The following is a 51,728-nucleotide window of genomic DNA, read 5'->3' as shown; positions in this document are numbered from 1 at the left end:
CACGTACTCCTTGTCGGCCTTGTTCTCCTCGAACCGGTCTCGCAACGCGTCGTAAGCACGCCGGAAGACCAGGGAGGGGAAGAGGTCTTCCTGGTAACGATAGAGACGAAACGCACCGGGCTTTTTCACCAGGGACCAGATGATGTGACGGTAGTTGATCCGGTGGCCGCCGCGTCCCAGGAGGCGTTGGGTGGTGAGTTGGACCTTGCCGCCGTAATACACGTCGATCCTCCCCTCATAGACTCTGACCATAATCTTTTCTCCAATGAGTCTGGAGGGTACGGAATAGACATTGCTTTTGATGGAGATGGTGCTCCAGGAACTGACCCTGGTATCGACTTCTGTAAATTCGGGAAGTCTGGCCATCGTTACTGGCCGCATCACAGCCAGTTCCTCCCCAAGCTTCGTTTGCCGGGGACGGTTTGTCTTGAGCAGCATCCGCCACAACCACATTTCGTAGGCGGTGGCGCTTTCAAAGTCGTTACTGCCGCGCAGAAGCAGGTATTGTTTCAGCCGATTTTTCAGCCCCCGGTGCATGGCCTCGACATCACCATTCTGCTCCTTTTCGCCGACAGCGATGGTCCTGGGGTGCATGCCGAAGTGACCGACCATGGCCGCGTATTCCTCGTTGAAGGCCCGCTTGCCGCTGGTCAGGTCATGGGTGGCCGCCGTGGAGTTGTCCGTTTGATGGAATTTTGGCGCATGGCCCAACCGAAATAACGCTTCCTGCACGCCTCGTTTGAGTGCGGTCAGCGATTCGGAGTGGCAGACCGTGGCCCATTCCCAGTTGGAGTATGGCAGCACCGGATGACACAGCATGTGCGGGAAGGCCTCGCCCTGTATGGTCACGCCGAGCTTGCTGGCCCAGGTGAAATCAGTCTGCATGGCCTCACCAGGACGATGTGCTTGAGGGAAGAAGACTTCCTTGTCTGGGCCGGCCAGCCCCCGCCACTGCTTGACCCGACGCTGCAAGGTCCGGAGCTGACCTGGCTCGTAAAGGCCAGGATGATGCTCCTGCAATTCCTCAAAGATCGTGCGCGCCTCAAGGTCCGGCTCCGCAACGAGGCGTGCCTCAATCAGCGGCCAGTGCTGCTCAAAAGGATCGGGGCGAGTCCGCCAGTCCCGGACCGCTTTCATCTCCGAGGGCAGTTTGCCCTCCTTGAGATACTTTGCCGCCGTGTTGCGGCTCATGCCGGCCCGTAGCGCGGCTATCCCTGTCCGTCCCGTCTTGGTCTTCTCGCTCATCAGCTTTTTCACCTGCGCATCCGTTATCATTTCAGCCGGCTATCATCTTTCCAAGAGGGAAACAGCCGGCAGTCTCCCAGGGAGGGAGGATGCACAATTCTAATTGTCGCTGATGCTCAAGAATAATTGTCGCCGATCAGGATGCCCTGTTGATTCACCTTCGGCCGCTTCGAGTCCTTCAGGTACAATCCCTTCACGTCATAGAGCACGCGATCCGTGCTGATGAGTTTCAGAAGGTACTGCTTGAGCGTCTGCTTGTGCTTGATGCCCATGCGCTCCATTATCGCAGGAGCGTCCAGACCTTCTTTGACAAGGCTACGAAGAATCTTCGGATCGTACTTCGATTCGATCTTCTTCTTCGCCTTCCCGTCCGAAACGTCAGTTGAATTACCATTCTTGGCTCCCATAACGGCTCCTTTTGCATGGAAATGTTATTTTACAGTATATATCTCTACGAATTGCTGAAAAACGCGGGAAAACGCGCATTTTCGGGGTAAAAATGCATCAAATTTCTCGTGTTTCTGGGGTGGAATTCGTAAATTGGCAGGAGGAGCCCGTTCCTGGGGTTTTTCCCGTCAGGGGACACCTAACCATAGGACGAGCCCCGAACGCCCAGGAGAAGGGATTTTACGGGGGGTGTCCCAGGACCGGTTTTGTGGCTGGAGCAGGAGATGGGCAGATTGACGCAATGATTTTGCCGTTCGAACAAGAAAAAGGCCCTCACTGAGTGAAGGCCTGTGTAAAGAACCTACTTTGCATTTTACAGAGTCACGATCCATCCGAATTTTTTCAGATGGACACATGGCTCTAAGAGTCGAAAGGAACGTCACCGATCCTAGCACTCTGTTGCAACCGTACAAGCGGTTTTCCCGCATACGGCTACGTCAATCGGTATTCGATGTATCAAGGTTGTCTAGAAAGTTTAAGCAGCTTTTAATAATGCTGTGCTACTCGAAAACAGCGGGGTTAAGTTTTTATAGGTGGCAATATTTCTATAGATCATTTCAAATTTCAATTTACCTGATACATCGAATGCCAATCGATAGTTTCTTACAAACTTCAGTCGCCCTTATGGAAATCAAGCTCTCCGTCTCCATAAGAATTTTTCCATAAGGGTTTCCTTTGGTCAATTTCAATCCGTTGAAGCCATCCCATGTCTAATCGCATCCATATTCCAAAGCATGATTTCACTTGATCTATCATGCTGTGCGAAGATCAATATCTTGATCAACGGACTTCGGTTTGCCATGAACCTCGTCCGGATATATGGGCCACCACGACTTCTGCATCTTCGATACATACGGGCTAGCTTCCGTCGCAACCTCTCCCTTGTTGAATTACTTCATAACAAGTTGGTCGTTCTTGGGGAGAAATGATTCGAGGAGCATCGCGCGATCAATCCCATGTATCCCAAGGAACGTTTATTTTTTGACTTGCTGTCTCTTCAAGAGGGGACAGCTCCCAGCGAATTTGCTAGGACTGGATTTAAAATCTACAAAGCGCCCATGGCGTTGAGTAAATTGCAAAGTTACTTTTCTATAGTTTATTTGCCAGGTATTAATATCTCTACGAGTTGCAGCAATAGTGACTGAGTCGAAGAAGCGGATCGTTCTGCTTCCATGCTGACAATCGAACCGGGGAGTGGTTGAGGGCGGAAATTCGCTGTGCTAAAAACCTGCTGAAATCACTATGGACTCCACCTGGAACGAAATTCACCGACTGGTCCAGCAGGCCGATCAGCTTGACGCTGACGGTCGTCTCACGATTTTTGAATTTCTGGCACAGATATTTTCCCTCATCCCTCTCCGTGACCGATTTCCGACTCAGGCCGAGATCGAGGAGCACGGTTCGCTGGCCAAAGCGGCCAAGAAGTACAAAGCTCCGACCGAAAAAGGTTGGAATCGGTGGTGTCGCGAGAAGCGGCCCTTTGACCGAACGGATTTCAGCACCGACCGCGCGGGTGTAGCCTGTGGCCCAGCCAGTGGTGTCCTGGTGCTCGATGTCGATAATCCCCATCTGTTTGACGCATGGATGCAAGAGCATCATCCAGATGAGTCGCTGCCCGTGACCTTGAAAGTGAAAACTGGCGGCCACGGTGAGCGATTTCATTACTATTTCCAGTATCCATCCGGGGGTGAACAATATTTTTGCCGTTCAGTAAAGGGCATCTTCGACATACGCGGCATCAGTGGCCAAGTTCTTTGTCCCGGTTCGTTGCATCCAGAGACACGAAAGCCCTATATCTTTGCTGAGAGAGCTCCCATTGCTCCTGCGCCGTTATGGCTTTTGGAAATGAGCAAAAAGTCCGAGGGTGGCAAGAAAGATGACGACGAACAAAGCCATCTCGACAGTATAAGCGAGAAACAGGTTCTGGAGATTGCTCCTGTAGATAGTTTTTTGTCTAATTTGAATCTGTCAGATGACACGAAACAGAAAATCCTCACAACTTTTCCTCAAGGGCAAAGGTCTGAACCATCTTGGTCCGTTCTTTTGGGGTTGCTCAATGCCAGTGTTGATGAGCAAAGTATCCGCACTATTTATCAAACCTACCCCATTGGAGAAAAAGCAAGAGAAAATCCAAAGTGGTTTGATCGTGAAATTCAACGAGTGAAACAAATTATTGCCCAAAATCCTATAGGGGTAAATATGCAACTCGGTTTCTCTTCTGGAGCGAATCCTTCATCTTCTGACTCTGAGTATGGAATTGTCAATGCGTTTGAAGTCTTAACGGCGCAAACAAGCTTTGAGTTTCTTATAGATAATTTTTGGCCAAAAGATGAACCGTTGCTGATCACTGGGTATGGTGGGGCTGGCAAGTCTGTTCTGACCTTACAAATAGCAATGGATCTGGTTTTCCCCCCAGCCAATGGGTTCTTGAACAAATTTAAAGTGCTTCATGGCGGACATCGTGTTCTTTTTGTGCAATCTGAAAACTCTTTGGTTGGAATGAGACGGAGGCTCGAACTTATACGCGGCGCTTATGCTATCCCTGAGGATGTTATTCAACAGAAGCTTTTCTTTCTCGGTAGAAGAAATGACATTCGGGCTTCTGGTGATATCGATAGTAAACAATTTCAAGATGTAATCAAAAAGCACCATAGTTTGATAGGGTTTGACATCATCATTGTAGACCCGCTCATAAGCTTTCACAATAAGGATGAAAATTCAAATGACGAGATGCGTAGGCTTTTAGACAATTTTTCAGAATTCTGTGAAAGCATCAAGGTTTCGCCGTTAATTATACACCACCATGGGAAATTTAAGCAAGAACGAGGCGTTGGTGGTGGGCGAGGTGCAAGTGCTATCGGTGATTGGTCTCCTAACACCTGGGAACTCGAGTATAAAGAAAAAGACAAGAAATTCAAATTCATCCATAAAAAAGCTAGAAACTTTATGTTGAACGACGATCTTGTGCTGGAATTAAAAAGTTTGAGGTTTACGGCTAATCTCCAGCAATCTAGTGGGAAAAATGATACTACTTACTATGTTATAAAAGCTTTACAAAATTTGAATGGAGTTGCTCAGACTCAAACGGTGCTGAAGAATGAAGTTGTTAATGTTTACAAAGCAGAAAATCCTGCTGGAAGTATTACCGCTGTGACGGCTGTTAAGTACATCACAGATGCCGTTAATAAAAACGCTGTTAAGGCCATCCCTGGAACACGAGGATCGATATCCTATCAGCTTTAACCCATTATACTGACAATTCACCTGCAAGATTTGTTTGGTTGCAACGGTTGCAACTTTCGACAAAATTTCAACTTGCAACAAAAAATCTAAAGATTTTAATTTGTTACTGCTGTTTTTCAGCTGCAATTGCAAGTTTGCGGTTTGCAACTGTAACCCATTAAAATCTTTCAGGTTCAACTGCAAAAATTTGGTTATATATTAGAGGGGGGTTGCTTACGCACCCCCTCCTGTCTCACAATAGTTTAGCAATGTTGAAGGAGAAGGAACTTTTCCTGCTAAAGGAACGAAAGAAACTTTCAGCAACTTTTGAAACAAACTTTGCTAATCTTTCTCCAATTTGAAAAGAATGTTCTTGAAGATCTTAAATTTGATTAGTCTATTTGGTTTTCAAAAAAACTGTGTAAAAATGCTTTCGCTTGCAAATGAGACAGAGCAGACAATTGTTGTCAATGTCTGTGTAACTACTGAATCTATATCGGAACCATATAGCGTTCAGGAGATTGCCCTTGAAAACTTTTCAAGCTATGAGAATTACTTCTTGGTTATAAAATTTGTAACCGATCTATTTGCTGTTGTTGGCGACGTGGCTTGATAGAGTTTTCCCTGTCGATGGAGATGTTATAGATATTATTTGCACACTGGTTTTTACATCAAATGCGAGGGAAGAGGGGTAGCCGAGCCTTTTCTGTTTATTCTCTTTTTCTCTGTCTCAGGTGATGACGTATGCTGACCGGGGAGGATCAGGCCTGTCTCGTGGACGATACAGAAGGAGCGGGAAGTGGTAGCTGCTGGCCACGTAGAGGGGGGTGATGTCTGAGCCAGTCTATGGGGAGCCCGTGTCGATGACTGCTGGTGATGATGCCGCCGGGTAGAAAGTGGGGCGCTCCTGCCAATCTGCTTAAATCGCTCCGTTATCCTGAGGTAATTTCTCGATCTGGGTGTCGAAAGGCCCTGGCCCAGATCACCGTGATTTGGTCTGAATTTTCATCAAATTTTCTCGGTTTTCAGCGTCATTGCGAAAAGTGCAGGAACCTGCATCATTAGACATGCTGAATTCATTGATTTTTTCTGAAGTGATTATTCGCTAGATTCAGAGCGAATAGGTAAAAATAGGGTGTGCTCATGGCAGGACTCTGCGATTTCATCCCTTCGTCAAGTCATATGTCGCCAAATACGAAGGAAACCGCGTTTTTGGGGTACGGGAAGGCGGGCGTGACGGTGTCCTCCTGTTGTTCACCACTTAACCCCCAATTTTCGACAGCAGGTGCTCAAAATGCCGGGGTAAGACTTTTCAGTCTCCCACAATCTAGCGAGAAATAGCTGTTTTCTGACAATTTACATCCACTTGTCTCAAAGCGCACCTCAGTTATTTCATCTGAAATTCGTCGGGTATTGCCACATGGTATGTCGAACCCATCTGACGCAATTTGCCGTTATTCTTCGTCAAAGCGGATTGAACTGAGAATTTCCTTCAACCCCGGAGTCGTTTTCGGCAATTTCGATGTATCGATGGGACCACGGGGAAGATCAACCCCGATAATGTGCGCGAATGTATCACCAAAACCTACGATATTTGCATCCGCTGTTTTTCTATAAATAGTAAAGCTGTCTGGGATGAGCTCGCCATTGATATCATAAGCCGCATTTTCAACGACAATCTCCGCTCCAGATACCGCTATTGCTTCGCGGATATTTTCGAGTTGCGAGTTCGGATAAATCGCAAGGAAAAGTTCACTACGGAAAGTCTTGTTTTTCATAGATTTCACTTCAGTGTTAATTTTGCCGTTAAAACTGATCCTTCTTCGCTCCGGCTTTATCTTTCAAATACGTCTCGTACTCTCTCTCCGTTATCTTGTACGTATACGTAATCTCAGAAGCAGAAGAATCCACGTCAATAAAGAAAACCAATTTTACGCGTTTCCAATTCCAAGTCCCTATATATTGCTCCAAAGAATCTTCTACAGAAGTACATTCACCATACTTCTGCTTGAACATATTAAAAACTTGTCCAGGATTGCAGGAAGAAAAAGTCATATTCACTTTGTAAATTCTTCCGTTGAAGCCTTCGTAAGTCAAAGTGTCGAGTTTGCAGTCACCGATAGCCATCTCGTCACCGGATTTCTTGAAAACGTCGATCTTATCATCCCTTGAATATTGCTTGGTCATCCCAGGAATCGCGGAGTAGTAGGTGTCCCATTCGATGCCCCGAAAGTTCAACGGTTCCGTGCTTCTTTGCGCAAAGCAGGGTAACGGCAGCAGCAGTAGGATAAGCAAGCAAACAACGCTTCTGTTCATTTTTAATTCATCCTCCGAACCAGAATCTTCTTTCCGACACCGCTGACGAGTAAGTAATAGTGGCGTCTGTCCTTGATAATCGTACACAAAGGGCTATTTAAATCCTTGTCGTAGCTGAAAGCGCTTCCTAAAGTTTCAAAGACTTCGCCAGTCGCCATTTTGACAATCGTTCCCGTCTGTATCCCATCCTTTTCCTTGAACGTATTCAGGCACTGGCTGTACTTGATGTTGTCGTCAGCCAGTCCCGTGGCAGGGGAGAGCAGGGCGAGCGCGACAACGACGGTACCGATCAACCTGGTTTTCATGGCAAACCTCGTGCTTTTCCTGGTTAAGGTTGTTTTCGGCTGGAGCTATTAATAACTTTAGTTGCTATAATTTGCAAATTAACCAGCCGATCATTTGTTATGTAACCGGAATCATTGCCATATCCTCTACACTAGCGGAGGAATGGCATGGACAGCGTACAAGACCTTTTCGGGAAGAAAATCAAATCGATACGTCGCGCCAGGGACATCACCCAGGAAAAACTGGCGGACCTGTCCGGTCTGTCCCTCCAGTACATTGGGGAGATCGAACGTGGTCGGCGTAATCCGTCCCTGACCAGCATCGAGCAACTGTCCAAGGCGTTGGACATCCCCATGGCGGAACTGTTCAGTTTGGAGGAGTTTCGGTTGCCACCGGAGGAGCTCAAAGCGATCCTGATCCGGCAGATTGAGACTGCTGATGAAGATCGGTTGCGTACCTTTTTCAGCATGGCCCAGAACCTGTTCCGGTAGCGGGATCAGTCATCCTCGGGCAGCATAATGGTCAGGACTGGCTCAGCGGTGTCACCAGGACCGATGTGGGCAATGACTTGGACGGTTTCTGTCCTGCCTGGTGCCATCAGAAACGCGACTTTGAAGTACGCTCGGTCGGTCCCTTTGCTGGTCCGGGCAGCGATCATCGCCAGTGTCAACAGATCATGGAGCCGGCCAGTCACGCTTTGACCTTGAGATTTTAATTCTTCAGGATCAAAAGCGACATAGCCGTGGAAGAGATGATCGGTAATAGCGACAGGGACTTTGAAACCGTGGGCTTTGGCCTCATCCGTGACGTCGATGAGGACACCGTCAGCGATGGCCTGTGCCCTGGTGTAGCTGTAGATGAGGTTTCCAAAAGCGTTGTCGTTACTCATCTGAGCTATCTCCATTTTGCATATCTAAAAGAGCATCGAGACGTTGACGGAAGTTTTTACACAGTGTGATGCCGACTTCCGAGTATGAGCGCGTTAACTCCCCATAAAGCTCGACGGAAGTGGAATCCATAATCTGGAAGAGCTGCTCAATAGGACGAAATGCGGTAATTATTTCGTCCTTCAACGTGAGTTTATCGGGCTTGTTTTGGTCCATGAGGTATCCTTTTGCTGTTTAGAACCAAGGATACCCTGCGACGTGGAGACGGTCACGGGGACTTGTGGGGTTTTGGAAACAGCCCTATGGAAAAGGGACGTTGGGTGTAGGACGCGATTTCCTGGGATTTTGGCCCAGGGGGGAGTCCAATGGGGGAGCTTTAGAAAAACGTCCCAGGAAGGGCCCGGTAGAGGGCAGGGGAGGGATGTCCGGGGAAAAGCCCAAGCCCAAATTTCCCCAGGGGAGTGCTTCGGCAGTTTTCTCGGAGAAAGTATTGCTATTTTAGCTGGTTCTGAAGTGCAGGTTCCTTCATCTTTTGATTTACAGCAGATTGAGCTGTGAAATTGGTCTGTTTGGAGCAGGATCAGCGACACTAAGTCCAGTGACTCTTCCCTTGGAATCTCGGTGAGATAGCTGGATTTTGCTGAAATCAGCTAGAAATAGTAGCGTCCATTGGCAGAGTCCTGCGAATTTTCAGTCCCGCGAGTACTGAAACAGTTCCATTCCTGGTCCTGGTGGAGGGTAGGGCAGGGGTGTAGAAGGGGCTGGAGAAAACCGCATAAGGGGAGAAGGGTAAACTAGTTGTGCTTGTAATTATAGCGGTGACAGTATAGTCATTGAGAGCGTAACGGAACTACGTAATGGAAAATATGCCTAGAATAGTTGAGGAAACTCAAGATGGAAATTAATGAATATCACCCTATTGATTTTAAAAATGCTGTCGACCAAATGGCAAGGCCAGAAGTTGAAAAGAAGCCTTTGCTGCCTGTCTTTGAAGCGATCCATAATTCTATCCAATCTATACAGCAAGCTGATGTGGAAAATGGAGAGATCATAGTCAGTTTTGTCCGTAAGGACGATGAATTAGACCCTAAAGGTATTGTTGAAATTCAAATAGAAGACAATGGTCTTGGATTCACTAAGGAAAATATACTTTCATTTGGAAGGTTATTCTCAACATACAAAAAAAATAAATTTAACTGCAAAGGAATCGGCCGTCTTGCTTTTTTTGTCCCTTTTTTCAATGTTAATATTGAGAGTATTTATAGGGAAGGTCAGCATTTTTTCGAAATAAATGAGACAGTAACTGAGAAAAATTTTTACACGATAGTCCAAGTCAAGCCAAGAGAAGTTAAAAATACAGAAGTTTCGACCAAATTAACACTTAGCGGCTTAAACCCTTCCTTTGCGTCATTATATAAAATCCCGTCTGGCACAGTAAAAAATGAGATCGTCCAACATTTTTTGCCATCGCTGCTTTCGATAAAAAATATAAAGTTTAAAATTGTTGATGGGGAAGAGTATTATTTAGATGATAGTGTACAAGATGTGACTCGTGATGCCCCGATTGTTTTAGATCGAAGCACTTTTGAAATTTATCACCTAAAAAATCGTTCACCGCATAGGGCAAAGCACAAGGTCATCCTTTCTGCTGATGGAAGGAGCGTTAAAGAGGAGACAATTAACTTTTTACCGGCAGGGAAAATTGGTGAAGGGACTGATAAATTTTACTTAAATACTGTCGTTATATCAGATTATTTAAATGAAAAACTTAATGCACAAAGAACAGATTTCAATATTCCACAAGTAAAGTGTCATACAAATGAATGCATTGATTTAGGGACTATATATGGCAAGGTGTTTGAGTCTTCAAGGGCTTTTTCGAGAGAAAGTATTAAGTTTTTAGAGAATGTTTTGGATCGGCTGATAGAAAAAACATTTGATGATTTACCCCACCTTTCGTTTTTAAGAGAGGATAATGATATCAGGAAAAATCTCAGACTTGGAGATGATGCCAGCGCCGTTAAAGATGCATATGTTAAGAAATTTGCAGAAAAGCAAGTCGAAAGTTTCAATTATGTTAGAGCAATATCGAAAAAATACGAAAAAACAGGAATTCCATGTTTTGATGAATTTCGTGTAGAAGCCCTTGAAAAATTAGATGAAGGAATGAAGATTAACCATGCCCCGCTTGTTTCTTACATTAAATATCGAGATTTTGTCCTAAATTTATACGAGAAACTGCTTGAAAAAAAGGCGGATGGAAATTATCAACCAGAAAAAATTTTACATAATATATTGTTTCCGACAAAAACTGAAAGTGTTGACGCGAAATCTGACTATTTTAATCATAATCTTTGGATAGTTGACGATAGGTATGCTGTCTATGATTTCCTGGTGTCGGATATGCCGGAAGGTGCTTTCTTAGGGTCGCCATACGATCCGAAGGATAAGCGATATGATATATGCGCAGCATATTCTGATCCTAGCGGAGAAGAACATAATGTATTTGTCGTCGAATTGAAAAAAACTAGCTTGCCGTTGTCGGAAAATAATGATCCTATTTCACAGCTCAAAAATTATGTTCAAAGAATGATAAATGGCAAAATGACAAGATATTCTGGGACACGGATCAACATCACGGGATCAACCCAGTTTTTTGGTCTTGTTCTTTGTGATATACATAGTGGATATTTTAAAGAGTATATGATCGGCGGGCATAGTTTGAAAAAGAGACCAGATGGAAAATCTTATCATAGTGTGATGTTAAATGATAGGCTATTCGTAGAGGTGACAAATTACGAGAATTTATTGGATATTGCACATCTTAGAAACAAAGTTTTTATTGAAAAGCTCAATCATAAATAGTCTAGAGAAGTTCTCTGGAGAGCATGAGAAAATTTTTGTAAAGCCTCTGAACAACTTAAGCCCCAATATCCCCAGGGGAGGGCTTCAACTGTTTTCTCGAAGAAAGTATTGAGATTCTGCTGGTTCAGAAATGCAGGAAGCTGCATCTCCTGATTTTAAGCAGATTGGGTAGTGAAATCGTTACTTATCAGAGCAGAATCAGCGGCATAAGAGCTGGTTTGGTCTTTCCCCGTGATTTCAGTGAAATAGCTCGGTTCTGCTGGAATAGTCAGGAAAATGGAATACCGGGTCGCAGGACTCTGCGATTTTCAGTCTCGATCAGTGCCAATGTCACAGAAACAGCCCCATCACCGGTCCTGGGAGAGGGTAGGGCAGACATAGTGACGTATCTAACCGTAATAATGCACTTTCTGAAATGCGCGTTTTCTCGCGTTTTTGATCAATCAGTATTTACACCTTTTCGAGGATATCCCATCTTTTGCCGTTAAAAATGATTAATCAGCTTTAGCACGACTCCAGTTGACATCCTTTGTTTTTGCTTTAAGCTCAAATCTGAAACTACGACATCAAAAAAACAAGGAGATGTACCCATGCCTATCGCATCTAAATTCGACGCGATGAAACTTCGCACCATGATCACCGAAGGTAAAACTGCTCAGCAAATTATGGATGCCTTCGATATTCCCAAAACCACCCTGAAAAACCATCTCACGAAGCTGATGACGTTGGATGAGAAGTTCTACAAGATCGAAGGGATGGATGCTCGTGTGGCATCTGGAAGCGTGAAGTTCTCTGGTACTGGTCTCCGTCTGTCCCCGACGCTCCTGGCCAACTACGGCTTCAAGCAGGGCGACGAGTTCAAGGTCTCCTGCTTGGAAGAGGGGAAGATTGTGCTGGAGAAGAAGTAGCTAGAATTTCGGATAGTTCTGTGAAGAGGCCCGCGTCGACCTGGAAAATTGGTTGACGTGGGTCTTTACTTTGAATTTTTGAAAGTGCTATAGATAATGCTACTTGCGTGAATAAATTAAAGGAAATCGCCCAATGCCTACATGTGTTACACCTCAATGGCATATTGATGTACCTGGCACTCGCTGGTTTAGAGCTGATTTACATGTGCATACATTAGATGACCATCCTTGTTCAGAGTTCAAATGGCCCGCTGGTGTTTGTGGTGAACCTAATAATGAAGAAGTGCAGTCATTATACGCAAAAAAATTTTTAAAAAATGCTATAGAAAAACAAATCGAAGTAATCGGATTAACTCCACACGCAATTCGATCAAGTCAAACATCGGATTCAAGCGCTACATGGGCGATAGTAGATGAATGGCTAACTGGGGTCGATAATGATGGAATAGCTTTCAAGGATAAAATATATGCTATATTTCCAGGATTTGAACCAAGTCTATATAACGGAGCAGCGGGTCTACACCTATTGTTTTTATTTGACCCTTCAATTGGCAAGCAGGCGTATTTTGACGCTTACTCCGAAGTAATGGGAGCTGTACCTGCATGGCAGGGAAATTCTCTAAACATGAGTAATAAATCAGCGTGGGAGGCTTTTAACTCACTGCACACGTTGCAATTACGATTAAAACCTGACTGGAATTATATTTGTTTAGCTGCTCATGCCTTTGGTGAAAAAGGGTTATTTAAACTCCAAAGTCAAGTCCTGGGAGCATTTCCACATCAATACATTTCAGGGTTGCAACTTGGAAATTCTATGATTCCAGAAAGAGCATATATGAACAAACCGTGGCTGAAGGATTCTATGAAAGAATATCATCAAGGATTTTTCCATTCTAGCGATTCGTATTCTTTTGATGACATTGGTAGTTTTTTTTTCAATGTTTAAGCTGGCGAGCCCGACAATAGAGTCACTTCGACAAGCTTTTTTGGCAAATGATTCAAGAATAAAAATATGCTATATAAAACAAGATGAAAATATGGTTTTAGATTCAAATTTACCCCAACCTTCCCCCTGGAATAGGTAGTGGCTAAAATCAATTAAGATTACTGGTGGATGTTCTTTCTTCAATTCGGAAATTGACCCACAAAAACCTGCCTATGAAGAATTTGATTTTAGTCCAGATTTAACGTGCATTATAGGTGGAAGAATGTCTGGAAAATCTACATTGTTAGATGGGATTCGTTATGAATTTAAGCATGAGTTGCCTAGGAATAAGCAGTTACAGAAAGATGTCGTTGATCGAGCTAAAACAAAATTTTTATCAGGGAATCCTTCCCTTGAAATAGAAATTAAAGGACCAGAAAATGAAACACTACCTCTTAAAGATCGTTGGTGTGCACGGTTCTATACTCAAAGAGAAATACAGCAAATTGCAAATGATCAATCTTCATTGAAAAATATCATATATAGCTTCAACGATAACGGCCATTGCGATCTGAGTGATGCTGAGAATGAATTGCTATCGTTAAATACTGACATTGAATTGTTGGCAAATAAATTGCTAACTGCAAGAGAGAGGCTATTGCAAGCCGAAAGTATATTCCTGACTGCAAAAAAATCTAAAGAAGCTCTTTCTAAATTCCACGATGCTGGCATAGATGATCTAGAAAATTTGCAGAAAGATGCATCAAAAATCAAGCAAAATACTACAAAAATAGTTGAAGCAATTGCTGCTATTAGTTCTTTGCCACAAAACATTGAGAGTATTGCTCCTGGTGACATGTTGCATGCGTTGTCGAAAGATTTATTAGATGAAAACAAATTGGGTAATGATCTAATCTATAAGACGAAAAAATATAAAATCGCAAGGCGTTACATGCTATGCATTGTAAATTCTTTATTGAAAGACCTGAGTTCACTTTCTGCAGGATTCGATATGTTGCTATCTAAAACAAAAAGCAATATCATAGAAAAATTAGTTGAGCTCGGCGAAGCACCTGAACTAATCAATCAGTTTGATAAATTAACAAGAGACTCGAAAGATTACGAAATCGCTGAAAAAAATCTTCTGGAGGCAAAGATAAAATATCTTCATGATCTACGTGATTTTGTTAAAAAAATTAAAATCAGACGAAATTTGCTTGGAGCCAAAGGAGCTCTGCTATCCAAAAACATAGAATCTATTTCAGAAATATTTAATGATTCAATAAAAGTTTCTATTATACAAAATGGTTGCAACGAAAAACTAAATGATTGGGTGCAAAGTTTAAAAGATCAAGGAATAACGCGATGGTGGAATAGCTGTCGAGAAAAAAAGCATAACGTATCACCACAAGAACTTTATCATAATTTTAAACACAATAAATTGGACCTATGCGGTATGAGCAATATCGTCTCCGGAAAATTTATATCAAAAATAAACTTCGAAAATAAAATAAAATTGTTGAGCATATATAGTGAAGATACTTTTGTTGTAGAGCTTTTAGTTGACCAAGCAAACAATGACTACAAACCCTTGCAAGAGCTCTCTGGTGGAGCCCAGATTAGTGTTTTATTGTCATTGATTTTAGAATCTGGTGATTCTACACCACTTGTTATTGATCAGCCTGAAGATGAGATAGACAAAGCTTACTTATTTGATGTCCTTATCCCTTCATTGCGTCGACTCAAAGGAAAACGGCAAATTATTTTTTCAACACACGACCCAAATATTGTAGTGAATGCTGATGCTGATTTAGTAATATATCTTGAGGCAAATTCAAAAAAAAGTTGTGTAAAATCTAGAGGGGCAATTGAAGAAGTTGGTATAAAAAATGCGATTATAAAAATACTTGATGGCGGTGAAGAGGCATTCAAACTCCGAAAACAAAAATATGGGTTTTGATTTGCATTGTAGTTTTTAAATAAATCTATGCCAATCTTTTATAAAAACATAGAATACGCTGGCCTTTATGACTTGCATAGGTCTATAGGCCAGAAGCCTATGGTTAGTGTGGAAATATTTTGTTCGAGAATCCGCTCCAGACGCATTAAAAACAATGGTGAACTAAGTGATTTGGATATATCACAAGCTCTTTTTTTGGATAAACATGAGTATTTTTCGCGGTACGCCAAAAGAAAAACTGAGTTAACAGTGGATGGTAAAACTATAATTCTTGAAGAATACTTTGAAAAATATAGTGGCCATGCTGTGTCCTACGGATCTTTTCGGCAGAGAGCTCTATGTCTAAATAAACGGCATATTTTGGATAACAATTCTTTAAATGACGCTTTGAGTAGGGATAATAGTAATTGGATTTCTTTCTATGGAGGAGGAAGGAAAAGAGGATTTGTCTATGAAGGAGACCTGTATCCGAAGTATTGTGGGAAACATTTTAATAGTGTAACATCTTTTTTGCGAACGGTTGGGAAATATTCAGAAAAAGCAACAATATGGAGTAGATTGAAGAAAAACTGGAGATTGGATGACGCTATATCAGAACCAGTCCTTTCTATTGATGAGCGACCTGGAAAAATATATTTGATTGAGAATTCTTGTACGCATGAAAAATACGTTGGCTTGACTGTGATGTCTTTACAAAATAGGTGGGGGCATCATCTACGAACGGCATTTGAATCGATTTCAAACACTCCATTGCACAAATCTATAAGGGAGTTTGGAAAAGACAATTTCACGATCACCTGTATTGAGGAAAACCTTTCACAAGATATTTTGCCAGAGAAAGAAAAGTATTGGATCGAAACTCTTGACACAATTATACCCAACGGTTTGAATGTGTTAGAAGGTGGACAAACTGGTGGCGGACGAAGAAAAAAGATTATCTATGACGGTGTTGAATATGCTTCAGTGGTTCAAGCGACCTGTCTTCTTTCGCAAAAGACCGGTCTACCAGAACACGTAGTTGCAAAGCGGTTATTAGCAAATGAAAAAATGCCTGTAAAGGCTAGGACGCATAGTAAACATCCTGATGCTGGGTCTAATCTCTGGCGCAGGTGGAAACAACTGATTAGAGATACGAGATTAAATATTCGAAACGGTGAAATAGCTAACGAATGGTTTGAATATGATAACTTTAAAAATGATACATTAAAAACCTACAATCCTGCACTTTGTTTAACTCGTAAAGATGAAACTCTTCCATGGGGAAAAAATAATTTTGAGTGGACTACTAAGAAAGAACGCGTGACAAAAACTTTTGGCGGAAAGTATATTATTGAAGGAATAATTTATAATTCTTTGACAGCTGTTGCTGAAAAATATGAGATTAATTTGACGACATTGAAATATAGAATTGACAAGCTACATATGAATATTGAAGAAGCTGTAAACAGGAAATTGGGTAAAACGTCAAAAAATAATAGTGGTGGGATTGTTTTTGAAGGTATCCGCTTTGACTCTGCAAATAAAGCCCATATTTATGCTGCTCAAAAGTACAATATCTCGTTGTCTAAAGCAAAAGATAGAATAACTCGCGGATTGCCACTTGATAAACCTGATCATGCTATCCCTTGTGTGGTTAATGGGATTAATTTTAAAAGTGAATCAGCTGCCGCAGCACATTTCGGCATAAACAAAAGTACATTTCAAAAAAGGAAAAGGTTGGGATGGTCTTTGGAGCAAGCACTTGGACTTATAGCGAAAGAGGCGTGATCCACTGTAGTTTGCCGTGCAGCCTCCTGCATCACCACATAACCCCTTGATATTTCTAAATAACATACTGAAATGATTAATTATTTCCATTAATCCATCCTCCCCAACGTCCTTTTTTCTCCTCCCCAGAATAAAAACCCCTTGACCTCCCCGTACCAAATCCGTACTTACCCCGAGCCAACGACGCGCCAACGAAGCCAACGGTTTTGGCCCCCAACTTTTTCTTGGGAACGAAAGATTTGGGGTTGACTTCGGGACGAGTTTGGGGCATTTAGCCTGTTCCCTGATTCTGTTTATAGGACCGTAGCTCAGGGGGAGAGCGCTTGCTTGACACGCAAGAGGTCGGGAGTTCAAATCTCCCCGGTCCTACCAGCTTGCGACCAACAGGGAGGCCTCGGCCTCCCTTTCTTTATAGAGCGATTGGGGTGTTACCGCCACCCAAAGAAGGCAACGTGCTCGTCACTTTAGAGGATTCATCCCTGGAGGCTGCTGCCGGCGAAGCCTGCGGCCAGGTTCTGTCTCGGGGCATTTCCGGTAAGCGCATGAAAAATGCCGTGGCCTGTCTGGTCGACGGCAAAGCTCTCGATTTGACCGCGCCGCTGCCGGAAGGAGCGCGCGAGATCGCGCCGGTCGCCGCCGACTCTCCCGAAGGGCTCGCCATCATCCGGCACTCGACCGCCCACATCATGGCCGAGGCCGTCAAGAAGCTTTTCCCCGCCGCCCAGGTGACCATCGGTCCGGCCATCGAAAACGGCTTCTACTACGATTTCGCCTTCGAACGCCCCTTTACGCCTGAGGATCTCGAGGCCATCGAGTCGGAGATGCGCAAAAGCATCGCCGCCAATGCCCCCTTTTCCTGCACCTCTGTGCCGAAGGCCGACGCCAAGGCGCTTTTCGCCTCCCAGGGCGAGGTCTACAAGCTCGAGATCATGGACGAGAACATCGTGGGCGACACGGTTTCCCTCTATCGTCATGGAACGTTCACCGACCTGTGCCGCGGCCCCCATGTGCCGACCACGGGCGCGGTCAAGGCGTTCAAGCTCCTCTCCGTTGCCGGCGCCTACTGGCGCGGCGACGAGAAGCGCCCCATGCTCCAGCGTATTTACGGCACCGCCTTTGCCTCGGAGGCCGATCTCAAGAAGTATCTGCATCATCTTGAGGAAGCCAAAAAGCGCGATCACCGCAAGCTCGGCACCCAGCTCGACCTCTTCAGCTTTTCCGAGGAAGTCGGCGCCGGCATGCCCATCTGGCATCCCAAGGGCGAGCTGATCCGCACAATCCTCGAGGATTTCGAGCGTCGCGAGCACCTGCGGCGCGGCTACCAGCTCGTGCGCGGCCCGCTCATCCTGCGCCGCGAACTCTGGGAGCGCTCCGGGCACTACGACAATTATCGCGAGAACATGTATTTCACCGAGATCGACGGACAGGCCTACGGCATCAAACCCATGAACTGTCTGTCGCATATGCTCATCTATAAATCGCGCGTGCGCAGCTACCGTGATCTGCCCCAGCGCTACTTCGAGCTCGGCGTGGTGCATCGCCACGAGAAATCGGGCGTGCTGCACGGGCTCATGCGCGTGCGTCAGTTCACCCAGGACGACGCCCATATCCTGTGCCGCCCCGATCAGCTTCTTGAGGAAATCGCGGGCGTCATCAAATTCGTCCAGGATGTGGTGGCGCTTTTCGGCTTCGACTACGAGGTGGAGTTGTCCACCCGGCCGGAGAAGTCCATCGGTTCGGACGAGGACTGGGAACGCGCGACCAAGGCGCTCATCGACGCCATGGATTCGCTTGGGCTGCCCTACGACATCAACGAGGGCGACGGGGCCTTTTACGGCCCGAAGATTGACATCAAGCTCAAGGATGCCTTAGAGCGCCGTTGGCAATGCGCCACGGTGCAGTGCGACTTTACCTTGCCGGAACGTTTCGATCTCGTCTATACGGATGCGGATGGGGAGCGCAAACGGCCCGTCATGCTGCACCGGGTGATTCTCGGCGCGGTGGAGCGATTTTTAGGCGTGCTTATCGAGCATACGGCCGGGGCGCTGCCCACGTGGCTGTCGCCGGTGCAGGCGCGCATCCTCATCGTTACAGACGCCCAGAAGGACTTTGCCGAAGAGGCCTTGGCCAAGCTCGCCGAGGCCGGCATTCGGGTCGAGTTGGACGAACGCAACGAAAAGCTGGGCTTCAAGGTTCGCGAGGCCCAGATGGAGAAGATCCCCTACATGCTCGTGGCAGGGGATAAGGAAAAGGAACTCGGCGGCCTGAACGTGCGGCTGCGGTCCGGGGAGAATCTTGGCGTCAAGTCCCTGGACGAGGTCGTGCTTATGATTACGGCCGATTGCCAGGAACCGTTTAAGCGTGGAGGTATGCGCTATAACTTCCGCTCCCAGTAGTGACCCCCGGTGTAATCACCGGATTCGTGCCCGTGAAGTGCGGGTGATCGCCGACGACGGTGCCCAGGTGGGTATCATTCCCACCAGCGAGGCGCTGCGCATGGCGCAGGAAAAGGGACTCGACCTGGTCGAGGTCGCGCCCAACGCCGATCCGCCCGTGTGCCGCATCATGGACTTCGGCCGTTTCAAGTACCAGCAGCAGAAGAAGCTGCAGGAAGCGCGCAAAAAAGCTTCCACGGTCCAGCTGAAGGAGATCAAGGTCCGGCCCAAGACCGACGAGCACGATTACCAGACCAAGCTCAAGCACATTCGCCGCTTCCTGGAAGAAGGGGACCGTTGCAAGGTGACGGTGTTTTTCCGCGGACGCGAGATCGTGCACAAAGACCGGGGCGTGCTCATCCTGTCCCGTGTCGTGGCTGATCTGGGGGAACTGGCCAAGGTGGAGCAGGAGCCGCGCACCGAAGGCCGCATGATGACCATGCTGCTTGCCCCGCAAATCAAGAAAACGCTCGCGCCTGCTTGATGCGGTCGCGTCCAAGGAGTCCGATATGCCCAAGATGAAGACCAACCGCAGCGCGGCCAAGCGGTTCACCAAGACCGGTTCCGGCAAGTTTGCCCGCCGCCGGCAGAACCTGCGCCATATTCTGACCAAGAAAAACGCCAAGCGCACCCGCCGCCTGGGCCAGGGAACCCTGGTCGACAAGGCCAACGAAAAGGCCGTGCGCCGGCTTTTGCCCTACGCCTAGGCGGACTGGGCTTATCCATACCACGCTAAAGGAGCCCGATCATGCGCGTCAAACGTGGACAAGCCGCCCATAAGCGGCACAAAAAATATTTGAAGATGGCCAAGGGCTTTGTCGGAGCCCGCGGCGTTCTCTACGAAACCGCCCGCGAGGTGGCCGAACGGTCGCTGGTTTATGCCTACCGCGACCGCAAGCAGCGCAAGCGCCAGATGCGCAAGCTCTGGATCATCCGCATCAATGCCGCCGCCCGCCTCAATGGTCTGTCCTATAGCGTGTTCATGCGCGGATTGACCCTTGCCGGCGTGGAACTGGACCGCAAGGTCCTGGCCGATATGGCCGTGCGCGAAAAGGACAGCTTCCAGAAGCTGGCGGAGCTGGCCAAAGCCAAGGTGAATTAAGTTGGGAAGCCAACCCACGCTCGTTGCCGAGCTAGAGGGCCTGGTCGGGGAGTGCGCCGCGCGTCTCGACCAGGCCTTGGCGCTTGAGGACCTCGAGGAAATCCGGGTCGCCTATCTGGGGCGCAAGGGCCGGCTGGCCGCGCTCATGTCCCAGCTCCCGGGCCTCGATCCCGATGTCCGTCGCGCGGCCGGACAGGCCGCCAACACGGTCAAGCAGTCCCTGACCGGCCTGTACGACGACAGACTGGCGGCGCTCAACCGCGCGGCTCAAAACGCCGCCCTGGCCGGGTTCGATCCCACAGAACCGGGACGTGTCCCCTTTGCCGGAAGCCTGCACCCCATCACCCTGGTGACGGCGGAAATCTGCAAGGCCTTCGCCGAGCTGGGCTTTTCCATCGTCACCGGGCCGGAGATCGAGACCGACTACTACAATTTCGAGGCGCTCAACATGCCTCCCGAGCATCCCGCCCGGGACATGCAGGATACGCTGTACATCACGGACAACGTGGTGCTGCGCACCCACACCTCGCCCTTGCAGGTCCGCACCATGCTGGCGCAAAAGCCGCCGGTCGCGGTCATCGCCCCGGGCAAGGTCTACCGCCGCGATTCCGACCTCACCCATACCCCCATGTTCCACCAGATCGAAGGGCTGCTCGTTGGCGAGGGCGTGTCCATGGCCGATCTGCGTGGCACGCTGACCGCCTTCGTGCGCCGTATTTTCGGTCCGAAAACCAATGTGCGCTTCCGACCGAGCTTTTTTCCCTTTACCGAGCCGAGCGCCGAAGTGGATATCTCCTGCGTCATCTGCGGCGGCACGGGGGAGACCGAGGCTGGCACCTGCCGGGTGTGCAAGGGCACCGGGTATGTCGAGATCCTGGGCTGCGGCATGGTCGATCCCAACGTGTTTGACGCCGTGGGTTACGACACCGAACGCTACACCGGGTTCGCCTTCGGCATGGGCGTGGAGCGCGTGGCCATGCTCAAGTACGGCATCGGCGACCTGCGCATGTTTTTTGAAAACGACGTTCGGTTCCTCAGCCAGTTTTAACGTTTAGGGGCTCTTTCCCCATCCCTGACCCGGCTTTTCGCCGGGCAAGCCCACACCAGGGCTCCCTTTGGGAGTTTTTCGGGAGGGTGGGGTCCGGGGAGGGAACCCCTTTTTGCAAAAAGGGGTTCCCTCCCCGGCCGCCGGAGGCACACACATCATGCTGCTCAGTTTAGCCTGGCTGCGCGAATTCACGCCCTATGAGGGCACTCCCCAGCAACTTGCCGGCCGTTTGACCATGCTCGGCCTGGAAATCGAGGAGATCAAAAATCCCTTCGAGGACATCGCGTCGGTGGTTGTCGGCAAGGTGCTCACCCGCGAGGACCATCCCGACTCCGACCACCTGTCCTGCTGCACGGTGGACGTCGGCGGGGAAGCGCCTCTGCCCATCGTGTGCGGCGCGCCCAATGTCGCCGCCGGCCAGCATGTGCCCGTGGCCATGGTCGGCGTGACGCTGCCGGGTGGGCTCACCATCAAGAAGAGCAAGATTCGCGGCCAGGTGTCCGAAGGCATGATCTGCTCCGAATCGGAGCTGGGCCTGGCCGAGGAACGCAGCGGCGGCATCCTGGTCCTGCCCGAGAGCGCGACCATCGGCTGGAGCCTGCCCGACGCATTGGGACTCGACACCTGCGTGCTCGACGTTTCCATCACGCCCAACCGGGCCGACTGCCTAAGCGTCCTTGGCATCGCCCGGGAAGTGGCCATGGCCTTCGACCTGCCGCTCACCCTGCCCAAGGTGTCCTATCCCGAGTCCGGTCCCAATGCCGCGACCCAGGTGGCCATCGAGATCGATGACCCGCAGCAGTGTCCGGTCTACCGGGCCAAGCTTGTAACCGGCGTCACGATCGGCCCTTCCCCGGACCGCATCCGCTGGCGGCTTTTGGCCATCGGCCAGCGCCCCATCTCCAATATCGTCGATGCCACCAACTACGTGCTGTTCGAACTCGGCCAGCCGCTGCACGCCTTCGACCGGGCCAAGCTCGCCGGTAACACGGTCAAGGTGCGAAACGCGGTCGAGGGCGAGAAGATCACCACCCTCGACGGCCAGGAACGCCTGCTCACCGCCCGCGACCTGCTTATCTGCGATGCCGGAAAGCCCGTGGCCCTGGCCGGCGTCATGGGCGGCGAGAACAGCGAGATGGGTTCCGACAGCACCGAGGTGCTGCTCGAGTGCGCCGTGTTCCGCCCGGGCGCCATCCGCAAGACCGCCCGGCGGCTGTCCCTGCCGAGCGAGGCCTCCTACCGCTTCGAGCGCGGCGTGGATCAGGTCGGTTCGGTCTACGCCATGCATCGGGCCGTTTCGCTCATGCTCGAAACCGCCGGCGGCACGGTCCTGCCCGGCGAGGCCGTGGCCGAACCCCGTCCCTATACGCCACGTGGCATCGGCTTCCGTCCGGCTCGGGCCAGCCTGCTTTTGGGCGAGGAAATGCCCGAGGATTTTTGCCGCAAGACGCTTACCGCGCTGGGCTGCAAGCTGACGGACACCGATCCCTCCGGGACCATGGCCGTGACCCCGCCGTCGTACCGCCTGGACCTCGAGCGCGAGGCGGACCTCATCGAGGAAGTGGGGCGGGTGTACGGCCTGGACCGCATCGCGCCGAAGCTCCCCCGGGTGTCCAAGTCCCTGGACGACGCGTCGCCCGAGACGGAGTTCGGCTTCTGGGCGAGGCTTCGGGCCTACGCCGTGGGCGTCGGGCTTCGCGAGGCGGTCAATTACAGCTTTGTCGGCCACAGCGACCTCGATCTTTTGTGCCTGGATGCGTCCTGCCGTGTTTCGGTGGCCAATCCGCTGTCCGAGGAACAAAACGTCATGCGCCCCATGCTGGCCCCGGGGCTGCTGAACTCCGTGCGCCACAACCTGGCCCAGGGCAACGCCAACCTGCGCCTTTTCGAGGTGGCCCGGATTTTCACCGCCGACGCGGCTTCGGACTCCACGGCCCGGGAGGCCGGCCGGATGGGACTGGCCTTGCACGGCGCGCGCCATCCCGAAGCCTGGCCCTGGCCCAAGGACGTGGAAGCCGGCTATGCCGACATCAAGGGGCTGGTGGAAGGGCTTCTTGCCCATTTTCATCTGCCCGAGCCGACCTTCTCCCGGGTCGAGGACCAGCCCTGGCTGGCGCCGCAGGTGGATGTGACCTGCGGTCCGGTGCGCCTGGGGCTCATCGGCCAGGTCACGCCCGAGGTGGCCGACGCTTTTCATGCCAGAAGTCCGCTGTGGATCGCCGAACTGGATATCGATGCCTTGCGGGTCCTGGTCGACGCCCAAAAGACGGTTTTCGCGCCGCTGCCGGGATTCCCGCCCGTGCGCCGCGACATCACCCTGGCCGTGCCGGCCGGCGTGACCGTGGGCGCGGTGCTGGCCGCCCTCCGTGGGGCCAACGTCCCGATCCTCGAGGATGTCGTGCTCATCGACGCCTACAAGCCCGAGGGGGCGGCTGACCGGCGGCTGACCTTCCGCATCACCTACCGCCACCCGGCAAAGACGCTCAAGGACAAGGAAGTGGACAAGGTCCACGAGGGACTGGCCAAGTCCGTCCTGGCCTCGCTGCCCGTGACCCGGCCATAACCCGGGGCAGGGCGGTCGCCCGGCGTCCCGTACGCGTGGCGACGATACGATACGAAGGAAAGAGCCCCGGCGCGCAGGCGTCGGGGCTCTTTTGGCGTCGGGAAAGGGAGGGTTGGAAGGCGTTGTGGAAAAACGGCTTTGCCAGGGCTATTTGATCAGCCGTGCGTCGAACGGAAAGGGGCGTGGCGCAGAGGCGGAGATGGACGCGAAATCGGGATGGTTCGGGTTGATCAGATAGTTCGTTTCCTGGGGGATCACGACGCTCGGGACGGCAAGCACGGGTGTCCGCCCTTGGCTGATCCAGGCATCACCAATGTGTTTGCAGGCGGGATGTTCGATTCTCTGCCAATCGGCAGGCAAGTCGTGCGGGGAAATGTTTGTGACAAGCCTCGAAGCGAACATCAATCGGATGCAACTGTATTGCGCTGCGGCAAGAAGTGTGTAGTCTTGTACGTGCACAAGGATTTCAAGTTCTGCCAGAGACAGTGTCGCTGCCGCGTAGACGACAGCCTTTCCTTTGGTGTTCCAACGCCCACCGTAGGCTTTCGCGCCATCTCCGGACAGCGCCGTTGCGATGTGTCGCGTTTGGAAGACACGCCAACCGGTCATCAGCTGAAGACGCCGTATTCGATGCGTCCTAAGACATCCAGGACAAAATCAGCACCTTCTTTTGTTTCGGCATACTGAAGAGGGGACTTTTTTTGAAATATGGCCAGGGGCTTGGAAAGCCACTGCTGTGCCTTTTTTGTGTTGCCAAAAACTTCTGTTGCACGCTTGATGATATCGGCAATGAGAGAGATATCCTCAAAATTTTCAGTGTATATGGCAGAGTCAAGGGGGCGTTTTTGCAGGATTTGTGGAGGAAATGTGCTGCTGACAGTGTATTTTATTCTGGTACTACTGTAACTCCCGCTGAGGCATAAGCCCCTTCTTTCGCAGAGCGCAAACGCCTCGGACAGCGCCTCCCGCTTCGCCCAGGCACGGGCAAGCTGCTTTCCTGAACGGGAAGAAACAGATTGTTTGCGTTTCGGATGCACAGGCATGTGAAAATCTCCTTATCAAAGCCATAAAGATGGCCATAAGCCGTGTCAAGGAGGCGGGGATATCATGGGTTTTTCATGAGTTCGGACGCGGCCCTTGGGCGCAGGCAAGTTCTGTGCGAAAAGCCCCGGCGCGCAGGCGTCGGGGCTCTTCTTGCGTCGGGCGGGTCGGCGGGCTAGCCCTTGATGAAGGCCAGCAGGTCGGCGTTGACCTTGTCCTTTTCCGTGGTGCACAGGCCGTGGGGTGCGCCGGGGTATTCCGTAAGCGTCGCGCCCCTGACCAGCTTGACCGCCGCCCGGGAGGCGGCGTCGATGGGCACGATCTGGTCGTCGTCGCCGTGCAGGAACAGCGTCGGCACGTCGATCTTTTTCAAGTCCTCGGTCTGGTCGGTTTCCGAAAAGGCCTTGATGCAGAAGTAGGCTGCCGGAAGGCCGGCCAGCATCCCCTGCCGCCAGAAGGATTCCCGGACGCCTTCCGAGACCTTGGCCCCGGGCCGGTTGTAGCCGTAGAAGGGCAGGCTCAAATCCTTGAAGAACTGGGAGCGGTCCTTGGCCACCCCCTCCCGGATGCCGTCGAAGACGGCCATGGGCAGGCCGCCGGGATTGTCCCGGGTCTTCAGCATAAGCGGCGGGATCGCGCCGATGAGCACGATCTTGGCCACCCGGGCCGAACCGTGGCGGGCCAGATAGCGGACCACCTCGCCGCCGCCGGTGGAATGCCCCACATGGACCGCGTCCTTGAGGTCAAGGGCCTCGGTCAGCGTGGCCAGGTCGTCGGCATAGGTGTCCAGGTCGTTGCCGGACCAGGTCTGGTCGGAGCGGCCGTGGCCGCGCCGGTCGTGGGCGATGACCCGGTAGCCGTGCGAGGCCAGGAAGAACATCTGATCCTCGAAGGCGTCGGCGGTAAGGGGCCAGCCGTGGCTGAAAACCACCGGTTGTCCCGAGCCCCAGTCCTTATAATACAATGTCGCGCCGTCTTGGGTGGTAATGGTCGCCATTGTCGTATGCTCCTTTGGGCTGCGCTGTGAGCCCCTCCGGGGGCGCCTGTCGACGCCTGACGGTTGCGGGCAAAACCCTTTTCCCCGCAGGGTAGTGCATCACGGGCGATTGTAAAGCCTGCCCGCCCCGGGGTTGACCCCGGAAGGCGTCTTGGCGCATGAACACCGGATATGCCGCAACGGACCTACAAGATAGGTGAAGTCGCCGGTCTGACGGGACTCAAACCCTTTGTGCTGCGTTTTTGGGAAACCGAATTCCCGCAGCTTTCGCCCGTGCGCACCCAAAAGGGGCAGCGCCTCTACACCGACGAACACCTCGAACTCATCCACCGCATCAAGACGCTGCTTTACGAGGAAAAGCTCACCATCGACGGCGCGAGACGCCGTCTGGCCGACGACAGTCGGGATGGCCCGCTTTTGCGCCAGATCTACGACGAGTTGACGGCCATCCGGCGTCTGCTCGATGCCTGACCGCTTTTGTCATGCCCAAAAAAACACACCTATTGAAAATCGGTTACACATTCGTTTCGAACGGATGCCGCGCCGCGGCTGGCGGCAGGCTGCCCATAGCGGGGCCCATCGCGGGTATTGGCTATGGACGTGCCCTGATTTTTACATTATTGAGACTTCGCCGGCGGTCGTGGAGAGAGACTGGCCGCACGGCGAGAGACGGGAAATTTTTAATAACTGCCGGTCGTGCTGGAAGTTGTGTCCGGGTTCCGGACGGTCGGTATGGGGACGCCGCGTCGCGTGTCCGCCATGTTTGTCGCAATGCCCCCGCTGCTGCGACATCCGGCCAGGGACGCGGATTGGGGTTCCATGGCGAGAAACCTGTTCAACACATGCAAGAGGATCCTATGAGCGGAATCAAGGCTCGGCTGGACGCAATTTCGGCCATCATCAATTACAAGCCGTCCCATGCACCGCTGAACTTCAGCGAAACCAAGCCCACTGATGTTTTCGGCAGCAACGTCTTCAGCGACAAGGTCATGCGCGAACGGCTGCCCAAGGACGTCTACAAGTCGCTGAAAAAGACCATCGAGCTGGGGCAGAAGCTTGACCCGTCCATTGCCGACTCCGTGGCCAACGCCATGAAGGACTGGGCCATCGAAAAGGGCGCCACCCATTTTACCCATGTGTTTTTCCCGCTCACCGGCCTGACCGCCGAAAAGCACGACGCCTTCCTGGTCCCCGACGGCAAGGGCGGGGCCGTGGCCGAATTTTCCGGCAAGATGCTGATCCAGGGCGAGCCCGACGCTTCCTCCTTCCCCTCCGGCGGCCTGCGCACCACGTTCGAAGCCCGCGGCTACACCGCCTGGGATGTGACCAGCCCGGCCTACATTCTGGAAAACCCCAACGGCACGTTCCTGTGCATCCCCACGGCCTTCGTGTCCTGGACCGGTGAGGCCCTGGACAAGAAGACCCCGCTTCTGCGCTCCAACCAGGCCCTCAACAAGCAGGCCCTGCGCATCCTGAAGCTTTTCGGCGTCACCGCCAAGCATCCCGTCGTGTCCTTTGCCGGGCCCGAGCAGGAATACTTCCTCATCGACCGCCACTTCGTCTTCTCCCGCCCCGACCTGCTCATCGCCGGTCGCACGCTTTTTGGCGCCAAGTCGGCCAAGGGCCAGGAATTCGAGGACCAGTACTTCGGCGTCATTCCCCGCCGCGTGCTGGCCTTCATGATGGAAGTCGAGCGTGAGCTCTACAAGCTCGGCGTTCCGGTCAAGACCCGCCACAACGAAGTGGCCCCCAGCCAGTTCGAGATCGCCCCGATCTTCGAGGCCGGCAACCTGGCCACCGACCACAACCAGATGGTCATGACCGTGCTGCGCACCGTGGCCAAGCGCTATGGCCTCATCTGCCTGCTGCACGAGAAGCCCTTCGCCGGCATCAACGGCTCGGGCAAGCATCTCAACTACTCCATCGGCAACGAGGATATGGGCAGTCTGTTCGATCCGGGCGACACCCCGCACGAGAACGCCCAGTTCCTGGTTTTCTGCGCCGCCGCCATCCGCGCCGTGCACAAATTCGGTTCCCTGCTGCGCGCCACGGTCGCCAGCGCCTCCAACGACCATCGCCTGGGCGCCAACGAGGCCCCGCCGGCCATCATGTCCGTCTACCTCGGCGAGCAGCTCACCGACGTCTTCGAGCAGATCAAGAAGGGCAAGGTCGAGAGCTCCAAGCAGAAGGGCCTCATGAACATCGGCGTCGACACCCTGCCGCCGCTGCCCATGGATCCGGGCGACCGCAACCGCACCAGCCCCTTTGCCTTCACCGGCAACCGCTTCGAATTCCGCGCCGTGGGCTCCTCCCAGTCCATCACCGGTCCCCAGGTGGCGCTCAACGCCATGATGGCCGAGTCCCTGGACTTCATCGCCACCAAGCTCGAGGCCGCCACCGGCGGGGACGCCGGCAAGCTCAACAGCGCCGTGCAGACCGTGATCCAGGAGATCATGAAGGAACACGATTCCGTGGTCTTCAACGGCGATGGCTACTGCGAAAAGTGGCACGTCGAGGCCGAGAAGCGTGGCCTGCCCAACCTCAAGACCACGCCCGACGCCCTGCCGGTGCTGACCACTCCCGAAGTGGTCAAGCTCTTCACCACCTACGGCATCTTCAGCGAGGCCGAGCTCGCCTCCCGCAAGGAGATCTACCTCGAGCAGTACGTCAAGACCATCCAGACCGAGGCCGCCCTGGTCGTGCGCATGGCCAAGACCATCATCTTCCCGGCCGCCGTGCGCTATCAGGGCGAACTGGCCGCCACCTGCGTCAGTCTCAAGGCCATCGGCCACGACTTCAAGATGACCACCCTGGAGTGCGTGACCGACAAGCTGCGTGACTTGCAGGCCAAGGTGGCCGAGTTCGAGAAGCTCTTGGAGCACAGCGCCGACGACACCCTGGCCGAGGCCAAGTACATGTGCTGCACGGTGCTGCCGGCCATGCTGGAAGTGCGCGCCGTGGCCGATGCCCTGGAAGCCGTGGTGGCCGACGACCTGTGGTCGCTGCCGAGCTACCAGGAAATGCTCTTTATCCGCTAGAGACGCGACATCGCGCCGGGCTTGCCCGGATGAAAAGGCCGCCCTCCGGGGCGGCCTTTTTCGTGACGGTCAGGTAGCGATGCGGGAGCGATGGAGCGACGCCTGCCATGTGTTGCCAACCGGCCGGAAATCCGGCATTCCATAATGGAGTCTTCCGTGTCCTGGATCGGGCAACGCCAAACAGCCAACAAGGAGCCGATATGAGTGATTTGATTGTCGTGGGCTATGACGACATGTTCGAAGCCGAAACGGTGCGCCTCAAATTGTTGAAGATGCAGAAGGAATATCTGGTCGATCTGGAAGACGCGGTTGTGGCCGTGAAAAATCAGGAAGGCAAGATCAAGCTCAGCCAGATGTACCACCTGGCCGCTTCCGGAGCCATCGGCGGCGGCTTCTGGGGCGCGTTGATCGGGCTCATCTTCATGATGCCGGTGCTTGGCGCGGTGGTCGGCGCGGCTTCGGGCGCGGCTGCCGGGGCGCTGTCCGATGTCGGCATCGACGACGACTTTATGAAAAAGCTGGCCAATACGCTCCAGCCCGGCACCTCGGTGCTGTTCGTGCTCCTCCGCAAGATGACGGCGGACAAGGTGCTCGACGAGCTCAAGGGAACGGGCGGCAAGCTGCTCCAGACCTCGCTTTCCCACGGGGACGAGACGAAGCTTCAGACCGCCCTGGACGCCGCCCAAGGCGCGGCGTAAGCGGACGGGACACAGCGTGAAAAGGCCCCGTCGCGTAAGCGGCGGGGCCTTTCGTCGTTGGCGCTTGCCCCGGCTAGTCTTTTTCGATGGAACCGTTGAAGACGATGGAGACGATCTCGTAGTTGATCTTGCCCCGGGGCGCGTCCACCACGATCTCATCACCCTCGTATTTGCCGAGCAGCGCCTGGCCGACCGGCGACAGGATGGAGATGGAGCCCTTGCTCGGTTGGGCTTCGTCCGGGCCGAGCAGCGTGTATTTTTTGACGTCGCCGGTGTCCGCATCCTCGATCTCCACCGTGGCGCCAAAGATGGCCTGCTCGCCGTCCAGGGTGTCCAGGTCGATGACGTTGAAGCGCGGCATGCGCGATTCGATGAAGTTGATGCGGGCTTCGAGCATCCCCTGGCGTTCGCGGGCGGCGTCGTAACCGGCGTTTTCGCGCAGGTCGCCTTCTTCGCGCGCTTCTTTGATGGCCAGGATCACTTCCGGGCGTTCCTTCTTGAGACGCTCCAGTTCGCGTTCGAGTCGCTTGAAGCCTTGGACGGTAATAGGAATGCTGTCCATTTCATACCTTGGATCGGTTGGATTGTCGGGGAAAAAAACCAACGACAACGGCCCCATCCGGACGGACGTGGCCGTGAAAAAAAGTCGTGGGGGAACACATACATGTCCACGGACGGCTTTCTGGTTAGACGATCCTGCGACGGCGGTCAAGGAGGCAGATGCGCAAGCGGTTGCCCGATAGGTCTTCCCGGACTATGTTGCCCCGGCGGCTCGGGTGGGCCGCAAGGGAGCGAGTCTATGCGCGTTTATCTGGCCGGGCCCCTTTTCAGCCTGGCCGAACGTCGGTTCATGGCCCGGCTGCGCGACCAGGTCGGTGCGTTGCCGGGTGTTGTCGCCCTGTGGCCCGGGGATTTTTTTGAGGGCGACGACTTGCCCGCCATGGGCGCGACGGCCAAGGAGCATATTTTCCGGGGCTGCCTGGCCGGCGTCGACGGTTGCGATCTGGTCGTGGCCGTGCTCGACGGGGCCCAGGTCGATGACGGCACCGCCTTCGAGGCGGGTTACGCCCATGCCCGGGGCCTTCCGGTCTGGGGCCTGCGCACGGATTTCCGCGTGGCCGGGGATACGGTCCATTCCCTGGTCAACTGCATGATCGAATGCGCCTGTGCCCGGATATTCCGGGACGAAGCATCCCTTGTGGACGCCATGGCCGCCCTTGCCGTCAAAACGGAGGCCTGACGCCCTGGGGCGCGGGCTTGGGACGCGCTCTTCACGGATTGGCGGCTGACCAAATTTTCATTTGCCAACGCTGTTACGGTTGGCATAAGGTCCGTGACACTTCTTCAGGATGCGTCGTCATGTCGCACAACCAATGAAACCAGGGATGGCGCCGGGCATGGCCGAAACATTCCAGGATCCGCTTCGTTATCTGGTTGAGTGCCTGTGCTGCCGCGTGTACCTCGACGGCGGCGACAATGTGCGTCTGGCTTTTTCCAGGCGGCACGGTCTCAAGGACATGATGACGGCCCAGGGCATCGCCCGTTCCCACGCCGGGCTGTTGCGCGACCGTCTGCGCCAGCGGCGGGAGGCCGGGGAGCCGCCGGTAGAGCCCGTTACCGCGGCGGCCGGGGAGTGCTCCTGGGTCGAGCATGTCGCCACGGGCGCTTTCTGTCCGCTCATCTGACGCCAGTCCCCTTTTTCGTGATCGCTCCGAGCGCTGCCCGCGCGAACAGGCGGACCGGCGCGCGTATCACCGTCCGTAGGGCGGGCCTCGCCCGCTTTTTTCCCATGGCCGTTTCCCGTCCTGTGGCCGCCGGTTGACTGTGTCTTCCCAACGGGCCGGACGCCTGTCGCCGGGCCGGGGGATTTCACGGCTCACCGGGGGATCGGGCCTGTGAAATATATGTAAAAAATTCAGTATGATGACGACGTCGGCTCTGGAAATCCAGGGGTGGGCTGTGCGGATTCATTTTTTTCGAAGTGGGCGGGGATCTTTGTTGACAATGATATTGAATATCATTTACATCATCCTCGCACCACGCAAGGCGCCCCCCGGTTGTCGCCGGGTTGGGCGCGGGCGCGACGGGCCATGACGGACACCGTCGCGCCTGCCAATGGAAAGGAGGGGAGAAATAATGACTGTTTCGATGCGAAAGCTTGGCGTCAATCAGAAAGGATGCATCCGCGCGGTGACCGCCGGCGGCGAACTGGGACGGCGCATTCGGGATATGGGCCTTGTGCCCGGCACCCGGGTCATGGTCATCGGCCGCGCGCCGCTGGCCGATCCGGTCGAACTGCGTATGAAGGGGTACACCCTGTCGCTGCGCAACAGCGAGGCCGACTATATTTCCGTGGAGGCGCTCTAGCATGGCGCAGCCCATTCGTGTCGCCGTCTCCGGCCAGCCCAACTGCGGCAAGAGCACCATGTTCAACGCCATCACCGGCGGCCAGGCCCGGGTCGGCAACTATCCCGGCATCACGGTGGACCGCCTGGAAGGCATCTACCGGGAAAACGACCAGATAAGCCACCTGGTGGACCTGCCCGGCACCTATTCCCTGACCTCCTATTCCATGGAGGAGCTTGTCGCCCGAAACGTCATCGTGGACGAGCATCCCGACGTGGTCATCAACATGATGGACGCCACGGCCCTGGAGCGCAGCCTCTATCTGGCCGTGCAGCTCATGGAGATCGGCGCGCCGCTGGTGCTCGGGCTCAACATGATGGACGAGGTCAAGCGCAGCGGCGTGACCATCGACACCGAAAAGCTGTCCAAACTGCTCGGCGTGCCGGTGGTGCCGTGCGTGGCCCGGGTCGGGCAGGGCCGCAAGGAACTCATGCGGGCCGTGGCCGAGGTCGCGGCCAAAAGCAAGGGCCAATGGACCCCGATCCGCCTCAACTATGGCCCGGACCTCGACCCCATCCTCGACCGGATGGCCGCGCTCATTGCGGACGCGAAATTTCTGACCACCCGCCATGATCCGCGTTGGGTGGCCGTCAAGTACCTGGAAAGCGACGAGCAGGTCATGACCGAGGGCAAGGCCGCCGGCCCGACCCACGAGGCGCTTTTGGCTCTTTGCGCCGAGGCCGAGGAGACGACCCGCAAAAACAGCGCCACCACCCCGGACGCCATCATCGCCGACTGGCGCTACGGCTTTATAAACGGCATCATCAAGCAGGGGGTCGTGGTCGGCGGCGACGAACTGCGGCGCAACAACTCCGACGCCATCGACCGCATCGTCACGCACAAGATGCTCGGCCCGCTCATCATGCTGGCCGTGCTGTATCTGATGTTCCAGGTGACGTTCGCCCTCGGGGCCTATCCCCAGGGCTGGATCGAGGCCGGTTTCGGCGCCTTAAGCGGTCTGGCCACGACCTATCTGCCCGAAGGCTATCTCCAATCCATGATCGTCAACGGCATCATCGGCGGCGTGGGCTCGGTCATCGGCTTCACCCCGCTTATCTGCATCATGTTCGCCATGCTGGTCTTCCTGGAGGACCTCGGCTACATGGCGCGCGTGGCCTACATGCTCGACCGGGTGTTGCGCATCTTCGGTCTGCACGGCATGTCGGTCATGCCGCTTATCATGTCCGGCGGCATTCCGGGCGGCTGCGCCGTGCCCGGCGTCATGTGCGCGAGGACCCTTCGCAGCCCGCGCGAGCGGCTGGCCACCATCCTGACCGCGCCTTTCATGGTCTGCGGGGCCAAGACCACGGCCTACCTCATGCTCGTGGCCGCCTTTTTTCCGGGCAACACCACCCGGGCCATGTTCTTCGTCGTGCTTGCGGCCTGGGCCTTTGTGCTGCTCGTCTCCAGGCTGTTGCGCTCGACATTGATCAAGGGCGAGAGCACGCCTTTCGTCATGGAGATCCCGCCTTACCGCCTGCCCACGCTTAGGGGCGTGGTGCTCCATACCTGGGAGCGCGTCTGGCAGTACGTGAAAAAGGCCGGCACCGTGATTTTGGCCGTGTCCATCCTCATGTGGGCTGTCATGACCTTCCCGGAACTGCCCGAGGATACGGTGGCCAAGTACGACGCCCAGAAGGAGCAGATCGCCCAGACGGTCAAGGCCGAGCATCCCCAGGCGAACGAGGAAGAACTGGCCGAGCTGACCGGGGACGCCCAGAAAGGCGTCGAGGATGATCAGAACGAGGCCGCGCTCAAGTACTCCGTGGCCGGCCGCGTGAGCGAAACCCTCACGCCCCTGACCAATCTGGCCGGGTTCCCCTGGCAGGCCAACATCGCGCTCATTGGGGCCTTCGCGGCCAAGGAGGTCTTCGTCTCCACCATGGCCACGGCCTATTCCATGGGCGAAGTCGATCCGGAAGAGGCCCAGCCGCTCAGCGAGAAACTGGCCGCCGATCCGGCCTGGACCCTGCCGGCGGTGCTCTCGGTCTTCGCCTTCATGCTGCTCTACACTCCCTGTATGGTGACGGTGGTGGTCATCGCCAGGGAATCGAATTGGAAATGGGCGACCTTCTCCGTGGTCGGCGGCCTTTGCTTCGCCTACGTGGTGGCGGTCGCCATCTACCAGATCGGCACGGCGCTCATGGCCTAGCGCCGTGTGCCGCCTTTCCTGGCGCGGCGATGTGCATCCCGCATCGCCGCGCCGCCATCCCTTCCCGCGCGCCCGCCGGCTCTCTGCCCCGGGCGCGCGGGCGTTTGGCAGGGGCCGGGGAAGCGCGCTTATGGCTTGCCCCGGTCCCCTTTTCTGGGCTAACGCGGGAGTATTGCGAGAGGAGGCGTGCGCACCGGGCAACCCTGGGTCGGGCCGGCGGCCCCCTTTTCCCTGCGATGGCGGTTTTCCGCCTACACTTCGAACAGCGACTCCAGATCGGTCCTGGTCAGGGACTTGAACGCGTCCTGGCCGGGAATGATGGCCTCGGCCACGTCCTTTTTCTGCTCCTGGAGCTTTAAGATCTTTTCCTCCACCGTGTTCTGGCAGATCATCTTGTAGGAGAAAACCTGTCGTCGCTGACCGATGCGGTGGGTGCGGTCCGTGGCCTGGTTTTCCACGGCCGGGTTCCACCAGGGGTCGTAGTGGATGACGTAGTCGGCGCTGGTGAGGTTGAGCCCCGTGCCGCCGGCCTTGAGCGAAATGAGGAACACCTTGATGTTCTCGTCATCGTTGAACCGGTCGACCTGATCGAAGCGGTCCTTGCTCGAGCCGTCGAGGTAGGCAAAGGGAATCTGGCTGATGGTCACCCACGACCGGATGATGTGCAGCATCTGCACGAACTGCGAGAAGACGAGCACCTTGTGCCCTTCCTCGATGCAGTCCGTGATGAGGTCCTTGAAGGCGTCGAATTTGCCCGAGGGCAGGTTGGTGTTCACGCCGGGCAGGTCGAGCTTCAACAGCCTCGGGTGGCAGCAGATCTGGCGCAGCTTGAGCAGGGCGTCGAGAATGGACATCTGCGACTTGGCCAGGCCCTTTTCGTCCACCGTGGCCAGCACCTGCTCCTTGAGCTTTTTCGCCAGGGCGGCATACAGCTCGAGCTGCTCGTCGAGCAGGTTGCAGTAGTAGACGTTTTCCACCTTGGGCGGCAGGTCCTTGGCCACCTCGGATTTGGTGCGCCGCAGGATGAACGGCCGCACCCGGCCGCGCAGGTAATCGAGGGTCTCCTCGTCGCCGTCCTTGATCGGCTTGACGATGCCGCGCTGGAAGGCGTTCTGGCCGCCGAGAAAACCCGGCATGAGGAATTCAAAAAGCGACCACAACTCGAAGAGGTTGTTCTCGATGGGCGTGCCGGACAGGCAAAGGCGCGTCTTGCCGGACAGGCGCCGCACGGAACGGGCCGTGATCGTGTTGGGGTTCTTGATGTTCTGGGCCTCGTCCAGGATGATGGTGGCGAATTCGTGTTTGAGCAGCTCGTCGAGGTCCCGGCGCAGCAGGGCATAGGTGGTGATGACCAGATCGGAATCGCCGATCTTCTTGAACATGCTTTCGCGCCGTGCGCCGTAGATGATGAGCCGCCGCAGCTGCGGCACGAACTTCTCGGCCTCGCGCTCCCAGTTGGGCAGGACCGAGGTCGGCACCACGATGAGGTTGGCCCCCGTGTCCCCGCGCTCCACGTTGTGCTGAATGAACGACAGCGTCTGGATCGTCTTGCCGAGCCCCATCTCGTCGGCCAGGATGCCGCCGAAACCGTATTCCCGCAGAAAGTTGAGGTAGGACAGGCCCTGGACCTGATAGGGACGCAGGCTGGCGGTGAGGCCCTTGGGCGGGCGCACCTGCACGATCTCGCGGAAGCTGTGGATTTTCTGGCGCAGGTTGTTCCAGAACGAGTCCGTGCGGGCCTCGGGCAGGTCCTCGAGGATCTTGTCCAGGACCGGAGCCTCGAACTGCTTGAATGTCGTCTGGGGCGGCTTGTCCGTGTCGTAGCCGAGCGCCCGCAGCTTGTGGGCCAGCTTTTCCAGCCACGATTCGGGCAGGCTGGTGTACGAGCCGTCTTTTAACTGCACGTAGCGCTTGCCCTGGGTCCAGGCCTTCCAGATCTTCTCGATGGGCACGCGCTGGTCGTCGTAGGCCACCTGCAAATCCAGGTTGAACCACTTCTCGTCTTCCTTGGACTCCACCTCGGCCACGATGACGGGGGTGGACAGGCGCACCTTGTAGCGGGTCAGGTTCTTCTCGCCGTAGACCCGGTACTTCTCCACCAGCTTGGGATAGGCGTCGAGGAGGAAGACGATGGCCTCCTCGGTCTCCAGGAACCAGTTGGCGTTGTTTCTGGCCTGGAAGCGCATGTCCGTCAGCATGTTGATGAGCGTCTGCTCGTGATCGCAGTCCCGGGCGATGAGGTAGGAGCGGCTCTCGTAGAGGTAGGAGGCGGTCATGAGGTCGGGGTTGGGGCCCGACACCGTGATCTCGCCGTGCTCGGTCTGGTAGATGTTTTGGACCTGCAAGGTGAGCAGGCTGCCTTCCTCGTCCAGGAAGATCTTGGGATCGTAGGTGGCCGGCACGAAAAACGGCTGCATTTTGACCAGGAACTCTTCCTGGCCGTAGAGGTCGGTCATGGGCAGGTGCGTCCAGACCCGGTCCAGGAATTCCGACACGTCGGAGGTGGGAATAAACGGCGGCTGCTGCACCATGTCCGAGACGAGCTGGGGCGGCAGCCCCGTCTGCACCGGATAGAACGCGTTTTTCCAGCAGACCCAGATGGGCATCTGGCCGTAGAAATAGACCTCCTGCCCGAGGATCGAGAAGGGGGCCTTGGACGGGCTGCCGAGCAGGATGTCGAAGGACAGGCCGTCGTCGGCAAGCCTCGGGGCGAGCTGCAGGCGCATGGTCTTGGACTCGATGCGCACGGGCTGTTCGGTGTCACGCCAGTAGAGGTAGTATTCCTTGCCGATGGCCCAGAAAAACCAGGCGAGAAGTCCCGGCGGCAGCTCCACCCGGTGGCCGGCGTAGTCCAGGTGGTGGTAGAGCATCTCGGCCACCACCGGCAGTTTGGGCGACAGCTCGGACCAGTCCGGGTTCTTGATGATCTGTTCCAGGGTGATCTCGGAGTGGACTTGCGAGATGCCGGACTTGTTTTGCCGGGCCCGGAAAAAGGCCACCTGGAGCCGGCCGGGCTCGGGGTGGAAGCGGAAGATGAGATAGTGGCGGCCGGGTTCCGGTTCGGGTTCCGAGGAAAAATAGGTGCGGAAGGTCTGTCGCCATTCGCTGCGCGCCACGGCCGGGCTTTCGGCGTCGCCTCCCTCGGCGGCGTCCAGGGTCCGGATGCACTGCAGGGCCGTGGCCCCGACGTGGCGGCACACGCCGGAGAACGAATCCGGGCAGTTGCAGAAGAAATTGATGGTGCCTTCCTTGAGGTTGACCGAGACTTCCGAGGCATATACCTGGAAATCGTCGCCCTGCACCTGTCCTTCCACGTCCCAGTAGTGGTCGTGCTTGTTGATGGAAAGCTTCTGGATGCCGTCCGCGGCCACGATGGCGTGGGAACCGTCCAGGATATATTCCGGTATCGTTTCCCGGACGAACTCCGAGAGCAGGGATTTGATTTTCGTTTCTTCGGTTCCAGGGGCCATGGGCCTACGACTCCTTAAGGTGCATGGCTTGTCCCGTCGGGCGGGGCCTTGAAAAGACGCGATCGGGAACAGGCGGGCCCGGGACAAGGCGCGCCCTATAACAGATTCCAGACCGTTTGGGAACGAAATTGTTGCGGGGCCTACCCCTTGCCTGGGCGATAAGTTGCCGCCACGGCAGCCGTTCGGGAAAAAGGGCTTTTATTTTGAGCTGGCCCCGTATATGGCATAACAGCACAAGGCCTTGCGCATCCGCTCCAATATGTCGATTTTGGCGGATGATGCAAGCGAAAAGGAGAACTATGCGGGTGGCGCGCGCCTTTTTTTTGGGTTTTCTCCTTGTGATGGCGCTTTGTTGCGGCTGTCAGGGGCCCTCCGACCAGCCAAAGGACGGCAAGACCCCGGCCAAGGCGGCGGCGACTCCGCCCGGACCGGCCGTCTCCCCGGGGAAACCGGTCGACGGCGGTCGCATCGTCATGGGCGTCATCGGGGAACCGAGCAACCTCATCCCCCCCCTGGCCTCCGATTCCGCCTCCCACGAGGTGGCCGACCTGCTCTACGTCTCGCCGCTGCGCTACGACAAGGATATCAAGCTCGAATGCTTCGCCGCAGAGCGCTACGAAGTGGACGACGACGGCAAGCTCCTCAAATTCTGGCTGAAGCCCGGCATCCGCTGGACCGACGGGGTGGAGCTCACGGCCGCGGACGTGGAATTCACCTACAAGCTCATGATCGACCCCAAAACGCCCACGGCCTATGCCGAGGACTACAAGGCGATTACGAGCTTCACGGTCACGGGCAAATATTCCTTCGAGGTGCGCTATGCCGAGCCCTTCGCCCGTTCCCTGGTCACCTGGGCCGGGTCCATCCTGCCCAAGCACATCCTTGAGGGCCAGGACCTCATGCACACCAAGTACGCCCGGGAGCCCGTGGGCGCGGGGCCGTACAGGCTGGTTTCCTGGGAACCCGGCCGGCGGCTGGTGCTCGACGCCAACCCGGACTATTTCGAGGGCCGGCCCCATATCGACCAGGTCGTCTACCGCATCATTCCGGACAGCGCGACCATGTTCCTGGAGCTCAAGGCCGGGGGCGTGGACATGATGGGGCTCACCCCCCAGCAGTACCTCTACCAGACCAAGGGGCCGCGTTGGGAGGCGGATTGGCGCAAGTTCAAGTACCTGGCCTTTGCCTACACCTATCTGGCCTACAATCTCAAAAGCCCGTTTTTTGCCGATGTCCGGGTCCGCCGGGCCATCGCCCATGCCGTGAGCAAGGACGATGTCATCAAGGGCGCCGTGCTGGGCCTTGGCGTGCCCGTCATCGGCCCCTACAAGCCCGGCACCTGGGTCTACGACACGGCCATCAAGGACGACGCCTACGACCCGGGGCTGGCCAAAAAGATGCTGGCCGAGGCCGGCTGGGAGGATAGGAACGGCGACGGCGTGCTGGAAAACGCCGCCGGCCGGCCGTTTAGCTTCACCATCCTCACCAACCAGGGCAACGATCAGCGGATCAAGGCCGCCACCATCATTCAGAGCCAACTGGCGGCCATCGGCGTCAAAGTCTCCATCCGCACCGTGGAGTGGGCGTCCTTCATCAAGGAATTCGTGGACAAGGGCAACTTCGACGCCCTCATTCTCGGCTGGACCATTACCCAGGACCCGGACGTGTACGACGTGTGGCACAGCAGTCGCGCCGTGCCCGGCGGGCTCAATTTCGTGGGTTTTAAAAACGCCGAGGCCGACGCGCTCCTGCAGGAGGGCCGGCACACCGTGGATATGGCCAGACGCAAGAAGATCTACGACGCCTTTCAGGAGATCCTCCACCGCGAGCAACCCTACCTTTTCCTGTACGCGCCCTATTCCCTGCCGATTTTGTCCTCGCGTTTTCAGGACGTGGCCGTGGCGCCGGCCGGCATCAGCTACAACTTCACCAAGTGGTGGGTGCCGCGGGACAGGCAGACCTTCCGCCTGGAAAAATAACGCCCCTTACGCCCGGATGACGAGGCCGGGCCGGCCATGATCCGCATAAACGAAATCCTGGACAAGACCGCCATCTATTTAAGCGAGGCGGAACAGGCGCTTATAACCAAAGCGTACGTGTTCTCCGCTGCGGCCCATGCCGGTCAGGTGCGCCTGTCCGGCGAACCCTATCTGTCCCATCCCCTGGAAGTGGCGGGGATCCTGGCCGACATGCGCCTGGACGCGGCCAGCATCGCGGCCGGGCTTTTGCACGATACCGTGGAGGACACCAAGGCCACGGTGGACGAGGTCGAGGAGCTTTTCGGCGACGACGTGGCAGACCTCGTCGACGGCGTGACCAAGATCAGCCTCATCCCCTTCGAGAGCAAGGAAGAGGCCCAGGCCGAGAACATCCGCAAGATGATCCTGGCCATGGCCAACGATATCCGGGTGATCCTGGTCAAGCTGGCCGACCGGATGCACAACATGCGCACCCTGGAGTTCCAGAAGCCTCATAAGCAGGCGCGCATCGCCCAGGAAACCATGGACATCTACGCCCCGCTGGCCAACCGGCTGGGCTTGCACCGCATCAAGACCGAGCTCGAGGACATAAGCTTCAAGTACCTGAAGCCCGACGTCTACAACCAGATAAAGACCGGGGTCGACCGCCACCACACCCTCGACGAGTCCTACATCGAGCGGGTCATCTCCCAGATCAAGGACCTGCTGCGGCCAAACAGCATCCGGGCCCGCATCTTCGGCCGGCGCAAGCATCTCTGGAGCGTGTTCAACAAGATGCGCGTCCAGGGGCTCACCCTCGACCAGGTCCACGACCTGGTGGCCTTTCGCGTCATCGTCGAGACCATCCGCGAGTGCTACGCCGTGCTCGGCCTCGTGCACTCCATCTGGAAACCCGTGCCTGGGCGTTTCAAGGACTACATCTCCATGCCCAAGGCCAACATGTACCAGAGTCTGCACACCACGGTGGTGGGGCCTGACGGCGAGCGCATCGAGATCCAGATCCGCACGGTGGAGATGAACCGGCTGGCCGAGGAGGGCGTGGCCGCCCACTGGAAGTACAAGGAGCGCGAGAAGGGCAAGTTCAACCCGAAGGACGTGGAGCGCTTCGCCTGGCTGCGCCAGATCATGGACTGGCAGCGGGAGCTCAAGGATTCGCGCGAGTTCATGGCCAACTTGCGCTTCGACCTGTTCCAGGACGAGGTCTACGTTTTCACGCCCAAGGGCGACGTCAAGGAGCTGCCCGAGGGCGGCACGGCCGTCGACCTGGCCTTTCTCATCCATACGGCCGTGGGCGAGCACTGCGCCGGGGCCAAGGTCAACGGCAAGCTGGTGACCCTCGAGACGCCGCTCAAAAACGGCGACACGGTCGAGATCATCACCGACAAAAACCGCCATCCCAACCGGGACTGGCTCAAGTTCGTCAAGACCGCCAAGGCCAGGACCCGCATCAAGCACTTCATCCGCACCGAGGAGCGGGTGCGTTCCATTGCCCTTGGCCGCGAGATGCTGGAAAAGCAGGGCCGCAAGGACGGGGTCAACATCCAAAAGGCCATCAAGGACGGCTCCATGCTGGCCGTGGCCCGGGAGCTCTCCCTTGCCGGGGTCGAGGACGTGCTTTCGGCCGTGGGCTATTCGCGCTTCACCCCGAAAAAGATCATCGGCCGGCTTATACCCAAGAAGGAGGGCGAGGAGGCCGAGGCGCCGCACGTCAGGGCCGAAGCCCCGGCCGTTTCCCCGGCCGAGAGCGTGGCCGGGACCGGCAAGGGCAAACCCGGCGAGGGCGTGCGCATCCAGGGCGTGGACAACGTGCTCGTGCGTCTGGCCCAGTGCTGCAACCCCGTCCCCGGCGACGCCATCGTGGGCTACATTTCCCGGGGCCGGGGCGTGGTGGTCCATACCCACGACTGCCCCAACGTGCCCAACCTCGAATCCGAGCGTCTCATCCAGGTGAACTGGGAAGGCGAGAAGGAGCAGCCCTACCATGCGGGGCTCTCCATCCTGGCCAAGAACAAGACGGGCGTGCTCGGCAAGATTTCCCTGCTCCTGGCCGAGGAGGGCGTCAACATCGACTCCGGGGCCATTCATTCCAATGTGGACGGCACCACCCACCTCATTTTCCGGATCGAGGTGCGCGATTCCAGCCACCTGTACCGGACCATCGACAAGTTGAGCCGCCTCGACGCCGTCATCGCCATCAAGCGGCAGGCGGTTACCGACGAACTTGGGGCCAGCCCCGAAGAGGAAGAAGCTCCGGGCGCATGATGGGGAGCCACCGGGACAGACAAGGGACGGCCCGGACGGGGCGTTGGCTCCTTTTCGGGGCCATGGCGCTCGCGGCCGTGGTGTTTCTCATCGTAAACGAACGCATGGCCGCGCCCTGGCGGGAGCTGGCCAGGGAGCTGGGGCCCGTGCCGCCGTCGTTTTACCTCCCCCTGGACACGCGTTCCAAGGGCGCGCAGACCGCCCTGGAAACCGGGCCGCACGGCGAAAGGATCCTGTGGGGCTACGGCCCGGAAACGCGGCTGCGCTTTCACACCCTTGCGCCCATGCGCCTGCGCCTGTGCTACGCCTTTACGTCGCCGGTGCGCGAGCAGGTCGTCACGGTGACGGTCAACGGACACGATCCGGCCACCTACGACGCCCGGAAAGACGGCCTTCCCGACGACGCCGGCCACCCCGTCTGCCGGGATTTCACCTCCCGGGCCGGGGACAACCGCATCACCTTCGCCTACCGGGCCTGGAACCATGGCGGCGACGATTTCGCCAAAGACGATTCCAGGCGGCTTGCCGTCACTTTCACCATGCTGCAACTGCTGCCCGCACCCAACCCCGGGGCGTCCCGATGAGCGCCGGCCGCCTGCCGCGTTTGACAGCCAAGGTCTGGATCGCCGGGCTCGTTGCCTACGTCGTCTGGCGGGCGCTTGGTCTGTCCATGACCTGCGACGAGGCCTGGACCGCCGAGCCTTTGCCCTATGCCGGGCTTTTTTCCTTCATCACCCCGGCCTTTATCGCCGGGCTCAACGTCCATCTGCTCAATTCCTGGCTGATCAACCTGTGCCTGACGGTTTTCGGCGACCATGACTGGGCGGTGCGGCTGCCGGCCCTGGCCGGAGGCATTTGTTATCTTTGCCTGGCCTACCGCCTAAGCGCCCGTTTTTTCGCCGGCTGGGCCCTGCCGGCCGCGGTGGTGCTGCTTTCGGCCAATCCGTATATGCTCGATTTTTTTTCCATCGGCCGGGGCTACGCCCTGGGCCTGGGCCTGACTATGCTGGGCCTTTCCCGCCTGCTGGCGGCCCGGGACGCGGACCGGCCGCCGTGGCATCTGGGCTTTTTCGCCCTGGCCGCCCTGGCCAACCTGTCCTTTCTCTACGCCTACCTCACGGCCCTGGCTCTGGTCGCGGTCCGGTTTCTATGGCGGCTGCGGCAAGGCTTCCGTCCGCGCGGCCGGGAACTTGCCGCCGCCTGCCTGCCCGTCCTGGCGACGCTGGCCGGTCTGGCCGTGATCTACGGCCCGGCCATGCGCCTTGCCGCGAAAAACAACGAATATTGGTGGGGGAGCGCCGCCGGCTTCGTCAGCGGCGGTCTGGCCAGCTTTTTTGCGGTCACGCTGTACCGCACCGGGATCGACCCGGTCCTGCCGCGGCTCCTGGCCTGGACGGCGATGGGACTCCTGGCGGGGCTCGCGGCGGTGGCAACGGCTTCACGCGCCTGGGCCGGCCCCAGGCGGACGCTGGCGGCGGCCTTTTTCACGCTGCTGGCCTTTTGCGGCATCGTCTGGCTGGGCGTAACCGTGGAACATGCCTTGTTCGGCACGCCGTACCTCATCGAGCGGGGGTTGCTTTTTTACTGGCCGGCGCTGGTGCTGGCCATTCTCTGCGGTCTCGGCTGCCTGCCGCCGGGCAGGGCGTGGCGGACTGTCGGCGGGGGCGTCCTGGCCACGCTGTGCCTGGCCACGCTTGGCAAGTTCGCCCGGGCCGCCAACCTCGACGCCACTTTCACCTGGCGCAACGACGCCTGCTCGCGGCCCTTCATGCGGCGCATTGCGCGCGAGAACTATCCGCGCAATTTCACCCGCGAGAAAATCGGCATCGCCGTGTCCCACATGGCCATCCACACCGTGGACTACTACGTGCGCCACCTGCACATGGCCTACGTGGATACGGTGCGGGGCCTGGAATACCTGCCCAAGGCCGCCTACGGCATCATGCCGGCCGCCCTCGCCGCCACCCCGGAAGTGGCCGACCGCTTCGAGGTCATCATGACCTGCCCGGCAAGCGGCCTCGTCCTGACCCGCCGCCGTGGGACGGAGAAAGAAGCCAGGGGGAAACCTTTCTGAAGAAAGGTTCTCCCCCCGTGCCCCCTTTCCAAAGACTTTCAATAAAATTAGAGTGTAACGGTGACCTCTCTGTCTATTGAAAACTTTAGGAAGGGGAGAGCGCGAGAGGGGAGAACCCTTTTTAAAGGGTTTCCCCTCTCGCATTCTCTTCTCCTCTCTTCCTCTTTCCTCTTACGAAGTATCGTTGGCCAAAATATAGCCGACCAGGGCGGCGTTGAGGATGGCGCCCGAAGTGCCGCCGGTTGCGGCGGCGGCCGAGGCGGCGGCGAAGGTCGAGGCCGCTTGGGTGGAGATGGTCGGGCTGGTGATGCCCGAGGTGTCGAGGCCCGCGTTTGACAGCATGGTTTTCAGGGACTCGGTGTAGCTGGCGGCCTGGGTGTTTAAGATGTTCGCTCCGCTGGCCACGGCGGCGAGCCAGGCGGTCCCGGCGTTGGAGGCCATGGACGCGATGTTGGCCATGGCGTTGGAAATTTCGATCATGGCGTTGCTGACCGTGGCGGTCGGCAGGGTGATGCCGCTTAAGGTATCGTACAGGCTGGTCATCGCGGCTTGTCTGCCGGCCTCCGAAGTGGTCGAGGCCATCGCCGTATTATAGCTCGTGTAGGCCTGCATGTATTGCACCTGGACGCTCGATTGGGCGTCCGTGGGCAGCAGGCTGATCATGGTATTGTTGAAATCGGCCTTGGCCGTCGCGATGCCGGCCCGGCGATTGGACGACGAGGATGCCGCGTTCTCGGCGGAGGTGAGCTTGGCGCAGGCAAGGCTGTATTGATACGCCCAATTGACGACGTCGCTTGTGCTCACGGATGTGGTGGCCATATTGTGCCTCCAGGCGGCAAGTTCGACCCGGTCCGGCGGGGACGGAATCGTGTGCCTGGAAGAAAGCAAGAAGGCTGCCAGCCCTCAAAATACGGGATAACCTGTTCGAATGGATTGAAGAATTTTGTAAGAGCCCAAGGCATAATTTGCCGGCCGGCCGAAACCTCCGGCCAAAGCTGCCGTCACCAACTCTCCACACGGCCGTCACCCATGCTCCAAATCCTTCAGGCAAACGGATAACGCTCGGTTCCCGGGGGGAGCCCCCGGAAACCCCGGGCGTCCGCCAACCTTTCTCGCACTGGAGAAATGCCATGGGACATCTTGACGTGGATCGCTTCAAGCAGGTGCTCACCGAAATGCTCGACACCCTCATCGGCCAGTCACGCGACTGCCTTGACGTCATGTCGCAGGAAGTGGCGGCCTTCGCCGATGTCACGGACCGGGCCACGGCCGAATCCGACCGGCACATGACCATCATCATGCGCGAGCGCGACCGCCAGCTCATCGACGAGATCCACGAAGCCCTGGAACGGGTCAAGGACGGCGAATACGGCATCTGCCAGGAGTGCGGCGAGGAGATCGGCATGGCTCGCTTGCGCGCCCAGCCCACCGCCACCCTGTGCGTGCACTGCAAGGCCATGTTCGAGGACATGGGCCGGCCCTACATGGTCCCGGCCGGAAGCGAGGCGGCCTTTCTCGAGGAATAGTCGCTGATCGCACGATCGCCGGCCGTCCGCCCGTCGCGGCGCGCCGGCCGCGTGCCACGCTTCGAAGGACTGGCGTTTGCCGGGACGCGGCCCGGGCCGTGCCCCACGCCCGGAGTGCGTCTTTCCGGGCGGGCCGCGACCGCTGGGAATGCCCGAAAAAAAACGTCGGGCACGGAAGACGCCGCGTCCTTTTCGGGAAGAACGGGCCGCCGAAGCCCACGGTGCTGGTTCCTGAAAGCGCAGAGGCGTTCGGGAACGCGGCCTCAGGTCCGGGCCGGATCGGCCGGGACGTCCGGCAGGGTCAACTCGGCCAGACAGCCGCCGCCCGGGCGGTTGGCACAGGTCAGCGTGCCGCCGAGTTCCTCGGCGTTGCGCTTGGCGATGCAAAGCCCCATGCCGACGCCCACGGCCTTGGTGGTGAAAAACGGATCGAAGATGAAGGGGCGTATGTCCTCGGCCACCCCGGGGCCTCGGTCCTCCACGGCAAGCACCAGCCTTTGCCGGCCTTCCCGGCGCACCTGCACCGCAATCACGCCGGTCGCGTCGCCGCCGGCCGCGTTTCCCGCTTCCAGGGCGTTGGCCAAAAGCTCGGCCAGCGTCTCCACCGTCAGTTCGGCGTCGAGGCGCGCCAGCCCCACGGCCGCGTCCACGGTGAAGGGCGCATTGCATCCCGTCCTGGACCGGGCCGTTTCCATGGCCCGCGTGGCCAGATCGGCCGGGTCGGCCATGACCGGCTCGGCCGACCGGCGTCTGGCATAGGACGACACGGCCCGTACCACGGACTCGAGCCGCCTGGCTCCGTCGAGGATCATGGCAAGCGCTTCGGCGTCGGGATCGCCTTCGGGATGGCGTCTTTGCAACCGGCCGGCGAAACCGCCGATGATCATGAGCGGATTTCTGATCTGATGGGCCACGGCCAGGGAAAAGCGGCCGAGGCTTTCGATGCGCTCCTGCTGAACGGCGTGGATGCCGAGCAGCATGTCGCGTTCCCTGGCGTGGAGCGCGAAGATCTCGGTCATGTCGTCGATCTCGAACAGGATGCCGAAGATCTTTTCGTTTTCCAGAAGCAGCGAGCACGACAGGCGGAAATGGCGCAGCGTGCCGTCGGGGTGGCGGTAGGGGAAGGTGATGGGCGCGGGCTTGCGGCCGTGCTTGATGGGGGCGGCCAGGAAATGGGCCAGCCCGCGCGGGTTGTCCGACCGGGCGACGATGGATTTTGCCCTGGCCGGGTCGGCCAGGGACTGCGGCGTCTCACCGAGCAGCACGGCGGCGGACGGGTTGGAGGCGTAGACCAGCCCCTTGCTGTTGGCGATGACCACCCCGGCCGAAAAGCCGCCGAGCAGGTCGTGAAAATAGGTGGAATGGGCGAAGGTCAGCATAGGGCGGCCTCGCTGGTGTGGCGTCCTGGCAAATGCCGGCGCGTGTTGCGGATGGAACGCAGCCACTATGGGGGGCGCGGGTTACGGCTCTATGACGGGCGCCGGCTGGCCCGGGGGGGACCATTTTGTCGTCTCCCGGGACGGATTTGTAGGATTTTGGTGTTTTTTTTCTCGCTGCGAATGTAATATATTGAAATATTGCAATAATTGTTTGGAATGAATCTTGCTTAGAAAAAGGAATGGAAACGCTTGAAACCCGCTATGGCAACCTGCCCGTGGACGGTCCGGTGGACCGTTATCGGGACGGTTCCCTTCGCGCCGCCTATGTGGATGGCCCCGTGGCCCTGGAAACCTCGCTCGGGCGGCTCACGCCCCAACACAGCATCGACGACACGCGGCGCATGCAGTTGCCGCAGGTGACCTTTTTCCCCAACGGCCAAGTACGCTCGTTGCCGCTCGAAACCCGCACCGTGGTGGCCACGCCGGTGGGCGAGCTCCCGGTGGAGCTGGTCACATTTCATGAAAACGGCGCCGTGGCCCGGGTGTTTCCGCTCAACGGCAAGCTTTCCGGCTACTGGACCGAGGCCGACGAGGCGGGCATGGCCGAGACCCTGCGCCTGGACACCCCCATCGGCCGCATCGCCTCCCGGTTCGTTTCCCTGGCCTTTTCCCCGGACGGGGCACTGCGCAGCCTCACCCTGTGGCCCGGAGAGGAAGTGACGGTGAAAACGCCGGTCGGCAACGCGCCGGTGCGCCTGGGGCTGAGCTTCCACCCCGGCGGCACCCTGCGCTCGGTGGAGCCGGCGCGGCCCATGGAAACCCCCACCCCGGCCGGCGTCATCTGGGCCTACGATCCCGATGCGGTAGGCATCTCCGGCGACGAGAACTCCCTGGCCTTCGAGCCGTCGGGCGCGGTCTCGCGCGTGGCCACCGTGCGTTCGCAGATCGTGGCGCGGCTGCCGGGCGAGGTGCCCCGCGAGCTGGCCCCGGCCGTGCGCGAAAGCATTTGCGGCGACGGCGACCGTGAAATCACGCCGCTGGTTCTGGAATTCACCGCCCAAAACCTCATCGCCCGCCACGGCAGCATCGGCAAGCCCTTCGCCATCCTGCCCCGGGCCGGAGCGAGTCTCGTGGCCAAGCCGTTCATCTCGGCCTTTGCCGTTTCCTTCGCGCCGAAACGCTGCTCCATGTAGACCGGTTTCCCTTGACGACCTCCCCTTGCGGCCTGATATGAAAGGGTGGCGCGTCCCGACCGGGAAGCGGCGGGACGCGCCATCGGACGCCACAGGCGTCCGCAACGCAGCAAGGAGGTTTCTCGTGGTCAGAACAACCGGCATCTTGCTGGCTGTGCTTCTTTTTGTCTTCGCATCGGTGGATTTCGCCGCGGCCAAACGGCTGGGCGGCGGCGGTTCCTTCGGCAACCGGGGATCGTTTACCACCACCCGTCCGAATAATTCCGGCGCGCCTTCGGGCTTTTTCGGCAGCCAACAGCAGCAGTCCCGGCCCAATCCGGCGACCGCGACCAATCCCCGCGGCGGATTCTCCCGGCCGGGTATGGGCGGCATGCTGGGCGGACTGCTCGTGGGCGGGCTGCTCGGCTCCATGCTTTTTGGCGGCGGCCATGCCGGCGGTTACGGCGGTCCGGGGCTGCTCGACCTGCTGCTCATAGGCGGCGGCCTCTTTTTGCTGTTCCGGTTCCTGGCCCGTCGCAGGATGGCCGCCCAGTCCGGGCCGTCCATGGCGCGGACCTACGAGGCCGACCCCATGCGCGAAGCGGCCGGCAGCGGCTGGGCCAATCTCGGCGCGGCGTCGTCCGGCCCTCAGGCCCAGGACGGCTCACAGGCCGCATCCGGGCCCAACGTGCCCCCGGGCTTTGACGCCGAGGATTTCCTTTCCGGCGCGAAAACGCTCTTCGGCCGGCTGCAACGCGCCTGGAGCGCCCGGGATATCAACGACATCGCCACCTTTGCCACGCCGGCCTTCATGGAGGATGTGCGTCGCCAGGCGGCCGAGGACCCGAACCCCGAGCCGACCGACGTGCTGCTCGTGGACGCCAAGCTGCTGGAAGTGCGGCAGATGGGGGAAACGACCATCGCTTCGGCCTACTTCGATACCCTCATGCGCGAGGACCCCAAGGCCGGTCAGCCCGAGCAGGTGCGCGAGATCTGGCATTTCGTGCGTCGTGACGGCGTCCCCGGCGACAACTGGCGCCTCGACGCCATCCAGCAAATGGAAGGATAACAGGCGGTTTTACCCCGTCAGGTCCAAGCCCCCGTCGCATGGCGGGGGCTTTTTTTGTTTGGAGCTCCCGAGCAACGCCCGATTTTCGGTTGCGCATTCCTCAAGGCGTGCTACCGTAAACCATCTCCATTGGCCGCTTCGTTGCCTGGAGTGGCAACGCGCTGGCGATGCAAAGTCCTCGGCGAGAGGGCAGGGAGGTGTTACGGAAATGATGCCGGTCCGTTTTACGGCGTGTGTTTCCGGATTTTCGTGATGGGCGCTCGACGGCCCGTAGCGTGTGCCTTTCGGGGGCTGGACGCGTTTCGTCCCGAACATGTTTTTTGCTTGTGGATGCAGGCATCCCAAAGGAGGACGTTATGGTTTTACGGAAACTGTTGGCAACGACCTTCGCCCTGGCGGCGATCATCGTTTTCGGTTCCTGGGGCAGCGCCGGTGCGCAGATGGGGCCGGGCATGATGTCCGGCTACGGCTATCAGAACCTGACGCCGGAGAAACAGGCGGCGGCGCAAAAAATCTACGGCGCGTATTATTCCCAAACGCGCGCCCTGCGCCAACAGCTCGTCGCCAAGCAATATGAATTGAACGCGCTGATTTACGGCGGCAAGGCCGACGACAAGAAGGTGCAGGAACTGACCGGGGAAGTCAGTCAATTGCGCTCGAAGCTCTACGAAGCGCAGGTCGCCCTCCAGCGCCAGCTGGCCAAGGAGGATCTCCCGTTCATGGGCGGCATGCACGGCGGCGGCATGCACGGCGGCGGCATGTATGGTGGCGGGATGTACGGCGGCGGCATGATGGGCCCGGGCATGGGCATGTACTAGAGACAGGCCGCTTCGCGACCAGGGGAAGCGCTGCCTCCCCTGGTTATCGTATTTAACTCTTTGTTTTTCCGTGAAAAGTCTTTGGAAAGGGGGTCCTGGGGGAAACCTTTCTCCAGAAAGGTTTCCCCCAGTTCTTCTTTTCTTCTTACACCGTCACCACAGGCAGCCCGGCCCGGGTCCAGGCGATCATGCCGCCGGCCACCGAGCGCACGTCGCTGCAACCCTTGGCGGCCAGGGCGCTGCCGATGATGTTGGAACGGTAGCCCGAGCCGCAGATGACGACCACCGGGCCGGAAAAGCATAGGTCCACCCCGCGTTCCAGGATGTCGGCAAAGGGCTGGTGCGCGGCGGCGGCCACGTGGCCGGATTCCCATTCCGCGTCGGTGCGCACGTCGAGCAGCGTCGGCGGATTGTCCCCTTCAAGCTGCCTGGACAGGTCGCGCACCGACATCTGGGAAAGCGACGCCACTTCTCGGCCGCTCTGGGTCCAGGCCGGCATGCCGCCGCCCAGGTGCCCGAGGATGGCGTCGTAGCCGATGCGGAAGAGCTCCAGCCGCACGGCCGAGGCCCGCTCCCTATCCGCCGCCACGATGAGGATGCTGGCGTCCGGGGCCACGGACATGCCCACCCAGTTGGCGAGCTGCTTGTCGAAGCCGATGTTGAGGCTGCCCGGGATGTGCGCGCCGCCGTAGGCGGCCGTGTCGCGGCAGTCGATGACCACCGTTTTCGGCGTGGCCATGAGTTCCTCGAACCGGTCCGGGGTGATTTCCCGCTCCATGGGGCAGGCGTCACGAAGCGGCGCGCCCTTGCGGTTGGTCTCGATGATGTGGCTGAAGCTTTTCGGCCGGGCCGGCAGGTGGGACAGGATGGCCGCCTTGAAGCTGGCGAAATCCGCGTAGCCGAGCATGGTGTTGGCCCGGCGCTCGTAGCCGAGCGTGGATACGCCCTTGGCGCTCATGCCCCGGCCGCACAGCGATCCTTGACCGTGGGCGGGGTAGATTTCCAGATCCGCCGGCAGCTTGGCCAGCTTTTTGTACAGACTGTCGTAGAGATTTTGCACCTGGGCATCGAGGATCGCCGCGCCCGGCAGGTCCGGCCGGCCGATGTCGCCGACGAACAGCACGTCGCCGGTCAAAAGCATGCACGGCTCGGGCGAGCGCATCAGATCGCTGACCAGAAGGGACACGGAATTGGGGGTGTGGCCGGGGGTGTAGAGCACTTCCAGGCGGGCCGCGCCGGCCTCGATCACCTGTCCTTCGGAAAGCGGCTTGTGGGGATAGGCCACGCCGGCATCGGGGTGGATGTGGATATCGGCCCCGGTCGCGGCGCGCAGTTCCTGGCCGCCGCTTATGTGGTCGGCGTGCAGGTGGGTCTCGATGATGCCGATGATGCGCATGCCCTCGTCGCGGGCGATTTCCAGGTAGCAGTCGATGTCGCGTTTGGGGTCGACCACCACGCAGACATGGGCGGCGGGGCAGCCGAGAACGTAGGAAAAACAGCCCAAACCCGGAGTCTGTATCTGCTTGAAATACATTGCTCTCCTCCTTCCGACTTGCGGTCGAAACTCTTCTTAGAATGGCTGATTCCCGTCAGAGGGGCAAGGCAGGCTTCACAAAAAATCCAGTGGAATACTTCCCCTTATGAAAGTTTTTAGGGAGGGTGGGGGTCCGGG

42 protein-coding genes, 1 tRNA gene and 1 pseudogene are annotated in these 51,728 nt (G+C 56.9%); 29 read left to right on the top strand and 15 right to left on the bottom strand.

Annotated features, from left to right (window positions below; genetic code table 11):
* Nucleotides 1-1,257, bottom strand: a 1,257-nt coding sequence (istA, locus tag ACMZ6R_RS10170; RefSeq protein ID WP_416110992.1) for an IS21 family transposase, incomplete at its 3' end; no start/stop codon positions are given.
* A gap of 125 nt (nucleotides 1,258-1,382) precedes the next feature.
* Nucleotides 1,383-1,652, bottom strand: a pseudogene (locus ACMZ6R_RS10165) (hypothetical protein); the annotation flags it as partial.
* Between the two features lie 1,282 nt (nucleotides 1,653-2,934).
* On the opposite strand from ACMZ6R_RS10165, the gene ACMZ6R_RS10160 reads away from it, so the two are divergent.
* Nucleotides 2,935-4,935, top strand: coding sequence for an AAA family ATPase (locus ACMZ6R_RS10160; protein ID WP_416110990.1), 2,001 nt, complete (start codon nucleotides 2,935-2,937; stop codon nucleotides 4,933-4,935).
* Nucleotides 4,936-6,368: 1,433 nt separating this feature from the next.
* On the opposite strand, the gene ACMZ6R_RS10155 is transcribed toward ACMZ6R_RS10160, so the two are convergent.
* From ACMZ6R_RS10155 to ACMZ6R_RS10145, 3 genes are read right to left on the bottom strand one after another with little or no spacing between them, the layout of a single operon-like run.
* A complete protein-coding gene (locus ACMZ6R_RS10155; RefSeq protein WP_416110988.1) occupies nucleotides 6,369-6,692 on the bottom strand; it encodes a hypothetical protein in 324 nt (107 codons plus the stop codon).
* A 28-nt stretch (nucleotides 6,693-6,720) separates the two neighbouring features.
* Nucleotides 6,721-7,230, bottom strand: coding sequence for a hypothetical protein (locus ACMZ6R_RS10150; RefSeq protein ID WP_416110986.1), 510 nt, complete (start codon nucleotides 7,228-7,230; stop codon nucleotides 6,721-6,723).
* 2 nt (nucleotides 7,231-7,232) lie between these two features.
* Nucleotides 7,233-7,535, bottom strand: coding sequence for a hypothetical protein (locus ACMZ6R_RS10145; protein WP_416110984.1), 303 nt, complete (start codon nucleotides 7,533-7,535; stop codon nucleotides 7,233-7,235).
* A gap of 147 nt (nucleotides 7,536-7,682) precedes the next feature.
* On the opposite strand from ACMZ6R_RS10145, the gene ACMZ6R_RS10140 reads away from it, so the two are divergent.
* Nucleotides 7,683-8,006 carry a helix-turn-helix domain-containing protein gene (locus ACMZ6R_RS10140; protein ID WP_416110982.1) on the top strand — a complete coding sequence of 108 codons (324 nt, stop codon included), beginning with the start codon at nucleotides 7,683-7,685 and terminating at the stop codon, nucleotides 8,004-8,006.
* Between the two features lie 5 nt (nucleotides 8,007-8,011).
* Here ACMZ6R_RS10140 and ACMZ6R_RS10135 read toward each other — a convergent pair whose 3' ends face one another.
* Both ACMZ6R_RS10135 and ACMZ6R_RS10130 read right to left on the bottom strand, forming a co-directional pair.
* Nucleotides 8,012-8,404 (bottom strand): DUF6573 family protein, encoded by a 393-nt coding sequence (locus ACMZ6R_RS10135; protein ID WP_416110980.1) that lies wholly within the window; start codon nucleotides 8,402-8,404, stop codon nucleotides 8,012-8,014.
* Nucleotides 8,397-8,618 (bottom strand): hypothetical protein, encoded by a 222-nt coding sequence (locus ACMZ6R_RS10130; RefSeq protein ID WP_416110978.1) that lies wholly within the window; start codon nucleotides 8,616-8,618, stop codon nucleotides 8,397-8,399. Before ACMZ6R_RS10130 ends, ACMZ6R_RS10135 begins: the two co-directional genes overlap by 8 nt.
* Before the next feature lie 678 nt (nucleotides 8,619-9,296).
* Here ACMZ6R_RS10130 and ACMZ6R_RS10125 point away from each other — a divergent pair.
* The 12 genes from ACMZ6R_RS10125 (at nucleotide 9,297) to pheT (ending at nucleotide 23,975) form a co-directional block, all read left to right on the top strand.
* Nucleotides 9,297-11,267, top strand: coding sequence for a hypothetical protein (locus tag ACMZ6R_RS10125; RefSeq protein WP_416110976.1), 1,971 nt, complete (start codon nucleotides 9,297-9,299; stop codon nucleotides 11,265-11,267).
* A 590-nt stretch (nucleotides 11,268-11,857) separates the two neighbouring features.
* Complete coding sequence (locus tag ACMZ6R_RS10120; RefSeq protein ID WP_005991351.1) at nucleotides 11,858-12,175, top strand: helix-turn-helix transcriptional regulator; 318 nt, start codon at nucleotides 11,858-11,860, stop codon at nucleotides 12,173-12,175.
* A 133-nt stretch (nucleotides 12,176-12,308) separates the two neighbouring features.
* Entirely contained in the window at nucleotides 12,309-13,121 is an 813-nt protein-coding gene (locus ACMZ6R_RS10115) for a hypothetical protein (protein WP_416110974.1), read from the top strand.
* Nucleotides 13,122-13,272: 151 nt separating this feature from the next.
* Entirely contained in the window at nucleotides 13,273-15,060 is a 1,788-nt protein-coding gene (locus ACMZ6R_RS10110; RefSeq protein WP_416110996.1) for an AAA family ATPase, read from the top strand.
* A gap of 99 nt (nucleotides 15,061-15,159) precedes the next feature.
* Nucleotides 15,160-16,827, top strand: a complete 1,668-nt coding sequence (locus ACMZ6R_RS10105) for a GIY-YIG nuclease family protein (protein WP_416110972.1) — start codon at nucleotides 15,160-15,162, stop codon at nucleotides 16,825-16,827.
* Between the two features lie 297 nt (nucleotides 16,828-17,124).
* Nucleotides 17,125-17,199 (top strand) — tRNA-Val (locus ACMZ6R_RS10100).
* 80 nt (nucleotides 17,200-17,279) lie between these two features.
* Nucleotides 17,280-19,223, top strand: a complete 1,944-nt coding sequence (thrS, locus tag ACMZ6R_RS10095) for a threonine--tRNA ligase (RefSeq protein ID WP_416110970.1) — start codon at nucleotides 17,280-17,282, stop codon at nucleotides 19,221-19,223.
* Nucleotides 19,204-19,746, top strand: coding sequence for a translation initiation factor IF-3 (gene infC, locus ACMZ6R_RS10090; protein ID WP_416110994.1), 543 nt, complete (start codon nucleotides 19,204-19,206; stop codon nucleotides 19,744-19,746). Before thrS ends, infC begins: the two co-directional genes overlap by 20 nt.
* A gap of 25 nt (nucleotides 19,747-19,771) precedes the next feature.
* On the top strand, nucleotides 19,772-19,969 hold the full coding sequence (gene rpmI, locus ACMZ6R_RS10085; protein ID WP_005996013.1) for a 50S ribosomal protein L35: 198 nt from the start codon (nucleotides 19,772-19,774) through the stop codon (nucleotides 19,967-19,969).
* Between the two features lie 41 nt (nucleotides 19,970-20,010).
* Nucleotides 20,011-20,364, top strand: coding sequence for a 50S ribosomal protein L20 (gene rplT, locus ACMZ6R_RS10080; RefSeq protein WP_416110967.1), 354 nt, complete (start codon nucleotides 20,011-20,013; stop codon nucleotides 20,362-20,364).
* Nucleotide 20,365: 1 nt separating this feature from the next.
* Nucleotides 20,366-21,412, top strand: a complete 1,047-nt coding sequence (gene pheS, locus ACMZ6R_RS10075; RefSeq protein ID WP_416110965.1) for a phenylalanine--tRNA ligase subunit alpha — start codon at nucleotides 20,366-20,368, stop codon at nucleotides 21,410-21,412.
* A 157-nt stretch (nucleotides 21,413-21,569) separates the two neighbouring features.
* Entirely contained in the window at nucleotides 21,570-23,975 is a 2,406-nt protein-coding gene (gene pheT / locus ACMZ6R_RS10070) for a phenylalanine--tRNA ligase subunit beta (protein WP_416110963.1), read from the top strand.
* Nucleotides 23,976-24,122: 147 nt separating this feature from the next.
* Here the strand turns inward: pheT and ACMZ6R_RS10065 are convergent, their stop codons facing one another.
* The 3 genes from ACMZ6R_RS10065 to ACMZ6R_RS10055 all read right to left on the bottom strand — a co-directional run bounded on the left by ACMZ6R_RS10065 (nucleotide 24,123) and on the right by ACMZ6R_RS10055 (nucleotide 26,013).
* Nucleotides 24,123-24,584: an RES family NAD+ phosphorylase gene (locus tag ACMZ6R_RS10065; protein ID WP_416110961.1), complete on the bottom strand. Its 462-nt coding sequence runs from the start codon at nucleotides 24,582-24,584 to the stop codon at nucleotides 24,123-24,125.
* The gene (locus tag ACMZ6R_RS10060) at nucleotides 24,584-25,018 is read right to left on the bottom strand and encodes an antitoxin Xre/MbcA/ParS toxin-binding domain-containing protein (protein ID WP_416110959.1); all 435 of its coding nucleotides are present in this window, start codon (nucleotides 25,016-25,018) and stop codon (nucleotides 24,584-24,586) included. The genes ACMZ6R_RS10065 and ACMZ6R_RS10060 overlap by 1 nt, the downstream gene beginning before the upstream one ends.
* A 173-nt stretch (nucleotides 25,019-25,191) precedes the next feature.
* On the bottom strand, nucleotides 25,192-26,013 hold the full coding sequence (locus ACMZ6R_RS10055; protein WP_416110957.1) for an alpha/beta fold hydrolase: 822 nt from the start codon (nucleotides 26,011-26,013) through the stop codon (nucleotides 25,192-25,194).
* A 171-nt stretch (nucleotides 26,014-26,184) separates the two neighbouring features.
* On the opposite strand from ACMZ6R_RS10055, the gene ACMZ6R_RS10050 reads away from it, so the two are divergent.
* The 3 genes from ACMZ6R_RS10050 (at nucleotide 26,185) to ACMZ6R_RS10040 (ending at nucleotide 29,749) form a co-directional block, all read left to right on the top strand.
* Entirely contained in the window at nucleotides 26,185-26,484 is a 300-nt protein-coding gene (locus tag ACMZ6R_RS10050) for a MerR family transcriptional regulator (RefSeq protein WP_416110955.1), read from the top strand.
* A gap of 386 nt (nucleotides 26,485-26,870) precedes the next feature.
* Nucleotides 26,871-29,051, top strand: a complete 2,181-nt coding sequence (locus ACMZ6R_RS10045) for a glutamine synthetase III (protein ID WP_416110953.1) — start codon at nucleotides 26,871-26,873, stop codon at nucleotides 29,049-29,051.
* A 200-nt stretch (nucleotides 29,052-29,251) separates the two neighbouring features.
* The gene (locus ACMZ6R_RS10040) at nucleotides 29,252-29,749 is read left to right on the top strand and encodes a DUF1269 domain-containing protein (RefSeq protein WP_416110951.1); all 498 of its coding nucleotides are present in this window, start codon (nucleotides 29,252-29,254) and stop codon (nucleotides 29,747-29,749) included.
* A 73-nt stretch (nucleotides 29,750-29,822) separates the two neighbouring features.
* On the opposite strand, the gene greA is transcribed toward ACMZ6R_RS10040, so the two are convergent.
* The gene (greA, locus tag ACMZ6R_RS10035; protein ID WP_416110949.1) at nucleotides 29,823-30,311 is read right to left on the bottom strand and encodes a transcription elongation factor GreA; all 489 of its coding nucleotides are present in this window, start codon (nucleotides 30,309-30,311) and stop codon (nucleotides 29,823-29,825) included.
* A 237-nt stretch (nucleotides 30,312-30,548) separates the two neighbouring features.
* Here greA and ACMZ6R_RS10030 point away from each other — a divergent pair, with 237 nt between their 5' ends.
* The 4 genes from ACMZ6R_RS10030 (at nucleotide 30,549) to feoB (ending at nucleotide 34,307) form a co-directional block, all read left to right on the top strand.
* Nucleotides 30,549-30,989, top strand: a complete 441-nt coding sequence (locus ACMZ6R_RS10030) for a nucleoside 2-deoxyribosyltransferase (protein ID WP_416110947.1) — start codon at nucleotides 30,549-30,551, stop codon at nucleotides 30,987-30,989.
* A gap of 157 nt (nucleotides 30,990-31,146) precedes the next feature.
* Entirely contained in the window at nucleotides 31,147-31,434 is a 288-nt protein-coding gene (locus ACMZ6R_RS10025; protein ID WP_416110945.1) for a hypothetical protein, read from the top strand.
* Nucleotides 31,435-31,885: 451 nt separating this feature from the next.
* Complete coding sequence (locus tag ACMZ6R_RS10020; RefSeq protein WP_416110943.1) at nucleotides 31,886-32,116, top strand: FeoA family protein; 231 nt, start codon at nucleotides 31,886-31,888, stop codon at nucleotides 32,114-32,116.
* A 1-nt stretch (nucleotide 32,117) separates the two neighbouring features.
* Nucleotides 32,118-34,307 carry a ferrous iron transport protein B gene (gene feoB, locus ACMZ6R_RS10015; protein WP_416110941.1) on the top strand — a complete coding sequence of 730 codons (2,190 nt, stop codon included), beginning with the start codon at nucleotides 32,118-32,120 and terminating at the stop codon, nucleotides 34,305-34,307.
* A gap of 251 nt (nucleotides 34,308-34,558) precedes the next feature.
* Here feoB and ACMZ6R_RS10010 read toward each other — a convergent pair whose 3' ends face one another.
* Nucleotides 34,559-37,777, bottom strand: a complete 3,219-nt coding sequence (locus ACMZ6R_RS10010; RefSeq protein WP_416110939.1) for an SNF2-related protein — start codon at nucleotides 37,775-37,777, stop codon at nucleotides 34,559-34,561.
* A 299-nt stretch (nucleotides 37,778-38,076) separates the two neighbouring features.
* Between ACMZ6R_RS10010 and ACMZ6R_RS10005 the strand changes: the two genes are divergently transcribed.
* From ACMZ6R_RS10005 to ACMZ6R_RS09990, 4 genes are read left to right on the top strand one after another with little or no spacing between them, the layout of a single operon-like run.
* Nucleotides 38,077-39,756, top strand: a complete 1,680-nt coding sequence (locus tag ACMZ6R_RS10005) for a peptide-binding protein (protein WP_416110937.1) — start codon at nucleotides 38,077-38,079, stop codon at nucleotides 39,754-39,756.
* A 36-nt stretch (nucleotides 39,757-39,792) separates the two neighbouring features.
* On the top strand, nucleotides 39,793-42,018 hold the full coding sequence (locus tag ACMZ6R_RS10000; RefSeq protein WP_416110935.1) for a RelA/SpoT family protein: 2,226 nt from the start codon (nucleotides 39,793-39,795) through the stop codon (nucleotides 42,016-42,018).
* Complete coding sequence (locus ACMZ6R_RS09995) at nucleotides 42,015-42,602, top strand: hypothetical protein (RefSeq protein ID WP_416110933.1); 588 nt, start codon at nucleotides 42,015-42,017, stop codon at nucleotides 42,600-42,602. The genes ACMZ6R_RS10000 and ACMZ6R_RS09995 overlap by 4 nt, the downstream gene beginning before the upstream one ends.
* On the top strand, nucleotides 42,599-44,092 hold the full coding sequence (locus ACMZ6R_RS09990) for a glycosyltransferase family 39 protein (protein WP_416110931.1): 1,494 nt from the start codon (nucleotides 42,599-42,601) through the stop codon (nucleotides 44,090-44,092). Before ACMZ6R_RS09995 ends, ACMZ6R_RS09990 begins: the two co-directional genes overlap by 4 nt.
* 171 nt (nucleotides 44,093-44,263) lie before the next feature.
* On the opposite strand, the gene ACMZ6R_RS09985 is transcribed toward ACMZ6R_RS09990, so the two are convergent.
* Nucleotides 44,264-44,911, bottom strand: coding sequence for a hypothetical protein (locus ACMZ6R_RS09985; protein WP_416110929.1), 648 nt, complete (start codon nucleotides 44,909-44,911; stop codon nucleotides 44,264-44,266).
* Nucleotides 44,912-45,222: 311 nt separating this feature from the next.
* Between ACMZ6R_RS09985 and ACMZ6R_RS09980 the strand changes: the two genes are divergently transcribed.
* The gene (locus ACMZ6R_RS09980) at nucleotides 45,223-45,618 is read left to right on the top strand and encodes a TraR/DksA C4-type zinc finger protein (protein ID WP_416110927.1); all 396 of its coding nucleotides are present in this window, start codon (nucleotides 45,223-45,225) and stop codon (nucleotides 45,616-45,618) included.
* Nucleotides 45,619-45,881: 263 nt separating this feature from the next.
* Here the strand turns inward: ACMZ6R_RS09980 and ACMZ6R_RS09975 are convergent, their stop codons facing one another.
* Nucleotides 45,882-46,997: a two-component system sensor histidine kinase NtrB gene (locus ACMZ6R_RS09975; protein WP_416110925.1), complete on the bottom strand. Its 1,116-nt coding sequence runs from the start codon at nucleotides 46,995-46,997 to the stop codon at nucleotides 45,882-45,884.
* A gap of 239 nt (nucleotides 46,998-47,236) precedes the next feature.
* Between ACMZ6R_RS09975 and ACMZ6R_RS09970 the strand changes: the two genes are divergently transcribed.
* From ACMZ6R_RS09970 to ACMZ6R_RS09960, 3 genes are all read left to right on the top strand, one after another.
* Nucleotides 47,237-48,190, top strand: coding sequence for a hypothetical protein (locus ACMZ6R_RS09970; RefSeq protein WP_416110923.1), 954 nt, complete (start codon nucleotides 47,237-47,239; stop codon nucleotides 48,188-48,190).
* A gap of 124 nt (nucleotides 48,191-48,314) precedes the next feature.
* Nucleotides 48,315-49,238 carry a Tim44 domain-containing protein gene (locus ACMZ6R_RS09965; protein WP_416110921.1) on the top strand — a complete coding sequence of 308 codons (924 nt, stop codon included), beginning with the start codon at nucleotides 48,315-48,317 and terminating at the stop codon, nucleotides 49,236-49,238.
* 356 nt (nucleotides 49,239-49,594) lie between these two features.
* Complete coding sequence (locus ACMZ6R_RS09960; protein WP_416110919.1) at nucleotides 49,595-50,056, top strand: periplasmic heavy metal sensor; 462 nt, start codon at nucleotides 49,595-49,597, stop codon at nucleotides 50,054-50,056.
* 145 nt (nucleotides 50,057-50,201) lie between these two features.
* On the opposite strand, the gene ACMZ6R_RS09955 is transcribed toward ACMZ6R_RS09960, so the two are convergent.
* Entirely contained in the window at nucleotides 50,202-51,590 is a 1,389-nt protein-coding gene (locus ACMZ6R_RS09955) for an MBL fold metallo-hydrolase (protein ID WP_416110917.1), read from the bottom strand.
* Between the last annotated feature and the right edge of the window lie 138 nt (nucleotides 51,591-51,728).

This window comes from Solidesulfovibrio sp. C21 (assembly GCF_047785625.1).
Taxonomy (GTDB): domain Bacteria; phylum Desulfobacterota; class Desulfovibrionia; order Desulfovibrionales; family Desulfovibrionaceae; genus Solidesulfovibrio.
Note: the sequence above shows the minus strand (reverse complement) of the source record. Positions and strands in the feature narration are given on the sequence as shown.

Excerpts from the sequence above, each read along its gene's own strand:
- ACMZ6R_RS10160 (WP_416110990.1), top strand. The coding sequence starts at position 2,935 with ATGGACTCCACCTGGAACGAAATTCACCGACTGGTCCAGCAGGCCGAT.
- ACMZ6R_RS10155 (WP_416110988.1), bottom strand. The coding sequence starts at position 6,692 with ATGAAAAACAAGACTTTCCGTAGTGAACTTTTCCTTGCGATTTATCCG.
- ACMZ6R_RS10150 (WP_416110986.1), bottom strand. The coding sequence starts at position 7,230 with ATGAACAGAAGCGTTGTTTGCTTGCTTATCCTACTGCTGCTGCCGTTA.
- ACMZ6R_RS10145 (WP_416110984.1), bottom strand. The coding sequence starts at position 7,535 with ATGAAAACCAGGTTGATCGGTACCGTCGTTGTCGCGCTCGCCCTGCTC.
- ACMZ6R_RS10140 (WP_416110982.1), top strand. The coding sequence starts at position 7,683 with ATGGACAGCGTACAAGACCTTTTCGGGAAGAAAATCAAATCGATACGT.
- ACMZ6R_RS10135 (WP_416110980.1), bottom strand. The coding sequence starts at position 8,404 with ATGAGTAACGACAACGCTTTTGGAAACCTCATCTACAGCTACACCAGG.
- ACMZ6R_RS10130 (WP_416110978.1), bottom strand. The coding sequence starts at position 8,618 with ATGGACCAAAACAAGCCCGATAAACTCACGTTGAAGGACGAAATAATT.
- ACMZ6R_RS10125 (WP_416110976.1), top strand. The coding sequence starts at position 9,297 with ATGGAAATTAATGAATATCACCCTATTGATTTTAAAAATGCTGTCGAC.
- ACMZ6R_RS10120 (WP_005991351.1), top strand. The coding sequence starts at position 11,858 with ATGCCTATCGCATCTAAATTCGACGCGATGAAACTTCGCACCATGATC.
- ACMZ6R_RS10115 (WP_416110974.1), top strand. The coding sequence starts at position 12,309 with ATGCCTACATGTGTTACACCTCAATGGCATATTGATGTACCTGGCACT.
- ACMZ6R_RS10105 (WP_416110972.1), top strand. The coding sequence starts at position 15,160 with ATGGTTAGTGTGGAAATATTTTGTTCGAGAATCCGCTCCAGACGCATT.
- rpmI (WP_005996013.1), top strand. The coding sequence starts at position 19,772 with ATGCCCAAGATGAAGACCAACCGCAGCGCGGCCAAGCGGTTCACCAAG.
- rplT (WP_416110967.1), top strand. The coding sequence starts at position 20,011 with ATGCGCGTCAAACGTGGACAAGCCGCCCATAAGCGGCACAAAAAATAT.
- pheT (WP_416110963.1), top strand. The coding sequence starts at position 21,570 with ATGCTGCTCAGTTTAGCCTGGCTGCGCGAATTCACGCCCTATGAGGGC.
- ACMZ6R_RS10065 (WP_416110961.1), bottom strand. The coding sequence starts at position 24,584 with ATGACCGGTTGGCGTGTCTTCCAAACGCGACACATCGCAACGGCGCTG.
- ACMZ6R_RS10060 (WP_416110959.1), bottom strand. The coding sequence starts at position 25,018 with ATGCCTGTGCATCCGAAACGCAAACAATCTGTTTCTTCCCGTTCAGGA.
- ACMZ6R_RS10055 (WP_416110957.1), bottom strand. The coding sequence starts at position 26,013 with ATGGCGACCATTACCACCCAAGACGGCGCGACATTGTATTATAAGGAC.
- ACMZ6R_RS10050 (WP_416110955.1), top strand. The coding sequence starts at position 26,185 with ATGCCGCAACGGACCTACAAGATAGGTGAAGTCGCCGGTCTGACGGGA.
- ACMZ6R_RS10045 (WP_416110953.1), top strand. The coding sequence starts at position 26,871 with ATGAGCGGAATCAAGGCTCGGCTGGACGCAATTTCGGCCATCATCAAT.
- ACMZ6R_RS10040 (WP_416110951.1), top strand. The coding sequence starts at position 29,252 with ATGAGTGATTTGATTGTCGTGGGCTATGACGACATGTTCGAAGCCGAA.
- greA (WP_416110949.1), bottom strand. The coding sequence starts at position 30,311 with ATGGACAGCATTCCTATTACCGTCCAAGGCTTCAAGCGACTCGAACGC.
- ACMZ6R_RS10030 (WP_416110947.1), top strand. The coding sequence starts at position 30,549 with ATGCGCGTTTATCTGGCCGGGCCCCTTTTCAGCCTGGCCGAACGTCGG.
- ACMZ6R_RS10025 (WP_416110945.1), top strand. The coding sequence starts at position 31,147 with ATGGCCGAAACATTCCAGGATCCGCTTCGTTATCTGGTTGAGTGCCTG.
- ACMZ6R_RS10020 (WP_416110943.1), top strand. The coding sequence starts at position 31,886 with ATGACTGTTTCGATGCGAAAGCTTGGCGTCAATCAGAAAGGATGCATC.
- feoB (WP_416110941.1), top strand. The coding sequence starts at position 32,118 with ATGGCGCAGCCCATTCGTGTCGCCGTCTCCGGCCAGCCCAACTGCGGC.
- ACMZ6R_RS10010 (WP_416110939.1), bottom strand. The coding sequence starts at position 37,777 with ATGGCCCCTGGAACCGAAGAAACGAAAATCAAATCCCTGCTCTCGGAG.
- ACMZ6R_RS10005 (WP_416110937.1), top strand. The coding sequence starts at position 38,077 with ATGCGGGTGGCGCGCGCCTTTTTTTTGGGTTTTCTCCTTGTGATGGCG.
- ACMZ6R_RS10000 (WP_416110935.1), top strand. The coding sequence starts at position 39,793 with ATGATCCGCATAAACGAAATCCTGGACAAGACCGCCATCTATTTAAGC.
- ACMZ6R_RS09995 (WP_416110933.1), top strand. The coding sequence starts at position 42,015 with ATGATGGGGAGCCACCGGGACAGACAAGGGACGGCCCGGACGGGGCGT.
- ACMZ6R_RS09990 (WP_416110931.1), top strand. The coding sequence starts at position 42,599 with ATGAGCGCCGGCCGCCTGCCGCGTTTGACAGCCAAGGTCTGGATCGCC.
- ACMZ6R_RS09985 (WP_416110929.1), bottom strand. The coding sequence starts at position 44,911 with ATGGCCACCACATCCGTGAGCACAAGCGACGTCGTCAATTGGGCGTAT.
- ACMZ6R_RS09980 (WP_416110927.1), top strand. The coding sequence starts at position 45,223 with ATGGGACATCTTGACGTGGATCGCTTCAAGCAGGTGCTCACCGAAATG.
- ACMZ6R_RS09975 (WP_416110925.1), bottom strand. The coding sequence starts at position 46,997 with ATGCTGACCTTCGCCCATTCCACCTATTTTCACGACCTGCTCGGCGGC.
- ACMZ6R_RS09970 (WP_416110923.1), top strand. The coding sequence starts at position 47,237 with ATGGAAACGCTTGAAACCCGCTATGGCAACCTGCCCGTGGACGGTCCG.
- ACMZ6R_RS09960 (WP_416110919.1), top strand. The coding sequence starts at position 49,595 with ATGGTTTTACGGAAACTGTTGGCAACGACCTTCGCCCTGGCGGCGATC.
- ACMZ6R_RS09955 (WP_416110917.1), bottom strand. The coding sequence starts at position 51,590 with ATGTATTTCAAGCAGATACAGACTCCGGGTTTGGGCTGTTTTTCCTAC.